Source organism: Arthrobacter sp. TJ-254 (assembly GCF_058269175.1).
Genome location: NZ_JBZCNF010000003.1, coordinates 283,963 through 341,633 on the forward strand (window position 1 = coordinate 283,963; position 57,671 = coordinate 341,633).

A 57,671-nucleotide genomic window follows, 5' to 3' on the forward strand; every position below is an offset into this window, starting at 1 on the left:
GGACCGCAACGACACCAAGAAGAACGCCGAGACGGACCGGTTCCTGGCGATCTTCGGCCGCGACTCCCTCAGGCCGTCACCGGACGGCTCCATCTGGTGGGACGGCGTCCTCGAGGCCTCCGTCAAACACACCGTGGGCGTCTCCCAGGACCTGCGAGAAGGCATCCGCCGCTCCATCGAAATCATCGCCAACGATGTCCTGGACCGCCGCCGTGCAGCAGGTTTGAGCGTCGAGGACATCGACGGGCAGATTCTGGCACGCCAGTCCCTGCGGTTCCTCTACCGGATCCTCTTCCTGCTTTACGCGGAGGCCTCTCCAGAGATGGGAGTCCTCCCGGTCGGAGCCGGTGAGTACAACGAGGGCTACGGCCTGGACCGGCTGCGGGAGCTGACACTGGTCAACATCCAGTCCCCGGAGTCCCGTCGCGGCACCCACATCTACGAATCACTCGCTCAGCTCTTCCACCTGGTCGATAATGGCCACGTTCCGGCAGGGGCAAACCCCTCCGACGATGCTTCCACCGAGAATGAAGGCCTGCTCTTTCAGCCGCTCAAGGCCGACCTCTTCCACGATGCCGCAACATCGCTCATCAACGACACCAAACTCAGCAACGCCGAACTGCAGCGCGTCCTGCAGCATCTGCTGCTGAGCAAGGAGGTTAGGGGCAAGGACCGGGGCTTCATCTCCTACGCCGAACTGGGTATCAATCAGCTAGGGGCCGTCTACGAGGGCCTCATGTCCTACACGGGCTTCATTGCCGGGGAGCCCCTGCACGAGGTGGCCAAGGACGGCAACTCGGAAAAGGGCTCCTGGGTGGTCCCGGTGGACCGGTCCGAGTCCATTGACACCAAGCATTTCGTGGTGGAGGAGGACAACCGGACGGGGGAGCGGCGGCCGGTACTTCACCCTGCAGGCTCATTCGTCTTCCGGCTCGCCGGCCGCGAGCGCCAGCAGTCAGCCTCCTATTACACGCCCGAGGTACTGACCAGGTTCGTGGTGTCCCAGGCGCTCGAAGAGCTGTTGGACCAAAACGGACGGAGGACCGCCGCCGATGACATCCTGACCCTGACGGTCTGCGAGCCTGCCCTGGGGTCAGGCGCGTTCGCCCTGGAAGCCGTCCGCCAGCTCGCCGATGAGTACCTGAAGCGGAAACAGGATGAGCGGGGGGTACGGATCCCGGCGGACGAATACCCGCAGGAACTCCAAAAGGTTAAGGCTCACATCGCCCTGCACCAGGTCCACGGCGTGGACCTGAACTCGACCGCGGTGGAACTCGCCGAAGTCTCCCTCTGGCTCGACACCATGGTGAAGGATCTACAGGCGCCGTGGTTCGGGTTGCGTCTGCGCCGAGGAAACTCTCTGGTCGGCGCCCGCCGGGCCACCTACTCCCGACAGTCAGTGAATGACAAGTCGTGGTTGACGAGCGCCCCGCAAGACGCACCCCTGACCGGACTCGTCGAGGCGATGGCTGGTGACACCGACGATCCCAACGCGATGGGCCGCATCCACCACTTCCTGCTCCCGGCGGAAGGTTGGGGCGCGGCTGCCGACGCGAAGGAAGTCAAGGACCTGGCAGGGGAGGCCCAGCAGCAGCTGAAGGCCTGGCGCACCAGGATCAGGTCCAAGCCCAGCAAGACTCAGATCGACCGCATGGTGAGCCTTGGTCGCCGCGTGGAAACTCTGTGGAAGCTCACACTGCGTCGGCTCCAGGTCGCCGAGTCAGAAGCCCGCCGGGACATCGACTACTTCGGGAAACAACCGTGGGTTGCCGGGACGGATACTGCAGATGCTCTCACCCAGGCCGTCACGCGTGAACAAATCGAGCGGATACTCAATGACGAGAACGGCGCTTATCGGCGTCTTCGCAGAGTCATGGATGCCTGGAATGCACTGTGGTTTTGGCCGTTGACCGAGCGGGCGGCCGGCGGGGCAACACCACCGTCTCTCGAGGAATGGCTTGCAGGGCTGGAAGCAGTTCTTGGCCTGCAGGGCAAAGAGTCGAAAATGGTAGGGCAGCACACTTTTGGTGCTGCATCGACTTGGGAAGAATTGAATGACGCCGAACACGCCGACCTTGAGTTTGCTCTGGTATCCGACATTGAGATCGCCAAAAAGCAACATTCATGGCTTCAGGTGTGCGAAAAAATCGCCGCAGATCAAGGGTTCTTCCACTGGGATCTCGACTTTGCTTCCGTTTTCGGACGCGGGGGATTTGATCTTCAGGTGGGTAACCCGCCGTGGGTTCGCCCGGACTGGGACGAGAAAGGCGTTTATGCGGAGTATGACCCGTGGTGGCAACTTAACGACAAGCAAACGCAGGCTCTAAAGATTGAAAAGCAACTTGAAGCGAAGTCAGATTCCACACAAATTCAGTTCATGTGTTCTCAAGCTGCCGGAATCGTGGCAGCGCGCGAGTTCTTGACCTCGTCCGCGTCTTATCCGATCGTGGCTGGTCTCCGTCCGGACCTTTACCGTTCCTTCATGGAGCGGACTTGGAGGTCCGTTTCCCGTACCGGGGTAGTTGCTCTGGTTCATCCGGAATCGCACTTCACTGAGAAAAAAGCCGCTCATCTCAGAGCCGAGACCTACCGCCGACTGCGCAGGCACTGGCAGTTCATCAATGAGCTGTCACTCTTCGAGATCGATCACCATGTCACTTACGGTGTTCACGTTTATGGTGCGCGTCGCGAATCACCACAATTCAAGATGGCGGCCTCGCTCTATCACCCGGACACAATTACGCGCTCCGAGCGTCACGATGGCTCCGGGGAAGTTCCGGGCCTCAAAGACGCCGAGGGAAAATGGGATACTCGGCCTCACCTGGAACGCATCATCCACGTTGACGCATCCGTGCTGCGTGTCTGGGCTGAAATTCTTGACGAGCGGGGAACGCCCGCCGTGCATGCTCGCATGGTATACCCCGTAAATAGGGCAAGCTCGCGCGTACTGGAAAAGCTCAGTACAGCCCCAAGAGTGCGGGAGCTGGGGCTGCAATATTCATCCGGTTGGAATGAGACGACCGACCGGAAAAATGGGTATTTCGAAGTCGGCTCAGCTGTCCCCGACTCATGGGACGACGTAATTCTCCAAGGCCCTCATTTCACCGTCGCCAACCCGTTCGCCAAGCAACCCAACCCAACGATGAGGAACAATCTGGACTGGACCGAGATCGACCTCGAGGCTCTACTTGCGGACTTCATCCCGCGGACTAGCTATCAGCCGGAAGACTCGGCCAGCACATATGACGCCGACTACGGGGTCTGGAAAGCAGTTGCCGGAAGTTCCGTGCGTGTGAGGTCCCAATATCGAGTGGCATGGCGACGCATGGCGGCAACGACAGGCATGCGAACACTGCATGCCGCGATGTTTCCGCCCGGGACGGCTCACATCCATGGGGTGTACTCGGTTGGCGGCCCCGAAGCGCCCTTGCGCGAACTTCTTCTGCTGGGAGGGGTCTTCAGTAGCATACCGGCTGATTTCTGGGTGAAGGTTTCAGGCTTTGGAGAGATCAACTTCGATTTCTTATCGCAACTTCCGGCAGTTCTTCCTGGCCACATCTTGTCCGAGGAGATCGTAGCGCGGTCTGCATCACTCAATTGCGTGGCTGGCCCGCTGCTCACTGCATGGCGAGCGCAGGCCGGTGATGATTTCGTACCGGTTCTGAAGTCACTTGAACGGCGCCAATCACTTGTTGAACTGGACGCCCTCGTCGCGTTGGCACTGGGAATGGGCATGGAGGAACTGTGCACCGTCTATCGCACCCAGTTCCCTGTGCTCAGAGGCTACGAGCGGAATGACCTCTACGACGACAACGGCCGCAAGGTGCCGGGCGAGATGAACCGGCTTTACCGCAAGGTCGGTGAGAACTTGGCTCTCGAAGACCGTACGTGGACGCACCCACAAAGCGGCGTCCAGTACGTCTTCGAGTTCCCATTCCAAAGCTTTGACCGTGAGGAAGACATGCGGAAGGCCTACGCGCACTTCTCGAACATGCTGGGGGGAGATTCCTGATGTCAGAGCTTCTGCCCACTATCCAGGCCGGGGATTTGCGCCGCGGATTGTCCGACTACCTCGCCACCACGTTCGCGCTCACCGACGGGTACGCGCAGTCCGCCATCAAGGGCTTCCTCGCGCATCCGGAGCGGGGACTCTTTAAGGGCGCCTATGTCCGGCTCCGGCTCCCCTTTGAGACAGCGGAAGGGGATTGGCGAGACTGCTTCGACTGGTACGAGGGCTTCGAGCCCTACGGCCACCAGGCCAAAGCCTTCCAACGTCTCAGCAGCAAGGGCGCCGGAGGGGCATCCCGGCGCCCTGAACCCACCCTGGTCACCACCGGCACCGGTTCCGGTAAGACCGAGGCATTTCTCTACCCGATCTTGGATCACGTGCTGCGCGCCAAACGGGACGGCATCACCGGGATCAAGGCACTCATCCTCTACCCGATGAACGCCCTCGCCAACGACCAGGCCAAACGCCTCGCCGAGCTTCTGACCACCTACCCAGAGCTGTCAGGCGTCACCGCCGGCATCTACACCGGGCAAACGGACACCAACCGCACCCGAGTCGCCCGGGACGGCCTGATCAACGACCGCGACGTTTTCCACCAGGATCCGCCGGACATCCTGCTGACAAACTACAAGATGCTGGACATGCTCCTGCTCCGCCACACGGACGCGCCCCTCTGGGAGAGATCAGCGACCAGTCTGCAGTACGTGGTCCTGGACGAATTCCACACCTATGACGGCGCACAGGGCACCGATGTCGCCATGTTGCTGCGCCGGCTCGGCCTGACGCTCAAGAGCTACTGGCCGGATGATCTCACCGACAGTCGCTACGGGTTGAGCGAGGAAGACCGGGGCCGGCCTCTCGGCCGGGCCACGCCCGTCGCCACATCTGCCACCCTGGGCAGCAAAGGCGATCCGGAGGCGATGCTCCACTTCGCCGAGACCGTCTTCGGCGAGACGTTCCCGCTTGACTCCGTTGTCACTGAGTCCAGGCTCACCCAGGAGGCCTGGACAGAGCTCGGCACTGGAACCGTGCAGGGCCGAGACCTGAACGCCATCGCCCTGGACATCACCGCGACGAATGATGCCGTCGCGGAACTGCGCGAGGCAGGGGGTGACCCCGAAGTAGTCCTCGGGCCCGTCGTGCAGACGCTCTTCGGCGAACGGCCCGCCGATCTTCTGGATGCGATGCGGACGCATCCACTGACCGCCGCCCTGCTGAAGCACGCGAGTGCCGCCGTCGGGCTTTCGGACCTCACGAATGTTGTTTTCCCGTCCTATTCACTGCCCACCGACGTCCGGCCGGACGCCGCGGAAGAATTCATCTCCCACGTCATTGCGGTGCTCAGCCACATCAGGGCACGCGAGGGGCGGGCCGCGTTGACCGTGGAGACACACCTGTGGATCCGAGAGATGTCCCGCGTGGACGCCGCCGTCGACACCTCACCGCGCTTCCGTTGGTCCGACGATGGAATCGACCAGTCTCAAGACCTGTTTCTTCCGGCGCTGTATTGCAGGCACTGCGGCCGTTCCGGTTGGGGCGCCGTCCTAGCCCCGACCGGCATGGACCTTGAGCTGGACGACTCCAAGATCCGTGAAGCACGCGTCACGAACAACCCGCGCTTCCGGACCCTCATCTCCGCAGCTGCAGAGGCGGACATCATCGAATTCCATCAGGACGGCTCGGAGCAGGTGCAAGGCCTGCACTGGCTCCACACCGTCAACCGGGGGCTCTCGGCTACACCGCCGAAGGCGGACAGCGCCGACCTCGCCGAAGGGCGGATCATCCCTGTCCTGATGCTTACCGGCAAGGACGCGGACGACGATTCGAAGAAGGACGCATGCCCGTCCTGCCTGGCTAAGGACGGCATCGCCTTCATGGGCAGCGCCATCGCCACCATGCTCTCCGTAAGCATCTCCAACCTGTTCGGCGCCGAAGGGCTGAACGACGACGAGAAGAAGGCCCTCGTCTTCACCGACAGCGTCCAGGACGCCGCGCACCGGGCTGGATACGTCCAGTCCCGCTCCCACACGATGACACTGCGTACGGCCCTGCGGCGCGCGCTCGGCGAGCAGCCAGCCACCCTTTCGGAACTCGTGGAAGCCGCGATCGCCCTTGCGGACACGCCAAGCGCGCGTTACCAACTGATCGCCCCCGAATTTGTGGACCGGCAGAGTTTCCGACCCTTCTGGGATCCGAAGGCCTCCCCAGGAGAACGCGTCCGCGCCAGACGTTTCGCGAAACGCAGGCTACAGTTCGATGCTCTCCTGGAGCTCGGTCTCCAGTCCCGCACCGGCCGCACCCTTGAACTCACCGGATCTCTGGCCGTCGAAACCGACGCCGGCAACCCCACCCGCATGCTCTCCGTGGCACGGAAGGCCTATGAAGCCGCCCTCCACCAGACGATGATCGGCGAGACCGCGCCGACGCAGCAGCAGTTGCTGTACTGGATCCGCGGCACGGTGGAAAGGGTCCGACTCCAGGGGGGCGTCTACCATGACTGGCTTAAGGGCTACATCGTGACAGACGGCAAACGCTGGCAGATTTGGGGCGGACGACCCAAGGGCGAAGGCATGCCCGCATTCCCTTCCGGCCGGTCCGCGCCGGCCTTCCCCCGGATCGGCAGCGCCGCCGCGGCTACCGACAACATGGACGGGGTCACGTCCTCGGCCTCCTGGTATGCGCGCTGGACAGCTCGCTGCCTCGGCGTCGCTCCCGCCGACAGCGGCTACCTGGCGAAGGCACTTATCACCGCACTCGCCGAGGACGGAACCCTCGGCAGCTCGAAGACCAACTCGGGCGCGGATGTGTACTGGCTCGACCCGGAGAAGATCGTGCTCTCAGTCCCGGACGCCGAGGACTTGGCCGCAGGACGGCACACCGTCCAGTGCAAGGTCTGCCAAGCCATCACCCCCGGTAGCCTCGCTGTTATCGACCAGCTGGTCGGTGGGCCCTGCACTCTGGTCCGCTGCAGCGGCACACTGCAGCGGCATGCCGCGGATGCACGTAACTTCTACCGGGACCTCTATTCGTCGCGTGAGAGCAAGCGTGTGGTAGCCCGGGAACATACCTCGCTGCTCGACGACGCCACCAGGATCCTTTACGAGACGCAGTTCAAGTCCGGCGTCGATAACCCCCAGGCCCCCAATGTGCTGGTGGCCACGCCCACGCTGGAGATGGGCATCGACATCGGGGACCTGTCCTGCGTCATGCTGGCTTCGCTGCCGACGTCCGTGGCCTCGTACCTGCAACGGGTGGGCCGGGCCGGCCGTCTGACTGGCAACTCGCTTGTCCTCGCCTTCGTGCGAGGCCGGGGCGAGCACCTGCCCAAGCTCCACGAACCGCTCTCCGTCATCAACGGCGAGGTCCGGCCACCTGCCACCTATTTGGACGCCGAAGAGATCCTGGGACGGCAGTACGTCGCCCACGTGGCGGATCGCTTCGCCCGGGCGTCGGATCGGGCACATCCCGTCGACGCCATCCAGGCCCTCGGGAGCGTGGCACCCGGATCGTTCATTGGGGACCTGATCGAGGACGCTACGGCGAACTCCCCCGCCTATCTCGTCGAGTTCTTGGACCAGTTCGGCGAAAGGATCTCCGCGGACAGCGTTGCCCGCCTGACGGCTTGGGCGTCGCAGCGCGCAGACGGCGAACCCAGTGACCTCGCCCGTCACCTGGTCCGTGCGGCAGGGGAGTGGAAGGCAGACGTCGACGAACTCGATACGCGCCGCAAGGAGATCGGCACCGCCCTTCCCGAGCTGGAGGAGGCCGTCGCCCTGGCTGAACGGCTGGACGACAAGGCCTCCGACGCGCACCAGGCTCTTCGCACCGCCAAGGCCACCCTTAGGATGATCCGCGACCAGCTCAAGCAGCTCCGCGGTCAGTACTGGATCTCGGTGCTGGAGGCCTATGGTGTGCTGCCCAACTACACGCTCCTGGACGACTCGGTGAGCCTGGACGTAGGACTGTCCTGGAAGGACGCGGATACGCAGGAGTTCGTTACCGACACGGTGTCCTACAACCGCGGTGCCTCGGTGGCCCTCAGCGAATTCGCGCCCGGCGCCACCTTCTATGCGCAGGGCATGGAAATCCTGATCGACGCCGTGGACCTCGGACCCCAGCAGAGCCATATCCAGAAATGGCAGGTCTGCCCGCACTGCGGCTGGATCAAGACCGACCTCGGTGCGGCTGCTGCCGTGCAGAACTGTGTTCGCTGCGGCACTTCGGCGATTGCGGACATGGGTCAGGTCCTCGACGTCGTGGTCATGAAGAAAGTCTCCGCCGAGGTCAGGCGGGACGAGGCCGCGATCAACGACCGCCGGGACAACCGTGTGCGGGAACGCTTCACGATCGTCCCCGCGGCGGACATCGACCCGCAGCACCTGCAGAAGCGCTGGTTCGTGGAGGGCTACGACTTCGGTGCCGAGTACTTCAACCGGGTGGACATCCGCTGGCTCAACACCGGAAGGGCCGCTTCCAACGGCGGCACGCGGGCCATCGCCGGCGATGACGTGCGGACACCGATGTTCAGGCTGTGCTCGTACTGCGGACAGCTGGACCAGTCCGCCAAGGAAAATCTGCCCACCGAACACCGATTCTGGTGCAAATACCGCAAGACAGCACAGGAGAGCGTCAAGGAAGTGGTGCTCGCCCGGGAACTGAACACCCAGGGCGTGGTACTGCACCTGCCCCTCGACGTGACCTACGGCGACGACTTCTCGGTGCCGAGCCTCCAGGCAGCCCTGTTGCTGGGTCTCCGAGAAGTCTTGGGTGGAGCCCCGGACCACCTCGGTGTGCTGCGGATCAATGATCCGGCGCACGGCGGGAACCGAATCGCCCTCATGCTGCACGACAAGGTCCCCGGCGGCACCGGTTATCTCGCCGAGTTCGCCGATGCCGAACGTGTGTGGGAGCTGCTGCACGCTGCGTGGCGGACCGTGCGTGACTGCAGCTGTCGCCTCGAGGAACGGTTGGCGTGTCACCACTGCCTGCTTCCCTTCGCCGAGCCGTGGACGGTGGACAAGGTGGCCAGGGCGAGTGCGGAACGCCTGCTCGGCCTGCTGCTGCGCTCTGGCCAAGCAGCCACGGACGGCTCCGTCCCGCCGTCGTTCTCCGACTGGACTGTCACCAAGGAGGCACCCAATGCCGAGACCTCTATCGAATCTCTCCTGGAGAAGCGGTTCCGTAAGGCCTGGATGGACCGGCTCAAGGCGGTGGGGGCACATACCAAGGTGACCCCCGGTGCGTTGGCCGACACCATCACCTTCCGGATCCCCGGGCAGCACTTCCAGTGGCAGCTCATCCCGCAGGTGGATGTCGCCGGGACCCGCCCCGACTTCCTGCTCAAGGGACCGCCTGACCCGAACTTCCCCGTGCTCGTGATCTACACGGACGGCTTCACCTTCCATGCGTCCACGGAGCACAACAGGATCGCGGACGACGCCACCAAGCGCGACAAGCTCCGACACACCGCTGAACTGTCCGGGGCGGCCGTGCCGTGGGCGGTGACCTGGGAGGACGTGAATGCGTTCGAAGCCGGCCGCGACGCTCCTGTTGGGCTGCCTCCTTGGGCCAATGCAAAGCTCAACGCACAACTCATGGCCAACTACCCCGTGAATGCCGCGATCATGGACCTGCTGGGCAGGGACGCGATGACCATGCTCTGGGAATGGGTCAACCGGCCGGATCCCGAGGCCTGGGCGGATTTCTCGGAGCTGGTGCCGCTCATGTTGATGGGCCAGCGGCCCGAGCCTGCCGACGCCGAAGCGATGTACGCACACGCGTCGGCCTTGGCTCAGGGAGCGAATCCAGCGCTGCCTGCCGGTACCGTTCCAGCATGGACGTACGCTTCAGGGAGCCTCGGGCTCGCCGCGGCCGGGTCGCCCAAGAACCTGTCCACGATAGCCGTCGGGCTGTGCCTGGACGACCGGGCGCAAGCGATCGGTTCTCCCTCGCACGAGGCATCCTGGCGCGAGTGGCTGAGGCTGTCCAACCTTCTGGCGTTCAAGCCGATTGGACTGACGATCGGGTCGGTGCTGTCCACGGTCAGTGCCGGCGGATCCGTCGAGGAAGAAGCCGCACGGCTCGAAGTGGCCGACGGGCTTAACCCTGCTTGGCGCGGTTTGCTGGAGCAGGCCACTGATCTCGAGAGAGCCCTTCTGCTGGCGATCGCCGGCGCTGGCATCAATGTTCTGCCCGAACTCGGCTTCGAGGTAGACGGTCTGCCGGTCTCGATCGCTTGGCCGGAGTACCAGATCGCCGTCATGCTCGACGGCGACGATGGGCACGTTGAACTTGAGGCCGCAGGCTGGGCCACCGTGGGAACAGACGTCGACGACATCCGCAAACTGCTCACAACGAGAGGAGCATGACATGGCATTGGTCACCTGGATCAAGCAGAAGGACAAGATCGACGGCACCATGAAGAACAAGGTGTACTCCTTCTTCGAGAAGCTCCAGAAGGACGACACCGCGCCCGGGCTGCACATCGAACCCATGCACGCACCGGCGGACTCCCGCGTGCGGACGGGCCGGATCGATCTCAACTACCGTGCCGTGCTGTTCAAAGTCGCCTTCGACACCATCCCGCACTACTTCTACTACGGCGCTTGGCCGCACGACGAGGCGATCGACATCGCTCGGTCCAGTGTGCTGCAGGTCAACTCGATCAACGGTGTCCTTGAAGTCATCCGGGCGTCCACGCCTGACGGCGACCTGCCACTTGTCACGCCCACTCCTCCTGTTGCACCAGCCGTTCCTGTTGCCCCGATTTCGGAGTCCGACGTCGAGCTGCACGGTCCGGAGGAGGGCGGGCCCGATGATGGAGCGCCGGCTGAACTCTGGACGAACCCGCTTCTCGGGTGCGGCATGGATCCAGCTGAACTGATTTCCGAACTCGGCCTGGCGGCGGATCTGGTGAGTCGAGCGTTCGCCGCGACGTCGGACGAAGCACTCTTGGACGTCCTGGACGGGGCGCCGGAGTGGCAGGCGACTGCTCTGCTCGAACTGGCCGCCGGCACCTCCGTCGAGGAAGTCCAGGACAAGCTGGCGCTGAGCCGCTACGTGGACGACCCGGAGGCGACCGACGAGGAGAAGATTCGGAAGTCGCTCGAGCATCCAGCCACGAGGATGCAGTTCACCTTCGTGGGCGACAACTCCGATGAGCTGAAGAAGGTGATCGAGGGCGGGGACTTCGACTCCTGGCGGACCTTCCTTCATCCGGAGCAGCGTGTCTATTCCGAACGCAACTACAACGGGTCCTTCCGTCTTTCCGGTGGTGCCGGAACGGGCAAGACGGTAGTCCTACTCCACCGCGCGCGGATGCTGGCGGTGGCCGACCCGACGTCGCGCATCGTCCTGACCACTTACACCACGACACTTGCCGACTCGCTGGAGAGCGGCTTGTCGAAGCTGGACGCCGAAGTTCCCCGGGCGGCCCGGCCGGGAGCACCGGGCGTTCACATCTCCGGGGTGGATTCACTCGTCAACAAGGTCTTCCGCGGTGCGCAGGAGACGGAGCAGCGCCGGGCCATGAAGGATCTCTTCGGGCTCGAGGTCTCTGCGCCCGGCAAGACTCTGGAGGCGGACACCGCCCGTCAGCAATGGGAGTCAGCTCTGGCCGACGTTGATCATCAGCTGGAACCCGAGCTCGCCAATGCGACCTTCCTCCAGCAGGAGTACGAAACTGTGATCCTGCCCAACTTCATCAGCGGCAAGGACAAGTATCTGAAAGTGCCGCGCGCCGGCCGCGGCACCGCCCTGAACAGGGCGAAACGGCTTGCAGTCTGGAAGGTCGTGGAAGGCTACCGCTACTACAACAGGATTGAGATGCACGCGTCCTTCGTGGAGCTGGCGCACCTCGCAGCCCTGGTGCTCCGCCGGCGAGCAGAGACCGGCGGACCACGTCTTGCCGATCATGTTCTGATCGATGAGGCGCAGGACCTGCACGCAGGTCACTGGCTGTTCCTCCGCGAGCTGGTCCAGCAGGGGCCCAACGACCTCTTCATCGCAGAGGACTCGCATCAGCGCATCTACGGCCAGAAGGTCCCTCTTTCGCGCTTTGGCATCGGCATCGTCGGCAGGGCACGCCGGTTGACGCTCAACTACCGCACCACTCAGCAGAACCTAGCGTACGCCGTCGGACTCCTCAGCGGTGCTGCAGTGACGGATATCGAGGGTGATGAGGAGTCGATCAACGGATATACCTCTTCGCGGGTGGGGCCGCGGCCGGAGGAAATAGCGTCGGCTTCTATTCCTGAGGAACTCGACAACCTTGCTGACTGTCTGCGGAGATGGAAAGACGAGGGTGTTCCACTGGAGACCGTCGGAATCCTGGTCCGCTCCAATTTCCAGATCGGTAAGGTCATCAACGGCTTGAATGAACGCGATTTTCAAGCCAGAACGGCGGGTGCGGCGACGGTACTTGATGTTCCGGCAGTGATGACAATGCACCGATCGAAGGGTATGGAGTTCACACGGGTGGTTCTCTTCGGGCTTTCGGACCAGTTCTTGCCGGCCTCCTATCAGGTGAGAGGCCTGGCGCCTGCGGAGCAGGCTGACGCGATTCTTCGCGAACGGTCGCTGCTTTACGTTGCGGCGACACGCGCCCGCGATGGGTTGGTCGTGTCCTGGAGCGGTAGACCGTCGGAACTGCTTGGTGCGAAATGACGAGAGGTACCAACGGTGTTCGATCGGTCGTCACGAGGAAGCTTGACGCAGTTGGAGCGATGGGGCGGGGCTAGATTTTTGTCGTGCCGTCGACGTCTGCGAGGCTGTAAGCCCACTCGGCGGCCTGGGTGACTCTGCGAAGGACCTGCTGGGGGCTTGTGGAGAGGTCGACGGGAAACTCGTGCGTCACCACATGGGTATTGCGAATCTGCCTTGACACTGCTTCACCCGCCCCGGCGTACAACAACCACGCATTCTTCTGACCAAGGGCCGTGGCGTAAGCCAGCATCTGGTAGTAATCCGCGTTCGGGTACTGGCCACTTCCCGATGCCGCCTTGTATTTCGCGTCGAAAATCAGGATGAGATCGGGGCGCACCTCATGGACGACGTCGGGCCTCATCGATACCCTACGGCGGTCCTGATCCGAACCGATCTCATCCAGATAGGTCTTGTATTGTTCCCTTGTTCTACCCGGATAGGCTCGCAGTTCTTCGGTAAGAGCGGCTGCCACGAAGTCCTCGAAGACCTTGGCCATGTTGACCACAAAGGACGCGACTTGCAGGTTCCCGGTACAGGCCTCCGCGGCAAGATTCTGCAGGACGATTTCAGCTATTCGCATTGCAGGGACGTATTCGGCGTTCCTGCGACTGGGCGACCATATGGGCGCCGGTTTCCCCCGCGCTATCAGGGAGACATCGGCCAGTTTTCTGTCGAGATGGAGGAGGCGGCGTCGGACGCCCGCGTCCAGCCTTCGTACAAGTAGCATGCGACGCACAGCCGTCCGGAGGATCTGGTTCTCAGCCACATCAGCTGTGAACTCGTCGTAGGTCACCTCGACCGGAAACAGCAGGCCAGGGCGCTGTGTCACCTGATCGGACATGCGTATTCGCCCGCGGACGGTCTTTAGGGATTCATCGATGCTTACATATCCCTGGAGGACACCGCGTTGAGTTGCTCGTTCTCCCAGCCGGGCGAGGGTTTCACCAAGTGCCGCCCAAAGGTCCGAAGTTGTCGCTGCTTGAACGTCGTCCGGTCTGAAGCCGGGTGCCTTTGCATAGCTCAGTAGGAACAGTATTTGAGTGATCCCGACCTTGTCCTTCGGCCTGACCTCAACCAGTAAGTGCCCAACCTGAACGGCGCCCACATAGCCGTTCGGGAGCAGCATCCACCGGCCCCGGCCTACGCCGCGCACAACGACCAACTTCGTGGCTTCCAGCGCTTCTCGGACGCCTTCGCCGAGCGGTACCGGGTCGGACTCCGAGTCAAGCTCATCGAGGATGACGTGCCGTATGCCAGGTGGGGTCGTCATCCCGCCACCTCATCTAGGAACTCGTCATCCCTGAGGTCCAACTCTCCGAGGGATCGTCCTAGTATGGAAAGCAGGGCGTCCAATCCGAAGCGCTCGTGCACCTGCTCCCGCCGGAGCTCCCCAAAGTGATACTCCTCGAGGAGCGGCAGCAGTTCGTACTTCCACACGCGACGGAGTCCGGCTGAATCGGCTGCATCCTCTTTCATCAAGTAAGACGGCCCCACCGCGAGGTCACGCTTGTCAGTGCCGAGCTCTTCGTTCAGTGCGGTGAGCAGATCCGATGCGAGCGTTGAACACCCTTTGGCGGCCAGAAAATTCTCGAGTACCTTCGCCACCATGCCGTCCTGCGGGTGCAGCTCCACGAACGCGAACCTTCGTCGTATTGCGGCATCCACCATTGCAATCGATCGGTCCGCAGTGTTCATGGTGCCGATGATGAACAGGTTGGGCGGAAGCGTGAAGTCCTCATCAGGGCTGTACTGGAGGCGGATGCTGTCCTTGCGGTACTCCAGAAGGAAGTACAGCTCTCCAAATACCTTGGCGAGGTTCCCACGGTTCATCTCATCAATGAGGAGGAAGAACGGCTTGTCCTCATTGCCTGGCTGACCAGCTAGGGCAGCGAGGCGCCGGAGCGGCCCGTGCTGGAGGTCGAAGCCGACCGGACCACCGTTGGGAGCGCTTGGGCGGAAGCCCTCAAAGAAGTCCTCATAGGCGTAGGACGGGTGGAACTGGACGATCTGTACGTGATCCGCGTTCTCTTTGCCTACCAGATACTGCGCCAACCTCTTCCCGATATAGGTCTTACCTGTGCCGGGCGGACCGTAAAGAACGATCTGCCGCCGGGTGCGCAGCAGATCAACCATCTCCTGAAGGTCGTGCCGCTCCAAGTAGAGTTCGGCGGCCAATTCCTCGCCCACATTCCCTAGGTGAACGACGACGTCGGTCTTGGGCAGCGCTTCAAAGATCGGCCCCTGGTCACCATCTCGAGGGGGCCGTTTTGACCATGCGCTGATGGCTACAATCGCGTCGGTAACGTCGATGATTGTCCCCGTCTCGGTGAGCAACCGGGGCAACGGATCAGGAAGATCGGCGTTGAACACCGCGTCGGGGTGCCAGTCAACAGTGCGAGAGAGCTTCGGCCCATCGATGTCAGCGACGTGCGCGTTCCCCTTCACCGTGCCCACCAGGATGACTTCTTCCCACGGTGAGATGATCAGATCACCTTCGCGCATCTGCGTAGCGAATCGATGAAGCTCGCGTGCTTTGTCCTTCTGGTCTGACAGATTGATCTGCTCATACTCGTGTTGGACGATCTCGAGTATCTCGTCGAACTCGCGCGCCACAGGGCCCGACCATGGGGGCGCCATGACGGTGACGCTTTTCTCCTTGATCCACATGTCTGCCATCGATTGGCCCGCCTGTGATTGCCGGATGAGCCATGCCTTGCGGCGGGTGCTTTCGAAATGGAGCCATTGGGATTTGTAGGGTTCGGCGTACCACTCGACGTATGCGCCTGCTTGCGCGTTGTGTATCTGTCGTATGTCGTGGAGGTCCTGTGCAATGCTGACCTCGCTGTTTCCGCGTGGACGACCCAGAAGGTGGGCAAAGGCGTCGCGGATCTTTCTCCGGTCCTCCTTTGTGACCACTGACTGGAGATAGTTTGGCCAAACAAAGTAGTCGATGGTGTATCGAATGGAAGGGACATCGTCTGGCACTTCAGCGGTGAGCTCCATCCATTTCCATGGATTCGTCAGCGCCGCGTCCAACTGCTCTTTCGGAATGCCCTCAATATGCTTCACGAACCGAAGGAGCCATCCGATGTGGGAGGGGATGTGCATGTTGAATCCCAGGCCGCCGTTGAACGCTCCGGGGCTATGCAAAGCTGTCTCTAGCTCCCTTGGAAGCCGTGAAGGGCCCAAAGGAGCCCATCCTAGGATGGAGTTGACGCGTTCAATCTTCTTGGCAGCCCCCGTGTCTGCTAATGCCACGCACTGCAGGAACGTCAGTTCGGCGGCCAGCACGTAGGTCTCGTTAGATGAGCCTTCGAGCTGCCTTTTCAGCCTGCCAAGGAACCCCCCGACGTCGGGATCCTGATTCTCACGCGCCAGAATTAAACCGCTGGCGGCGGTGTCCCGCCAGGTGAGGGATTCGCCGTCGATGGCTGAGGGATCGCCCAGCAGCGCTGGTTGGAGAATCTTCCACGCGGCATCTTCCGTCTCAGGGGATCCTCCTGCGCCGCGGACGTATGACGGCGCTGTAGGAGCCTCCTTATCCCCTCGCCAAACCCGGAAGGTGCGCGCCTCTTCCCGGGGCCAATGCGAGTTGGGGTCACTGTTCGTCAAGGTCCACATCAGCCCTTGGGCATCCAGCCTGTCCTGGACCGGAAGTCCGGCTGCTCGAGAGTTCTCAAGCAGTTCATCCAGAGTCTCGATCATCTGGCCGTACCGCGCACCAGCGGATGCACTTGCTTTGAGCGGTTCTTTCCCAATCAGCTTGATGAACTGCGAGACCCTCCTCGCCCTGAAGGGGGGAAACTGAGTTGGCGAGACGGCCATCAGGAGCAATGCTCCGAATCCAATCGCGCCTCCGGCGGACAACCGCTCGGGATTCAGACGGCGAAGATCCTTTTCCAAGTCATCGAGGTCGTCTGGCCCGACAGGGTCCGTCCAGAATTTAAGGACAGCGTCCCGAAGCTCTTCAGGCCTCTCTGTCGATGCCTTGATGAGCGCCATCATGAAGTACTGGTTCACAAGGTTCGTTCGGCTCACTTCACGGCGGAGCGTCTCAAACCACTGTTGCTGTCCCTCTATTAGCTGCTGGCGCGCGTCTCTTGCTCCCTTGGCGAAGTCGAGTTTGTAGTACCGCTCATCCTCGTTGAGATCGACTTGGTCGAGGAAATACTGGGAGTACTTCACGATCGGTTCCCAGACTGACATGGGGAAGCTCCTTCAAGAACGGGTGGTGGGACAAGGGAACGGATTCCCAAAGCTGGATAGAAATAGGACACTACCGGTGCGCAATGGATGCCTTTACACGATCGTGTACACCTTCCCCAGTGCTGGCAGATGAATCAGGGTCTCGATAACAGGCTTTCCGGTGGCCGCCAGAATCGCTTGGCGATACGTGTCCATTTGCCCGAGGTAGTGGTCCCTGATGTGACCAGCCGGATCCTGCCCGGGGTAGCTCTTGTGATCGATCAGCACGTAACCCGCGGGGGTCTCCAGCAGAAGGTCGATCCACCCCTCCATCACCTGGTTCTGCTCATTCCGCCACGCGATGGGTGCCTCCCGGTACTGGACCGCGTCAGGGTAGGAAGCCGAAAGGAACTTGGTCAACCGTTCGCCGGCTACCAGGAGAACATCGGCACTGACTAGGTCGCCCACCTGCCACCGGTCGATTATCTGCTTCGCGAGTCCCAGCTGGTCGCTCTGCGCCAATGCGCCATACTCGGTACCGAGGTACGCGTGGATCGCTGAGCCTACTGCGTCCCAGCCTTGATCACCATGGGGAATCAGCCGGTCACCAAGATCGGCATGCTCGCTCGCGGTTTCCGGCTGGGAACCTGCCTGCTGCTTGCTTGCCTGGATCCGGGCTGGCGGATACTCCTCCAAGGTCCGAGTGCCGACGACGTCAGTGTATTGAGCACCCGAGGCTCCCGGATTGAGGGCGGCCTCCTGATCAGCGGTATAGGTGTGCACGTCAGCGGGCATCGGTTCAGCAGTGCCCGCAATGGAGATCAATCCTTCACTTCCCTCACCGGACCACGACACCAGACTGTCGACCCCCAGATCATTCAGGCCCGCAGGTGCGGACCCTTTCGCAGTGAGCATAGTCGTCGAGACCGATCGGGTCATCCCGACGTACAGCAGCCGTGCCGCGTTGCGGCGCTCACGCGCTTCGTTCCGGGCCAGGACGTCCGAACTCTTCGCCGCAGTGTCCAAGGGGGAGCCCCCGTAGGGGAACGGTGACGGCCAGAACCGGATCCACCGGCCGGCAAGGGGATTGCTCAGGTCAAAGGAGCCGTCGCTCTCCACCGCTGTACCGAAGGCCCGGGCTCCGACCTCCCTGTCGAGGCTTTCCATCACCACGACCGGCCACTCCAGACCCTTCGCCTTGTGATAGGTCAGGACGTTGACGACGTCGTCCCCGGAGTTCTCCGCTCCCATGGCGTCTGCGTCAGCAAGGAAGCGAAGGCTGCCGCGCAGCGTCCCGGGCGTCCGCAACGCCTTGGACGCCTCGTAGTAGTTGTTGAGCTCCGCGCGCACGGCGTCGAGGTTGCGCAGGCGGGTCTCCGGCGCGGACCAGGCCTTGATCAGCTGCGGAAGGTTGAGCGAGCTCACCACTCCCTCGAAGACCTCGGTGGGTGTCGCGCGGCTGGCCCGGCTTCTCAGCGAGGTGAGTGCCGCGCAGACCGGGTCCGCGGCCCAGCCGGTCAGCGTCTCGGACGGTTCGGCCGACCCGAGCAATTCCTGCTGCCAGCTCTGGTGGCTTCCATGGTCGGGGTGCAGGGCGACGATCTCGGTCAACGCCAGGGTGTCCCATGCATCGGCGACGAAGGCCATCGCCGCACGGGCGAGCTGCACCTCCCGCGCACTCATCAGCGGTTGACTGTTGAGGCTCGCCCGGACGCCGAGTGCGGCGAGGGAGGTAGCGATCGTCTCAGCTTCCTTGTTCGTTCGGGTCAGCACGGCGACGTCGGACGGTTTCAGTTCCCGCCGCGACAACAAGTGCGCGACACCGGTGGCCGTCGCCGCGAGGCGGTCTCCGGCATTGCGTGCCGGCCGGTTCCAGGCTTCCAGAGAGCCGGCCGGCCAGCCGGCATGGGCAGGGGTGATCGTCAAGGCAACTGTCGCCGGATCCATCCCGGCCGACTCGAACACTGGAACGAAGACGGCGTTGGAGAGGTCGATGACGGCCTGCTGCGACCGCCACGAATATTTCAGCTGGCGCTTCTCCGTTACATGGGCAACGACGGCGTTCATCAGCTCGGGGTCGGTCCCCCGGAACGCGTAGATTGCCTGTTTCGGGTCCCCGACCCACACTGCCTGTTCAACGAGCCCGCTGAGCTGCAGGAACAGCTCGAGCTGCAGGGGGCTGGTGTCCTGAAATTCGTCGACGACGAGGAACCGCACCCGTTGGGCGAAGGAGCTGCGGAAGGCCTCGTTGTCGCGCACCAGTTTCAGGGCGAGCGTTTCCTGGTCAACGAAGTCGATCACTCCGTGCAGTCGCTTGAACTCGGCGAAGGCGTCCATGCATTCGGCCGCGCAGGCGTAGACGAGCCGGATGAACTGTTCGACGTCGTCTTGAAATGCCGGATTGGAGAGCAGCCCCTCCTTGAACGCCGTCACCGGGCCCTCAAAGATCCGCTTGATCGGTGTTGAGGCCCCGGATGGAACAACACCGCGCCACTGCTCCCACGAAATGTCCTCCACCGAGGTCAGGGCGGTGATGCGGTCGACAATAGTGGGGAAGTTGTTGGTGAAGCTCGCCGCCCCCGTATTGACCGCCTTCCCTTCGGAGTCAACGCCGGTGCGGGCCGCAGCTTGGAGGTCGGGAAGGCACTGGCGGAACTGGTTCAACCAGGTGGGCCGGTCGTCGCTGTCAGCCCGAGGCTTCAGCAGGGATTGATAGCCCAACCAGGACCGCTCGGCACATCCTGCAAGGTCCCGTGGCGCAAGGAGGTTGTTGCGGGCGGCGTCGCAGATGCTGCGCACCAGGGACGCCCATTCGTTGTCCTCTGCCATGCTCATCCGGCGCGCGATCGGAAGGATGCGGTCGGAGTATTCGGCCAGGACGCTGTCGGTGGCGAGGTGAAAAAGGCCGTCCTGCTCACCCTCGGCAATGGGTTCGAGGGCCGGGGAGAGCCCGGCGTCGATCGCGTATTCGGTCAGCAGGCGGCTGCAGACGCTGTTGACGGTTCCGATGAGGCCCACCGACAACTGCTGTGCGGCGTCTTTTAGTTGCTGCGGATTTTGGCCCGTCGGAGGTGCATCGAGCAACCTGGCAGCAATCCGCTCCCTCAGTTCACCGGCAGCCTTCTTGGTGAACGTCGTCGCCATGATGCCCGACGCCGGGACACCCTCGGCGATTTTGTCAGCGATTACGTTCGTCAAGTAGTGCGTTTTTCCGGTGCCGGCACTCGCCGAGACCATCCGGACATTTCCTAGCTCATTCATGAGAAGTCCCCCTTCAATCCACAGAGCCTGCTGAAGTTGCAGAAAGTACACGGCGGTTTGGCATAGAACCGGCCGGCCGCCGCTGCCAGCTCCTCACCGGACGGCCCACCTTCAGTCACCCGCCCCGCCTCGACCAGCGGATCGGCTGTAACACGCCCGTTGAGGACCTCCTCGATCGAAAACTCGGCTGCCTTCACGGCCTTGTTCCACAGCGCCTCCGGGTCCTGTTCACTGACGAGCTGATTGCCGAAGGTCGGATTGGTCGATGCGAACGTCCCCTGTTTGAGAAGGTAGTACGCCGCCGGGGCGGCCTGAGCGTCCTCTTCCTGGAGCGACCACTGATAGAGCGCGAGCTGGAGTGCCTTGCCCTCCCGGACTTCGGATACCCGATATTTGTCCTTGTTGCTCCACTTGAGGTCGATCACCACTGACCGCCCAGCGTCGTCAATTCCGACGACATCGACCGAGCCTTTCACCGGCACGGTGACAGGTTCCCCGCCCACCGTGAGGTCGAGCTCCTTCTCGAAGGGATGCTCCACCGACTCAATGGTGATTCCGGCGGCGCTAAGGGTCGAGAAGAACTTCATGACCGAGTCGAGCACAATCGTCCGGACGTTCTTGAGCCGTGCGCTGTTGCCCGGCAGCAGGAACTCCGAGGCGAGGTAAGGCAGCAGTGCCTCCAACTTGGCTTCAATCTCCTCGGGTGTCGGCACTGCCCGGTGCGCGGAGGAGAGATCACGCTGGAGTTCCTCAACTAGCTTGTGGACGAAAGTGCCGATCATCTTGTTGCCGCTGGAAGTGCTTTCTGCATCTGCCGGCCGAATTTTCGCCTTCTTGTCGAGCACCCATGCCAGGGAACAGCCCAAGAGGTTGCCCAGCTGGCTGAAGGACAGGGAAGTAGGCAGAAAGTCCAGGCGGGGGCCGACGTCGAATGCAACCGGTGGCGTGGTGATGGGCCACCGGGGAACGGGAACCAGGGCTGCTGAACGGCCCGCAAGGTGCCAGCGGCTGTCGTGGACCGTCACGTCAGGGGAGACGGTCACTGCGGCAACCCGTGCTCGCAACGATTCCGACGCACCCGACGGTGTGGCTTCGATCGGCTGCGCCGCAACGAGGGCTTCAAGCAGGGGGTTCCCCTCCGACCGTTCACCGTCGAGCTGTGCTGTTGTGACGATGAGCAGGTTCCTGCCGCGCTGACTCGCTGCAAGTGTCTGTGACACCTGCAGCGCGGCCATGCTTTCGGGGGTGGGCAGCTGTACGCCAACAGCAGCAAGGGCGGCCATGTCCTGAGCGTCCCAGCGGCGGAACCTCGGGCTCGATGCGGACTGAAATCCCCACCAGAGCACGTCGTCGACGTCGTCCATCAACTCGGACAGGTGATTGAGCCGAAGCCAGGGCGAGGCCTCGGCGGGGGCAAGCGGGCTCGAACTTTCGGCCACCACCGAGGAGATGATGCGGCGCAGGTCAGTGCGCGAGACGGCAGGGAGTCCCGAGATGAGGGAGAGGAGAGTCTGCAGCTGCGCCGCTGTCGACTTCAGTTCCTCGTCGTGTGCCGCGAGAGCGCCCAGGCGCTTGGCAAGCCATGCTGCCTTGGCCGCAAGCTGCGCACCGGTCACTCCGCTCCCCTCAAGGAGGAGCTCACTGGAGAAGAGACGGTCGAGCTCCGCGGCGATGGCGGGTCCCCGTTCCAGTTCGGCCGCAATATTCCCAAGGGCTTGCTGCCAGGCGGGCCCTCCGGTCCCAGGCTCCGCCTTGAGTGCGCCGAGGAGTTCCCGGGCGGCATGCCCGCGCACGGGACCGGCTGGCAGCGAGAGGAACTCACCCAGCAGCTGTACGTTGGCGGGACCCCAAATGACTTCCATGAAGAGCGGGATGATCTGGTCCTGCGCCCTCCACCGGGACTTGGCGCCGATGCCGAGCCGGGGGAGACCGTGGGTCCCGAGATAGTGGTCAAGAACGGACGTCGGGTGGGAGGTCACCACGGCAGTACTGGGCAGCAACCCGACGCTATTGGGAGACATGGAGGCGAGCCACCGAGCACTATGCTCTGCAGCCTCCCACTCCGTCTCTGCCTGCAGGACGGTGATCCGCGGCCATGCATCCGCGGGGACAGCAGGCTCCAGAACGGAGGTTCCACGGGCTTCCAACCTGTCCAGGATGCGCTGCCAGATCACGGGGAAGGACCCGCGCGTATGTTGCAGGGAGACCGTTGAAATACCAAGTGCCAAGGGAGAGTCGAGGGCGCCGAGGAGGTCAGCGATATCGTCGGCAAGTGCAGGGGAGAGAGGTAGCTCAACTTGCTCCAGCCCAGACAGGCTGCGGAGGAGGTCCGAGGCGGCTCCTGCGGGAAGCTGGCCGTCCCATCCGTTGGCGACGAGATCGTCGCGTGCTTCGAGGAGTTCGTGGGCGGTTGACCACGGGTCGACTGCAAAAGAATGGTGGAACCAAGCATCGGCCTGGTCAAGCTCCTGCAACCGGGCAGCGTACTGATTGACGCGGTCGATGTGCGAGACCTCCGGGCGGGTGATGCCTAGGCGGGTCTGGAGGAGTCCAGTGAATCCGAGGGGACCCACGCGGACGGCGTTCAGCCCTGGATTGTTGAAGGCCCACGGTGCGCGGTCCAGGAACCAGCCGAACTCTACTTGCATCATTTCCCCTTGTGATGATCCGGCGTTCCGCATCGTTGCGAAATCGAAGGTAGCGCTGGTGGAACACGCAGGGTGAGTCCCGTGCGTTGGCGACGTTATTCGGCGTTCAGGATGGCGGGAGTGTGCGCAAAGTTGGCGCAAGGCGAGCTTGGTGGGCTGGGCCCGCGTAAAGCAACAACTATCGCACGTGCATTGATTCCCCCTGCATGCCATTTGGTGAGAACCTATCTGCACCGCTATTCGCAGGTTAGCAAGGTGCACTGACAATTCATCCGCTCGGCCAAGTGGGTCTCCGCCGGAGTCATACGAAATGAATATCCGAGGTTCGAATTCCTCAGCGTGCTGACCGTATATCTGCCCCGACTTTCGCTCGCCTGCATACCCGTCAGCAACCACACCGCAAGGCTTTCGACGGTATGATCTATTTGATTTTGGTTATTTCTTTTGGGGAGACCACTGGCTTCGGATACTTCGAGTGCGAGCGACATGCCTAGCGACGATCACCAAATGTATGTCACCCGATGCTTTAGAAGGAGTTCCCATGCCCGAATCCCGTCCGATTGACACCGCCGCTGAACCGTTCACCGAAGGCGTCGGGCAAGTTGATGCCAAGCAACTGCCTCAGCCCGTTAAGGTTTGCCGGAAATGCAGTGTTCAAAGCGAAACCAGCGGGGACTTCTGCCCGAACTGCGGCACATCGTTTCTATTGCGGACACGGCGCCTCCGACTAAGCAAGCGCATGATGATCATCCTCGCCGCCATTCTTGTGGTTCTAGCCGCTGGTTCCGCGGTGGCTTTGAGCGTGCAGCATGCCAATCAAGTTGCCGCTGAGGAGGAAAGAGCAGCAGCGGTGGCGGCCGAGAAGAAGGAACGGGAGGATGCGGCCCAAGCTGAGGCGGACCGTGAGGAAGCGGAGAGGAAGGCGGCGGAAGAGGCAGATGAACTGGAGCGCAGCATCCGCCTTCTTACCGTGACCAGCCTTGAGGAATCGGTGTTGGAAGATGCCAAAAAGCGAGTCGCCGACGGCATTTTAACCGGTCCAATCATCCGTGCTTCGTGCACTCCGCTCGGCGGAGGCTCCACTGATGATCTCACCGCAATCACGGGCACTTTCAAGTGCATTGCCGTTAATGAGGAACATGACGACGGAACCGCGTCGGGCTACCGGTTCTCTGCGACCGTGAACTGGGACGAGGGAAGCTACTCCTGGAATCTGGGCGACTGAGTGCTTCTTAGTAGCACACCGCCACAGTAGGGCTGCGTTACGTTCAGCCACGGTTGCGCAGCACCTGCATGAAGGCCTCGTTTGGCCGGGCATTCGGCAGCACTTCCCGGACCTTCTCAAGCGACTGGAGTGGAGAAAGCTCGGAAACCAGTGAGCCATACAGGGCAGCAACGGCCGGAGTGCGGCTCTCCATGCGTACGCAGTGAAGCAGTACCCGCTTCCCTTCGGCGCGGAAGGTCCGGACGGCGTTGGCGGCGTCGTCGAGCACGAATTCAAGGTGGGCGTTCTTGCCGGGGGCAGCTTCGTCGAGCAGCCAGAAGCTCGCCCGATTTTCCTCGGGCACCTTCATCGCGTCTGCGGTCCCAATCCTGGATAGAGATACGACGGCGTCATAGTCATTGCGGTTCAGTGCCGGCGCACCGCCCAGCAGGACACCGTCATCCAACGGATGTGCAACGACGCCCGTCTGGTCGGCGGCGATGAACGCCGAGTTGTCGAAATGTTCTACGTTGGGCCAGGCTCCGGGGGTCCGGCCATTACCGTGGACGAGCTGAAGACCGAGCGTCATCAGATCAGAGGTCCTGTGGCCGGGCCAACCGTGAAGGCGGCGGCGCCATTCGAACGGGACAGCAGAAAACCCATAGGCCGCCCCCAGCAGTCCGCCGGCAATGGCGGCCACCGTGTCGGTGTCACGACCGCCGCGCACGCATGCTTCGAGTGCCGCTCGAAGATGGGCGGGACCGGCGCCAACGCCCTTCGTCGATAAGATAGCACTCCATGCACCCTGGAAGGCCTGCACGACCCAACCGTTCCGGTCGAAGTTGCGGGGGAGGGCAGATTCGGCTGCTTCGATACGGCGAAGCCAGAGCTCCGCCCGTTTCACATCCAAGGTGCGAAGTCCCACGCGGACATCGATGTCTCCAGTGAATACTGCGTGCCGGATAGCCAGACACCACAGGGCGCAGGCCTCTCCGGCATCAGGGTCAAAGTGCGTCAGTTCGCTGACCATGACTGCAGCATCCCGCAGAACTTCCGGTTCTGCCCCCAGATAGGCGAGAGCAATCGGAGCCGTGCGCATGAGGGAGCCGTTTCCTCCGGAGCGTCCGGTGCGGCGGTGCAGCTCCGCAGCGGCCGTGAATGCGGACTCAGCAAGGGATCGGTGTTCATCCTGCTCCCGCAGGCGCGTAACGGAGCCAAGGACAGTGCGGGTTTGTGCCCCCACGTCCTTGCTCGTGCGAGCCCAGGTTATCCACCGACCGACTATTGCAGACAGCGTTGCGGTATCCGTGGGAGTCCACAGGGCGTCGGCGCCATCGACGACCGAGTCCGCAATCGCGATTGCCATCGCGGTGTCATCCGTCCACTCCGCAGGGGCAAAGCCAAAGGGGCCGCCGCCTTTCATCGCAACCTCGGCCTCATCCGCCATAGGTTCGCCAAACTCGTAGCCCGCGCCAAGTGCATCTCCGGCCGCCAGTGCAACCAGGACGCCGGCGGCGCGGTCATTCTGTAGTGAGTTCAGGTGCATGTGGACCTCCAGGTAATTCGGATACGGAGTCGAGAGCGGAGTGACGTCAATCAGCCATCAGAGGGTGCCGAGTGTCCCATCCTGTGAGGTGCACCAGCGCTGGTCGTGAACCAGGCTGAGTATAGGTCACGCCGTTAGTGGTCACTGGACCCGGTTGGGCCGTAAGTCCCAGCTTCATCACATGCACTGCCAAGTCGCGTGCGGACTGGGCAGGAGTAGGCACAGTAGGTACGTCGCCCGCGAGCTGAATATCGAGCGTCGCCGCGTCAACGATCGCCGCATAACTCTGGACGAAGAGTCGATGGCTGCCAAAAAGCTCGAGCATCAACGCCTTGCCGGCGAGTCCGACAATCACGCCGCGCTGCCCGTCAATCGGATCGGGGACCGAGAGCTGAGCCGACCGCTGTCGGGCATTCATGTGATCGACCAGTGAGCGGGTTGCGGATACGGCGTTCATCCCTTGGAACCGATCCACCCTTCTCCAAATCCGATCCTGCTGCCGGCCGCCTGCAGCTCCGCGGTTGAGTTCAACGCGGACGTTGAGCGGGGCTCGCCGTCCGGAATGGGAGTGACTGGCCGAACCGCCCCAGCGGCCCTGTTCGACACATACGGTTTCCACCTCACACGACTCGCCAGGTGCAATGACGACGTCGCGGGCGCTGACCCTGTGCTGATGTCCGCCTTCGAGCAGTTCGCCCTCGAGAAGCAGTGCGGGCTTGGTGCCGTTATTAGTGACCGCAAGCCGATCGACCTGAGGGCCGGAAGGGAGCTCCGTGACGGCAAGATCTGCCGAGATCCCGGTGGCGAGACTTATCGAGGACGCACCCTCGGCCCAGACCGGAAAAAGGGTGAAGGTCCCTACTCGGTGGCCGCTTCCGATGTGCAACTGCTCGATTTTCATGTATGCCCCCGACTGAGCCCCAGTGCGACCCCCTAGAGATATTGAGCAAGTCTGCTCTAAATCAAGGCTAGGGCTATTTGTCTTTTTGTGCAAGAGTGCGCAAAATGAGTGCATGGTTCCCACCGACGAAGTCACTGCCCAACTGCAGCGGTACCCCCGCCCGTCGGTAGCCGTGGACACTGCGGTTCTCACCAGCTCCGCGGGGAGGTTGCAGGTTCTGCTTGTGAGGAGCCCGTTGTCGCCATCGGGGTGGGCGCTGCCCGGAACCTTCCTCCACCAAGGGGAGACCCTCGCGCAGGCGGTCCTACGATCGCTGCGAGATAAGGCCGGCGTTAGCGGCCGCACCCCGCGGCAGCTCCACGTCTTCGACGATCCGGGACGTGACCCGCGCGGCTGGGTCCTATCCGTTGCCCATGTCGACCTGGTGGCCGAATGGGACCTTCCAATTCCTGAGGATGACTCAACTTCCCGGCTCGTGGACGTAGAGGAAATCCTTGCCGGCGGGTTTGAGCTTCCGTTCGACCACCCGGTCATTCTGGCAAAGGCGCGGGAGTACGTACGCTCCGCCTACGGAGATCACCCCGACCCGTACAGCCTCCTGAAGGAACCTTTCACCCTGCGCGAACTGCGAACTCTTCACGAGGTGGTGGCGGGTGAAAGCCTCCAGCGCGACACTTTCCGTCGCAAGATGGAACCTCAGCTCAAGGAAACCGGACAGATGACAGATGGCGGAAGGGGCCGGCCCTCCCGGCTCTTTCGTAGGTAGCGGGCGCAGCTCGATTCACCCCGAGTTGCCCCAGCGTTCGCCGGCTCCCAGCGCTTCTAGCAACGCAACGACGCGCGCTCCCTCGCTGCTGGCGCGCTCTTCAGGAGTCAAATCGCTACTGAGCGCTAACAGCTTTCGACGAATCGACGCCTCCGTATCGGTGAGCGCCTCCCGGTAGTTGTCAGCTAGCAGGTAGGAGTGACTGTCCGTGGCATGTGCCAACACCATGTCCAAGAAGATCTCGAGCAGTCGGGCAGCCTCTGCAACATCGCCGCCGTCGCTCAGTGGCAGGAGCGCCAGTTTGTCCTTCCATGCATACTCGTCCAACGGATCCTCGAACAGTGTGATGGCAGTGGCTACCTCATGGCTGTTCGATGACAGCTTTGGAAGTGCGCGACGGACGTCGTGCACAATTTCGTGGAAGTGGTCGTCGGTCAGGCCGAAACCGACGAACAGCAGATGATGGGTGATGAGGTTCGCTTTTACGAGTGCGGAAAGTGCCGACCGGGTCGAGCTGTAGCCGAGGTAATCCTCTCGGGTCAAAACGATCGACTCCGGTTCAGACACGGTGCCGTGTAGCTTAAGGAGCCAACGGTCCGTCCCGCCGGAGAAATCACCTGGGATGACTGCAAGCGATATCCCTGCGTCTTTGGAGGCCTGTTCGAACAGTTCGTCGTAATTGAGGGTTATTGCTTGTTTGCTCGGCAGGCTCGCGAGTATGGCCGGAGCCAATCCGTACCGCTCGAGCCGTACCTCTTTTGCGATTGTCTCGTTGAGGCTCCGTTCGGACTGTGCGAAGACTGCGCGAAGGATGCTCGCCTGATCCAGCACGTGGCGCTTTGTCAGCTCGGACAGTTCATCCTGGTTCAAGCCCGCTGCTGACGCCAAGCGGTCGATAAGTCCCGCCCAGGTCGGGGCACCGGCACTGATACTCACACCCGCACCCATGAACGGGACGAGTCGGCCCTTTAGTGCGAGTCCTGCCAAGCGCTGAGCGTGTTCCTGCAAATTCGGGTTCAACTCGTTCCATAAAGAGCGTCCCGAGCGGATTCTGATCTGTTGGGCGAGTGCGAAATCCTTCTGGTCTTGGAGCACCAGGGCGATGTCGACTCCCTCGACGTCTGCCAGTCGCTCGCATTCATTGAGCACACATCGCATCACCTCACCCCTAATCTTCCCGGCACCGCCGCCCCCAGTCCCGAAGAGAGGAAGCGCGAGCAATGGAATCGGGCGCCGTGGGGCACCGGTTTCAGGATCCCTCTCAACCATGGTTTGCCGACGCACCCGAGCGGCCTCCGTGGCGGTTTGGGTGAAATGCTGCAGGGCCGGGAGTATGTCCTCTGCTTCGCTGATTCCATGCATGGGCACGGCCGTGAGGACTGGTAGAGGCAGATGAAGCGGCCAGTCCTCAACAGCGAAGGACAGCCTCTTCTCGACATGGAAGGGCTTAGTCCGAGCGGGAGCGACCGCATCGGCAAGTCCAGGCACCCCCTCGGTCCACGTTTCGTTCACGGACGGGGTGTGGTCGGTCGGCAGCAACCATGCATCGCAGGCAAGGTTCTTTAGATCGCCCATGGTTACGAACACATGCGAAGTTGCCATGCTTTTTCATATCACGGCCGCGGCTCGTCGTTCCCACATGAAATGCTGACACTGAACGTATCTGAGTCATACCGTGTTCTAATGACCGATCCGATGAGGCATGAGTCGCGGAACACCTTCAGGTACTTACCGCCGATCCTTTTCTAAAATGTCGTCCTACCCGCCTAAAGTCGGCATGGCAGTGAGGCGGTGATGTAGTACAGCGGTGCAGGAGTATTCGGTCTGTGACATTGAAAAGTCACCCTATCGGCTTCGTTTTCTCACATTCGCTGAAGTCGACGTTCGCTGCAGGTCCCAACTACGAAAAGAGTGCTCTGTGAGTTACCACGAAATCCTCGATGCCGACCATGTTGCCGAAGCAGCTGCCCTGGTGCGCCGTTACTACCTTCCACTGGAGGGAAACACCAATCCCCGCACCGGGACGCGCTTCGATGATTGGGCAGGAGGCGGGGACCATCCTGGCGTCGCCGATCGCATCACGGCTGACGACCTCGTGGCGGTGTCGTTTCTCTCGGTCGACATCAAGGGACGAGCGGCTATCGGCCTGCTCGAAAAACATGCAAAAGAGATCAACGAATTGCTGCATCAGATCCCCGTCGAAGTGGACTTGTGGAACGCAGACATCGATGCACTCAATTCACCGGATAGCCCGGCTTCCCAGTTGTGGCACCTACTTCGCGGCCGGAAGTACGGTAGATGGGGAATTGGCCCTACGAGGGCGAGCAAGATCATGGCGCGCAAGCGGCCTCGACTGATTCCCATCTATGACTCGGTGGTGCGGCCGCTAATGGGCCTGGACCATTCCGGCGGGCAATGGACGACCTGGCATGCCGCGCTCAATGATGGCACCGGTTTGCCTGCACGTCTTGACGCTATCCGGCGTGCAGCGGAGGCGCCGGCGAACATCTCGGCGTTGAGGGTCATGGATATTGTGCTGTGGATGCACGGGATCGAACTGGGACTGGAACCGGTCAACGATGAGGACGACCTCGTCGGATCCGAGAACTAACCGTGGGTGGAATTCTCACCCGGCCACACGGCGGCAGCTGGCGTGAGCCCAAGGAGTCCCGCTACGCGAGAGAGGCCGATCTTCAGCAGATCCTCGCCGACCACCCAAGTCTCATCCCTGGAGTCGGCGACGATGGGGTTGCATGCAAGGAGTTCCAGTCCGGAGTTGGCCCAGCGGACTTGATCGTTGTTGATTCGGCGGGCGGTCTCACTATTGTCGAATGCAAACTCGCGTCGAATCGGCAGGTGCGCCGGGAGATCATTGGGCAGATGTTCGACTACGCATCCGCCTTTTGGCGAATGTCAATGGACGAGTTCGAGGAACGTTGGTTCAAACGCACCGGTAAGAGCCTCACCGACAGCATGGTGTCTGTGGAACCTGGCTTCACCACCGCTGTCGCGGCGAACCTTGCAGAGGGGCGATTCAATATCGTCTTGGCGGTCGACGCTATCAATATGGATCTGAAGCGAATCGTCGAGTACCTCAATGCAACGTCTGGGCCGGCAACTTCTGTTATTGCCGTTGAGTACAAGCGGATGATTACGGAGCATACTGAAATCCTGTTGCCAATGACCTACGGCGAGGAGCTGGCCAGCGCGAAAGCAGCCGACTCTGCACGGGCGCAAGAGCGTTGGACGGAAGCCGAGTGCCGTTCGTGGATTGAGTCGGACGATCCGGTGAACTTGGTGAAGTTCGACATCCTGCTTGAGGAGGCTCGACACCGTGACATACCGTTTGTTGGCTCGGCGAAACGGGCGAAGAGTATCCCAACCGGGTCGCTCCAGATTGCATTGGACGACACCGGTAGGACCGGGTCCGTGTACCTCTACCACTACGCGACGGGATCGACCTCGCTCGAGCTGAGCTTCACACGTGTGCCGAAAGTGACAGCGTCAGAGCCCAACGGCAAACGGTTCGCTGACTTCCTGCAGCGCCTGTCTGGAATCGAGGAGTTTCGTGCCGCGGCCGCAATCCTGGGGGAGTCCCGGTGGAAGCGCCGACCGAATGTTTCGCTCACTGACATATCCGCCGATTCACTGCGGAGGTTCGTCGCTGCCTTGGCCGAGCTGAGGTCCGCCTAGACGGTCGTATATGCGCGGAGTTTTAGGACTCAGTCGCCGGATGACGAGGGCTGTGGCGAGCGCTCGCCAGTTCGGGCGATCGACTCGTCGTTCCTGGTTAACCCACCATCGGCTTCCACTGTTGTGCGCTCGACAACGCCCGCGCAAGTTCTGGACCGCCGGCTTTCCACAACAATGCTGAGTCTCCAACGACGACGAGCAAGCTCCGTGCGCGTGAAAGCCCGACGTACAACTGCTCTGGAGCTCGGTCCATTTCTTTGAACCCATCGACGCACAAGATGATGACCGACCGCTCAAGGCCCTTAAAACCGAGTACATGTCCGTAGAACTCGGATTCAGCGGCATGAAAATCGCTCCAGTACTCCTGTGTGGCCTTCCGCTCAAAGTAATCCAAGTGGATCGGATGACGGTGATGCGTGGTGAGGAGAGCGATCTGGTTGTTGACCCATCCTTCGTCGAGCAGCGCTTCTATACAGTCCCCAGCAACTTCTAGGGCATCCTCCGTCGAGCATTCAACACGGCGCACAGGCAAGCCGGGTTCGCCACGGGGGGTGAAGTGCTCACCGGCGAACGACTTGAAAGTTTCCGCGATACGGCGGGTATTGCGGAGATTCTCATCGATATGAATAGGGACCAGGTCCGCAGCGGGGCCATGTATGAAGTCGTTGGTAGCGCCGCCCCAGCGGCGGTAGACATCTTGGCGGTCGTCCATAAAGGCGTAAATCTGCCCTTCGGACTGGTCCTTCAGACAAGCGGTCAAAGCCTCCCACCAGAGCGGCGCGAAATCTTGTGCCTCGTCGATGATGATCGCGTCGAACTTTTGCTCGAATGGCAGTTCCGCTGCCTTGTCCCTGAGATGTTGTGGCACTTCCTCATCAAAGTAGGCCTGCCCGTCGCCGTCCGGTACGCCCAGGGAACGGACATAATCGTGAAATTCACCGGTGAAGGCAGGCTTGGCGTGGCGCCAGGAAGAAACGCGGTTCTGTAGGTGTTGCGCCAGGCCCTTGTTGTAGCAGAACAACCCCACCCGCTGACCCTCTCGGCACAACGAGCGTGCTTTTGCCAGGGCAAGCCAAGTTTTGCCGCTGCCGGCACCCCCGGTGAAACGAATGCGGGGAATGTCGCGGGTGGCAGACAACAGGACGGCCTGACGTACCGTCAGCTGGTCCTGCCGGTCTTCAAGCTCCTGCGGATTCGTTTCGGGGTTCGGAGGTGCTTCAAGCGTTCCTTCGAGCCGCCGGGCGATTCTCTCTAAGTAGGCGGGTGCCAACGGCGTCGCTCCACTACCCTGAGTTTCGATCGCCCGGCGGATCTTATCGGCCGGTGACTTAAGGTCGCCTTGATCAAGAAAAAGGGAGCGCGGGCATCCGCTCATCACCCAACCCTGTGGGAGGGAGGTGTAGGGCAGGCAGGCCATGTAGGCGAACCGGCTCCTCAATGGTGTGCCTAACTCATCACTGATCCAGTTTCGGAAGGCGTGCATGGCCCCCTGCGACTGGGCGAGTGGGCCTTCTTTGAGCTTGTGGCGGCCGCTTGTGCCCCCGGACTGATACCACTGCCCGTTCTCTACGGTGACAAGTCCACCCTTGACTTCAATGGCAGCAAGTCCAACTCCGGGCCACAGGACGAGAATATCGATTTCGTGTTCGGTGTTTCCATCACGGACGTGAACCGAGTGGGCCAGGACGACGTCGTCGGGAAGGCTTGCGCGCAACACTTCCCACACCGCGCGCTCGGCCGACTGACCCTCACTGAACTCCGGTTCTTGCGGTATGCAGTACACGAGCTTCCTCTCGTTCACGCTACGACCTAGGGACTAGAGAGCCACCGTTGACGGCAATTCTCCTGTGGCTCCCGAAATGCCGTGCTGCTTGATCCGGTTGTCCCAACCTCGAAGATTGGCGAAGGGCATGATGGACTCCCGGTCCGGCAGCTCGGGTGACCCTGCAAGGTCCACCCGCTTCGAAAACGCTCTGAGCATCAGAGTTTCGGCACGTGCGGGTTCTGTGGTTGGGGAGAAATGCACAAAAGCCTTATCGAGATTGGCGAGGACCTTGAGCCACCATCCGCCCGCGTGAGGTTTCCGCGCCCCGATAGGTGTTCGGTAGTACTGACTCACTCTGTTCCGAAGGGATGTGCCGGCGAGGCCGACATACACAATGTGCTCCTCTGGGAGCCAGAATTTCGCCACTCTCTGGCCTAGCTCCGGACCGGTCACAGGCCGATGGTGCAAACCGATCTCCGGACGGACCGCTGTCAACCGCGCTAGTGCCCCGGCAGACAGAGAAGGCTCTGGCTTAGACGAGGTTGAGGTGTCCGGGTCGGCAGCAAAGGAGACGACGTAGACGCCGGGGCCTTGCTCCGGGATGCGTTGTCCCCACGGCACACAGCCTGCAGGTTCTAGCTCGGCGGCCGCCAGGAGCGCCCGGATCGTTTGAGTCACGATTTGTTCCTTCCGTGAGATGTGATTGATGGTTTTCTCAAAGTGTTCTCCATGTGCGTTCTTTAGAGATCGCGCAATTCCGTTCACGGCATCGGTTCATTGACTTCACCGTCCGTGCCAGATCCGCCTCGCAAGCACCCCGAGCAGTCAGCGCCGGCTTGCGTGAGATTCAAAGAGGTCACTTCTCCCGCATGATCGTCACAGTCGGCATGTTGCCAATATCGCCGACTTCATACCCTCCCCGCGTATGCGCGCTCACCAGGACGGTCTTTGGGTCATTCCATGAACTGCCAGGGGCACGACGGTAGAATTCTCGGACCTCGTGAGCGCTTCTCCCGCCGTAATTCGAAAAGAATCCCTCTCGGAGGCCCGCGGTCGCGAAGCCGTTGCTGATGACGACGGGAATGAGCCATTCACTGTGTGGTTTGTAGACCATGGTGCGGTCTGCGCGGGACAAGGATCGGTCGGCGGACCCGCGGCCTCGCGGTTCCGATGGTCCTGACAACGTCCGGCGAATATGGATGCCCTTGCGCAGCTTCAACGCCGCTTCAGCCATGAACTGGGCGGTCTCGATGTCCAGTTCACTCAGGTCCACCCGCCGCTCCACCGTGATTACACGGCCACGGAGGGGCACGTATTTACCCTGGCTCATGCCTGAGATCCAGTCGGACATGCCCGCGAAACTCACCACCGCCAAATGTGTACCGTAGTCCTCCACCTGCCAGAAGATGAAGCGGCCCTTACCCATGTCCGTAAGCATTCCGGTGTGCATCGGACGCAGATTCTGCAAGGCACCCGTCAGGCCGGCCGGCGTGGCACGTTTGCAATTCCTGCGCGTTGCGGCGCGCAAGGTGTTGCTCACGTCGTGGTACGCGAACAATCCGAACTTTCCGCGGCAGACAAGGCTCAGCAGATTCCGGAGGGCGGCATCGGTCAGTTTCGTGAGGTCGGTGCCGCTTGGCATAGATCGAACGATTCGCTCGTCCAGTTCCAGTGCGGTGTCCAAGGCTTTAAAAAGGGCAGGGTGGTCCTTAGGAGCGAAGCTTTCGAGTGTTAGTCGCAAGTCCTCCAGCACAGGTTGCCCGATACTCAGGGTTGTGGACACTGGGTCTATCGGCACAGCTATCTTGATGCCGCCCGGCCCCGGCTTCGCCTCAGGATCAATTTCTCTCTGATGCCGACGAGCGTCCAGCTCTCGTCTTATCTGAACTGCCACCGGGTTCAAAACGGTTCGGGCGGGAGCTTTTGGTGTCGGTGGCCGAACTGTTGCACTTGGGGTTGGCAAGGCCTCGGGACGTAGCGGAGGAGCAGCCCGCAATCCAGCACGCTTCTGTGCCGCCGCTGCGGTGCGATCTCCTTCGGCTTGAAGCGCCTCCAAGCGCCGGTGATGACGCACAATTTCGGCCCATGAACGATTTGGGAGTCGCTTCAGCTGATGGCGTGCGGGTAGGAAACCGAGGGCTACGAGGTGGGACCTGAACTCCCGCTCGATCCGGTCATAATCCTCCAGCGTGATGTGGCCCTCAGGGTCCGGCCTGTAGGTGATGCGGGTCAGGGGTTGAAGTTTCGGGGGACGATCTACCAGGCGCCGTAGGCGGTCAACCTCCTCCGGAAACAGGCGTGTTTGACTGGGCTTGGACTTCAAGCGGATCCCCGATCGACGCGCTGCTCGGATCAAGTCCTCAATCTTCAGCCCTGTCTCGTGGGCGAAAGTGCCCAGCGTAACCGCTCGGATCGGGGCCCTGCGCCGGCTCTGATCCGGAGTGCCTCGGAAATGAGTAGCAGTTCGTTGAGGTTCAGGCTGTCTCGGGAGAGATACTCGCTTACTTTCAACCAACGGGACGTTCAACACGTTGTACTTGAATTCTCTAAGTGCCGCTTGTTGCTCTTCGGTGAGCGCGCTCATTCGTCCCCGTTCATACAAATCTACGTATGGGGAAAGATTACCTAGCATCACCGACATTTGTGGCTCGGGCGCGTCCTATCCGAGACAGGGCCAGAGGCTGATTGCAATTACCCTTACCCAAAGCGCCGCTTCTAAAGGCCTTGCCGACGAATGGAAAAATTAAGGGAGCACCGTCAGGTACCAAGAGCAATCTTTACGAATCACGAGTCGCTAAGATGCTCATCACCTGTCGGGGCGCTACGGAGAGCCTTGCCCCCGCCATAAAGGGAGACAAGTGCGCCGGCAACGTAGGACGACTTGTCTCAACCGCCACACAGGAACGAATCATGTGTCACACTCGGCCTGCGCTGGTGGGTGGGGGGGGAATCATTCGTGTCGACTCGCTTCGTGCCCGTAGCGCCTATCTAATGCATGTATGTTGTCTCTGTGGGGGAACTCAAAGGTTGGAACAAGGCTGAGACAGACGTGCTCGTTTCGGCTTATTTCGGGATGCTCGAACAGGAAACGCAGGCCGAAGCCTATTCGAAGACCGCATACAATCGGTACGTACAATCTCTCACCGGACGCAGTAAAGGGTCTATCGAGTTCAAGTTCTGCAATATCAGTCATGTTCTCTGGGAAGCGGGATTGCAGTACGTCAAGGGCTATAAGCCCCGAAGCCACGTGCAATCATCCCTTCGAACTGCCGTGCTCGAACTCGCTAGGCACAATGCGCGGGACATGGTGCGGCTCGACAGCGAGACGGACGATAACCGCGCGGTTCTCGAGCAAACCGAGACAGTGCCGGCGTCGAAGAGAAGCGACGCCGTTGACAAAGGAGGCCTCATGCCGAACCTCAATGATTCCTCCACCGGAACGGAAGGCTTGTGGGAGGGGTTGGCGAATCTGTGGGATCGAGCGACAGGCGGGACAGATGTCGCCGCGCGTCCCGACCATCCAGTCGATTCTGTCTGGCCGTCCACCCTTCGCCCGGCGGGCGTAGCAGAGGCTTGCAACTGGCTGCGGGACGGCATCTCAACTGGCGCTCCACCGCGATTCCTGTTTTTGGTTGGTGGGCCTGGAGCAGGGAAGTCCCACGCCACCGCACAAGTAGTGCAGGGATTGCGGTCCGTGAATGCTCCGGAACCGGGTTTGGCCCATCGAGTCTATGAATACACTGGCGTGAACGCGGACGTCGTCGTCGTGAATGACGCCACTATCAATTTGGAGCCTTCGGAGAAGGCGCCCCTTGTATCTGATATCAACGCCATCGCAATAAGTCCGAAAGCCCAGATCGGGGAACACCCACGACACCTCATGGCATGTGTGAACCGCGGCATCCTGGTGGAAGAAATGAGCGAATCCCGCCGACGGAGTTTCTCCGATGTGGGGGCCGGTGATGTCATCGTCAGATGGTTGTTTGACCCCTCGTCGGTGGACGAACTTGAAGTGGCGTGGCGCCTAGCCGATATGTCGGGGCATGACTTCATTCGATCTGCACAGCTCACCCACTCCGGCCGCCACGTAGCCGACGTCGTTGCCGTTTTTGTCGACGAAAGCTCACTTTTTGAAGAGCAGCCTGCCGTTAGGATTGGTGCTGATTCGCGGGCTACGGCCGACTCATACAGGATTACCCCGTTGTTGGAACGCATCGGTTTAGATGAGAACCGTGCACCAGCTGCGGATCTACTGGTCAAGATCCTTGAAGTGGTCGAGAGGAGGGCGAACGCGCCAAAGGAACTTGATACGGATGGTATGGCCGATCCTCTCGCAGCCAACATTGAATCGTTGCGTTCACAGGCGGTGCGGTCGGGCTTGCTGACTGTAGCTCGCAGCGCCGAGTTAGCGTCAGCGACTCGCATGACTTATAGGGAGCTTTGGGGATTCCTAACGCGCGCATTGGTAGGCGATGCACCGTCCCATATGCCCCGTGAGAAACTCGGTCGCTACATCCTGTCGAATCAACCAACAGGGTGGGGAACGACAGAAGACTTCGAAGCGATGAAGAAACTTGCGGCCCTGAGGTTCAGCCAGGGGATTTTCGGAGTTTCTGTACGGTCGACTGCGTCCGTAGGCGCTCTACGAGATCCGGTCCTCAAGCTCCTCGTTCCGATCGACCCAGTACGAGATGCAGTGCCCGGGTCCGAACCGAGTGCGGTCGACAGAGGCTGGGCGACCCGAATCTCGGACGCGTTTGGCGTTCATTCCTCCGAGGGGACTCCCCTCGGGAGCCTGCTGGAATTGGAGCCGGAGGGAAGCCCCTTTGTCGACGCAACCACGGATTTTGATCGACGGGTAGATAAGGCATTCATCGATCTAATCCAATCATCCGCCCTGAAGGACTCCGATAGGTTGGACGCAACCGTCTGGTACGGGTCATACCTCACGCGCCTGTATGCCGTCTCATATGGAATTTGTGCCTTCCGGCGGGAGATCGGCGTGCTGGTTCAGACCTGGACCCAAGCCCCCCATCTCCCAGATTCCCTGAAGTCTCGGCTTCGGACTCTTATTCAGCCGAAGCGGGATCCATTGGAACCGAATTCTTCGTCCCTACTCCCACTGTTCGACAGCCGGACGGAGCCGATCACTGGCCGGGCGAGCGCGCCAAAACTAGCGCTTCGGGTGAAGGATTTGGAGCTGTCGACCGACAGAGAAGGCCAAGGCGAGCAGGTGCTTCTCGTGGTTGGTAAGGACGGGACCACCTTGAGCAAAGTGTCTCTGGACTTTCCATTGATCCGCGAGGCGCTCGCTTGCGTCGATGACCACATAGGAGTAACGGACTTGATCGATGTCACGGCCCCTCGCTTAGAAAGAATCCGAGCTTTAAGGCTGTCATCCCGTCTTCTGGATGGCGCAGAATTTTGCCTCGCTGACGGTGACCGGGAAATGCAGATCACCCAGCAGAACACCAAAAAGCCATGACCAACACCGGGCCCAAAGCCAAACACCTACTCCTCCCGTTCAACCGGCCCGAGTACTTTTCAGTTCCCGAGGCACTACTTTCAGCATTGGCATGGCGCGCCTATGAGTATGCGGCCGATGCTGATGCGACGAAGCCCACAGGTTTGATGTATAAGGCGGAACCGAAGGAAACTCCTTACCTATCCCTTCGGCGGACGATGCCAGAAGGGGACTCCGCTGCTGCACTAGGACGCGGACTCAAAAATAGGGGCTTGAGTACCGAGGCCTCGGACCTGCTCCTAGGTGAAGCTGCAGCGTCAAGTGTCATGGGTATCCGTATCGAGAAGACTGGCAACCAACCGGCTAGTCCCATGACGCCGGCCTTGGCGCTTATGCAGAACCCCCGAGGTGTCCTGGTGAAAAAGGGACCACCGGACTTTGGCTCGATCATTGAAAGCCTATTCGCTGTAGGGCACGGCGTCGGAGGGCCTCAGGCCTCCGCAACCGAACTTTGGCTGCGTGCTGCAGATCAGAGACTCAGATTGGACCCATTCCTCGCGGCCGTCGATGCGTCCATGATGGAGGCCGTCTTTGAAGGACGGAGCACCCGGCGCTCGTCGATCCCGGTCGCTGAGGAAAGCCTCGAATGGTGCGGATATTACCCCGATACACCCTTCGAATGGTTCGCCGAATCGTGGACTGCGTTGACATCAGAAGCATGGGTTGAGGCACTGCCGGCGCGAGTATGGGTTGATTGGGCCACTACGGTGCTTCGCCTCGCAACTGGAATGGGGTTCCTCTGGGAGTACGCCTGGTATGAAGCTCTTGGGCAAGCGATTGTGCAAGATTCCGTGCCCGATACTTTTGAGGAGTTGAGGGCGACGGTCAGAGCCCCCCTGCCCTGGCAGTCTAGTAGGTCCTCCATCTCCGTTCGGGATGTAGGTTCGACCATCAAGTGGCGTATCGCTCGAGGCGAGCGGATTCGCAAGGTCCTGAAGGAACGACTGAACGAAGTTGACGCCGATCAGGACGCCATGGACTTCTTGAGAACTGCCGCGTCAAGCGACTTCCGTTCATCATTGGCAGCTGAGATGGCCGACAAGAAGGAAGCAGGCAAACTCGTCTGGGAAACCGTCAAATATGGGCTGCAAGTGAGGGAATCCAGCGGTCCCTTCACTGATTACTACGGCATCCTCAAGACCAGAGGCAGAAGGTATGTCGTCATAGATCCTGGCACGGAGTGGATTGCGGTCGTTGCTAGCCTCACCTGCGGTGAACCCAAGACCCAGTGCAATGTGGGGGCGGTTCTGCGCGACCTCACGAAACTGGGAATGCGCCCGGAGTTAGGCGATCTTGTCTCGCTGCTCGAGCGTGCAGGAATGGCGAGAGGCAGCGCAGATGCTGACCACGCCGTCATCGTTGAAAGTGCTTTCTAGGAGAAGAATGACGAACATCTCGTTGGGTAAAGTCCTAGGACAGGCCCTCGCCTCGACCAATGGCCTGATCCACATCCATCTACCGGAAGGGGTGGGGCTAGAGACTGCGGAGAGCATCGTTCGTTCAGCTAACACTGTCCGCACTCAAACTCCACCGTTCGCCCTTCTGGTAGCTGCCGGTCCCGAATCGCTTGGGGATCCGTCTTGTCCTCGAGTCAGCCCACAACGGACTATTCAATATCGACAGGGTGACCATCTCGCGGTCGTTTATGGGCGTCAGCCTGACTTGTCATCGTTTGTTCAGGTATTCCGGGAGGCATTCGGCCAAAGCTTCCCGGAACAGGCAGAGGGGCCTGTGGCTCTTTCACGGCTCGCGGATCGAATAGTTGGGGCCTTCATCGATGAATTTGGAATTCAGGCTCTGGCCGAAGTCCAGAGAAACCAATGCTCGGCTATCATCTTCTCCTGCCTGCAGGCCCTATCGACGATTCATTCTCGGTCAGCGGATACGGGGCGCGGTTGGAACGCGGTGTGGTTCGCCCATGTTGATTCAGCGCTCGACAATATTGAACGGATGCTCACGCACCTCCAATCGGCTGGATCCAGCCTAGATTTCTTCGAGGCCTTGGAGAGATACGCATACGCCTGCTTCGCACTTCCTGTACCCGCGCGCGGTGACAAGAGATCCTTCGCTGCACTTGAATCGGCTGCAGGCTCGTTGACGGGTGCACTCCTGGAGTCGTGGGCTGACGAGGATACATTCAGGATGAGTGCCCGCCAACTCGCTTCCCGACCGGAGGTTGAGTCTCATGGCGACCACCCCGTCCAATCATTCGCCGTGGAGGGGCTTGATGAAGCCGTCGCTCGCGAAGGTGACCCTTGGCTAGGCCTGGCTGGGGTTGTTGGGGCGACCCCGCAGAATATCGAGCGTTACGCCCAGCTCACTGAAGCACAATTTCGGAGTCCGGCCCGGGATGACGGAAGTCGTTCGACCCTCGATGTACGTCTTCGGAATGGAGGTTCGCTCGCCCTTGATCCGTCCCTTCCTGAGAGTCCATTCCTGATCCCGATGTCCTCCGACGGCACCGCTGGGGGTCGCCAACTTCAGTCCGAGCTACTCGAGATTAGAATTCCGACCCTACGGCCCATCGAGCCGCAAGACGCAGGGGCTTCCCACTTGTCTGTCCGGGTTATGCCCGCGACCGCTGGCAGTTGGTCCGGTCACATTGAAATCGCGGACGACGGGGGCCTAGTTGCGGTTGGACGGTTTACGAAGCCACGGGGAACGGGCCGTAGTTCCGCTCCTTTCCGGCTAGTTTCGTTGACTGTCTCCTTCGCAGCTGGAGACGTACTCGCACCGTCAATTCGTCCAAATATAACGACGCGCGCGCACTTGTTTCCATCCATGCATACCTTTTTGGCGGCGGCTCCCTTCAGGAAGTCGGGGGCCCTTGGAAAGGTCAAGTACTTGGGGGCCGAGGACTGGGCTGCGGCCCTTACCGACTCCGACCGCGAACATGATTTCGCAGAAGAATTGGCGCATGTTCCCAGTGGTTACCAGATAATGCTCTGGCACCCAGACGGAGAGGGTGAACCCCTTCTGGACGGTGTCGTGATGAAGTCCCATCCGGTCCTTACGGAACTTTTCCCTCTGCGATTCGCCCCAAGCGGGAACAACGAGTTCGTGGCCGACCATTACACCTTTCGGTTGCGACCGACTGCGGCAGGCGGGGGCTATCACTCTGCCCTCCTTGCCGCCGCAGTGAAGCAACAGGTGACGCCGGACAGGCCTAAGCCTCACACGGAATCTTCAATAAGGGGTCAGGCAGAAGCGTTCTACAGCAATTGGCTGGTTGCAGACAGCGAATCCATCTTTGATGCCCTCGGCCACGTCATGATGCCGAGCAATCAATCCGTGCGGATTGCGGAGTCCGTTCCCCAAGACGGAGGCGCCGTCTTGATGCCTGCCAGATCACGAAGTGCCCTGCGCTCGGTCAGCTACTTCGATGCCGACACAGGCTTCATCTGGGGTCCTGAAGCGGAACGGTTCAGGACCGCTCTTCGGGGGCTGAACCTGGGTACGCTCCTTGCCCGGCAGGACCCGAATGCTGAAGAGGCGAGTTTTGAATGGCCGTCCCGGACGTCCTGGCGTTCACTCTGGGACGCCTCATCTCTAACGGAATACTTGGAGGCGTACGAAGCCCTCGTGGTTGCGGCCCGCGCAACCGGACGCGATGAGAACATTTTCTGGGCGGCCTACCCTATGTCGGTCAGTGTCTGGGACGTTGAAGGAGATGATGGATGCCAGGCCGTGCTACTGAGCCCGCTCCATCCATTGCGGCTCGCATGGCTCGCTGGTGCCGAGCATGTCCTGTACTCGGCCGAAGATTCGGTCCAGCTGGCGGGTTCGATCGAAGGCTGGAACCTCCCGCTTGTTGGGCCGGGAGAGTCAAACTCCGGTGGAATGCTCGCCGTGCCGGCAGACTCCGGCGAGGGGCAAATTTTCTTGGGATGGTCGATGTTGCTTCGGCCTGGAACTGATAGGCCAAAACGTCTCGCCCCGCCTGACAGCATTGGAAACGCACTGGCTCCGGGCGCCGCTGTAAGTGGGCTCAACGCAACAGCCGTGGACGCGGCGCTCCGTTCGTTCCGGAAGATGCATCCGCACATTACAACCCTCACTGTTGATCTGCACGCTCAGGACCGTCAGATCCGGCTTAGTGAGATCGATGATTCCGTCCTTGCCGTTGCAGAGGAATGGGGAGAGTCCAAGACTGGTCGGCTAATGGGTGGCGTGAGGGTCCTCGACTCAGTCAAGCGGGATGGTCCTGCTCCACGCGACGCTGTCACGCGCCTCGTTCGCGACAATCACGACATGCTCCTGACGTGGTCGCGCTACTCTCCGGCCGACAACGCCAGGATCGGGTGCAATATCCGTTTCCTTCAGGACTCGGGTTCGACGATCCGCGTTGGCCGCGGAGGCCAATCGAATGGCGTGCTGGGTTACGTGCCCCTTCGACGTTTTGAGAGTGGCGCGAACAAGCTGAATGCCAGACGCCTCAGCATGAGCCAACCTGCCGTTCCCAGGGACATGGGCTGGGCCCCCTTCACCGGCGCCCTCGAAGCTCTCGAATCGGACGGATCGGCCCCCACGGTGGAAGCTGGCATGATGCGTCGAGACCTCGCCGACGTGACGGCCGATTGGACTGTGCTCGGAGAATCGTTCCTCAGCCCGGCGATCATGTCGGAACTGATGGACGAGCATGGGGACGGGGGTCGCATGTTGTGGGAGTGGCGCCCACCGGTATTCGAACGATCCCTTGATGTTCCCTTCATGGAGCGGCGTCCCTTCGTCGCAATCGCCAAGGTTCCCGATAGTTTCGGTCACCAGCTGGAGGCACTCCTGACCAAGGCTCGAAGGGGCGAACAAGCGCCGGCCACACTCAAGAGGTCGGTAATGTCGAGCCTCGGAAGCCGTGGGGTGGGACTGTCATCTCTGCTGTCTATGGGCGGCACACACGTTGCCGGTGCCCTCGGGTTCTTCCTAACCTTCGCCCTGTTCGATAAGGCGGTCTCGGGGACGACGAACCGGTTCGTCGTCCCGATAGACGCCGCAGATTACTTCCTTCGCACGTTATCGAAGCAGGCAGACCACGGCCAGCACCAGCGACGCGCGGACCTCCTGTTCATCGAGCTGGACGATGAGCAGGTGCTTCTGTCACCTGTGGAGATCAAGTGCTATGGGCTTCAGGGTGATACAAACGGGTCGAACCTACCCGCTCCCGGCTCCTCTGCGCTGAGGGAACCCCTTGAGCAGCTCGGAGCAAGTTACGAGTTGCTGAAGCGGATTGAGGCGCGGGCGGGCAATATCCAGGATGCTGACCGTGTGCTCTGGATGAACAGCCTAGCCACCCTGGTCGAGACTGCCGCACGCTTGAGCCCGCGCTCGGGACCAGACGGCCCGGATGTGGTTGCTGGACGCCTGTCGGCTCTGGCGGAGGGGCGCATGAAGGTTCGCGTAGGGAAGCCACTTCTCACATACCTGCAACACGGTGCGCGCACTAACGATGGTGAAGGCTTCTACTCCGGGGAGGTTGAGGCTGACGGATTCACAGCCAAAGCCCTCATCTCCGATACCGCGCTCGTGTTCGACGCTATCGAAAGTGACGAAAACACTGATCTCGTGGCGGGCTGGTGCGCGTTGGTCGATGCAGTTGGCAAGGAAATGAATGAACCATTTTCCCCCGAGCCCGAGCCTGCCCCTGTGCCCGAGCCTGCCCCTGTGCCCGAGCCTGACCCTGCACCCACGCCTGACCCTGCACCCGAGCCTGACCCTGCACCCGAGCCCGAGCCGGCACCCGAGCCCGGTATTGCAGGGGAAGGTGTCCGCCTAAGGGTAGGCAGCTTGCTCGGTAGCATCGGACGCTCGACCGTAGACTTCTGGCCGAGCAACACGAAACTCAACCAAATGAACGTCGGCATCGTCGGTGATCTAGGCACGGGCAAGACCGAGCTCGTCAAGGCCCTCATCGCGCAGATACGGAGCCAGGCTGTGGAAAAGCAGCCGAGCGAATCGACTTCGATGCTGATCTTTGATTACAAGGGTGACTTCCAGAGGGACGAATTCTTGCAGCGTGCGGGAGGGGTCGTGCTCCGCCCCCACGAGATTCCTGTCAACGTCTTCATGCCGGTCACCTCAGACCACTCAAGGCTTCCCTACCAACAAGCGGCAGCATTCGTCGACGTCCTCAAAAAGATCTACAGGGGCGTCGGCCCAGTGCAGGCAAGCCTCCTGAACGAGTCGATCCGAGAACTCTACGAGCAAAACGACAACCGTCCGCCCACTTTGGCGGAGGTGCGCATCAAATACATGGAAAAGTCGGCAAACCCTGACTCTGTTTCTTCCATCTTGGATAGCTTCGTGCTGAGCCACATCTTCAGTGATGACCGGACTGTCTTGAAACCCTTCGGTGAGTTGCTTGACGGCAACGTGCTCGTTGTCGCGCTTGATCACCTCGGTCAGGACCAAAGCGCCAAGAATGCCCTCGTCGCTTTGTTCCTGAACCTTTACTACGACAACATGCTTCGTTCGGGCAAGCCTCCCTTCCAAGGGACGGATCCGCAACTGCGCTATCTGAAATCGTTCCTCTTGGTGGATGAGGCCGTCAACATCATGCGGTATGACTTCCCAGTCCTTATGGACCTGATGCTCCAGGGGCGACAGTTTGGATATGGAGTAATGCTGGCGTCCCAGTACCTCTCGCACTTCAGGGAAGGAAGGGAGAACTACGGGCAGCCGCTACGCACATGGTTCATCCATAAGGTGCCTTCGGTGACGGGTAGGGAGCTGGCGAACCTCGGGCTGCCGGACCTTTCCCACGATGTGCCGCGGCGTATCACCGAACTACGCCAGCATGAAGTTTTCTTCAAGTCCCTTGGATTCGATGAAGGCCGGTTTGTTCGGGTCGTGCCGTACTACGAACTCTATGGGAACTAGGTCTGAGGGGACGACGGAGTGCGTCGCCTGGAAATGGTCGGCTGCCCCTGGCAGAATGTGTTGGTGATGAAGTTCGTTGACCTGTTTGCAGGTTGTGGTGGCCTATCGCTGGGCATGGAGCGAGCCGGCGGAACCCTAGTGGCAGCGGTGGAGAAGTCCGACATGGCTGCCCGCACTTTCTACCACAACTACGTGGGCGAGGCTGCAGATTCGCGGGTGTGGCACGAGTACCTCCAGCAAAGCCGCCGTCGCCAGTACGAGGGGAAGGTCCTAGTCAGCGAGCTCGCGGATGTGCTTTCTGATCAGAGTCTCATGGCGAAGATCAGGCAGGAAGAAATTGACGCAGTAGTCGGCGGTCCGCCATGTCAGGGCTTCTCCCTTGCAGGGCGACGCAGGAAGGACGACCTGCGCAACCGACTAGCCTGGGAATACCTCTCATTCGTGGAGGAGACCAGTCCCAAGGCCGTAGTAATCGAAAACGTCGTCGGGATGAGCCAGAGTTTCGTGAAGGGCGAGGAATCCTCGTTCGCTCAATTGCGGACTGCTCTTTCCACGATCGGCTCTGGCTACGTTGTACAGGCCGTCCAAGTAAACGCCGTACACTACGGCGCGCCGCAATTTCGCCCTCGACTGATGTTAATCGCGTTGAGGCAGGAGATAGCCGCAAAGCTGGGTGTCGAAGCAACCCCTGGAATCTGGAAATCGAACTTCGAGGATTTGGTGGGTGATGTGCCACCGCTGGCTCCCGTCCCAACGACACGCTCGACCGAATTCTTCAGCATTAGGGACGCGATATCGGATCTGGCGGGTTGGGACGGACTGCACCGGGGAAGAAACCGAGACTATCTCGCGCGGCTGACAGAAGCGGAAGAGGCCGTACGGCCGAAACCGGGTCGTTCCGGTCGCGAACTGCCGAATCAGACACCACGGGTTCACAGTGACGCCGTCGTCACTCGATTCTCGTTGTACACCTTGATGTCCCGCAACGGGGTGGATCAACGGCTTCTCAGCCGAATGAGCGCTTTGGACCTCGAGGGCCAAAAAGCCCTGGCGAAGCGCAGCCTCGCAGGTATCGACCTTCCGGTAGACCTTGTCTCTTCTGCCCGCCCCCCGGCCACGAGGACCATTCGGTCCCTTGACGAACTGGTCGAGCTCGCAGTCGAGCTGGTTACCAAGAAACATAGCCAGAAGGTTCTAGACGCGGACCAACCCACTCGAACGGTGGTCACTCTGCCGGATGACTACGTCCACCCAACCGAGCCGCGCATCTTCACAGTAAGGGAGCTTGCACGCTTTCAGGGATTCCCTGACTCCTTCGAGTTTCTTGGTAAGGAAACCACCGGGTCGCACCGCCGCCGGGTTGAGGTGCCACAATATACGCAAGTCGGAAACGCGGTTTCGCCGTGGCAGTCGTATGCTGTGGGCAAGCTTTTGGTGCAACTAATTGACACTCACCGGTCCTCGGCCTGATTTTCCTCGGCGCTTGCAGCCGTGGAGTGAACCGCTCCTCCGTGTGCGAGACGCGCGTCGATCTGGAATCGGCCCGGAGATCGCCAGGAGGCAATGGTTGCCCCGCACTCCTTCAAAGGGGTTCCTGTGTTTGACGGACGTACGATGGGGCAATGGCGGACTTCATGACACCTGAGCAGCGCAGCGCTCACATGTCAAAGATTCGTTCGAAGGACACGAAGCCAGAGATTTGGCTTCGCCGCAAGCTCCACGGCGCCGGATATAGATACCGGCTTCATGACCGGAGACTTCCTGGGCGTCCGGATCTCGTATTTCCCGGGAGGCGAAAGGTCATTTTCGTTAACGGGTGTTTTTGGCATGGCCACAGCTGTCCGGTAGGAGCGCGGCTGCCCAAGTCGAACCGTGATTTTTGGTTGAGTAAGCGGGAGCGGAATCAGGAGAGAGATGCGTCCCAGAGGGCAGCGCTCTCCTCTCTAGGTTGGAGCTACTTGGATGTGTGGGAGTGCGAAATAACCGCCGATGAAAACTTAGTTGGTCGAGTGGAGCGCTACCTACAGGACACGGATTAGTGGGATGCGCGCCCTCTTCTCTCCCAAGGCTCTCCTGACTGGATAGGGAAGCGGCGCTGCTGATCGGGCGCTTGTGCTGAAGCGCTGCCAACGAGACCCATGCAATATCTAGGAGTCGAGAGGACAGAGGCGCGCATGGCCGGAGTAGCTGTCGTCATCCGCCTCGTTGGGAGCAGGTATCGCACGAGCGGCAGAACCCGATGGCACACCTGCATTCGAGACCATACCGCCCCCCGTCAGTGCGAACACGGAACTACCGACCGGCGGTGCCTTGGACCGCCGCGTCGTCTTCATCTGGAACGTTATTGAGGCAGGATCAGGACATGGATTCTGATGCTCTGCCGTCCTCAATGATTGCGCGGCTCCTCGAGGAGATCTCGTGGGAAAAGGCGGTGAAGTACCGCATGGGCGGACGCGGGATGGAGAACGTCCTCACCGCGGAAGTACTCGGCGGTCTTGACCTTCTGCCTCGGGATCACTTCTTCGGTGAGGTGATTCGGGCGAGCAGTGGCGCTGCAGGCGCACGCTCCCGTCTCGCCCTGCAGGCAGAGTCAGCTGAGATGTCCCTGCTATCCGGCGATCTGCAGATAAACCCCGGACAAGCAGTCCCAACGCGCTTCGTGGTGCAACCCGATGCGCTCATCACCACGCCGGATGTTTTCGCGCTCGTTGAAGCAAAGAGAATCCGATCCAGCGCCTTCCAGCAGGAGCAATTGGCCCGCGAATTTCTTGCGGTAGTCACGAACTCTAAGGGGCGCACACCGTTGCTGTTCCTCTTCGGGGTCGAGCCCCCGGTGAGGGTGAAGGGTCTGGGGCGTCTCACCGTAACTGACGCTATAGAGCGTCACTTGCCGGCGGTGCTCGAGCGTGCGGGTGATGTTGGACTCACGGTCGCCGACCTCCTGTCCCGCGTCGACGACGTCGTCTGCTGGATCTCCTGGGAGTGCATCGAGTCCACCGTCCGATCACAGCTCGAACAATTCACGGCAGCTGATTCCAGCGTCGACGCAAGCATCCGGCGTACGGGTACTCAGGTCCTGACTGCGATCGATTGGCACTCATAGCCATACGGCGTTCAAAAAGAAGGCGCGGCTTCGTCATTGCACCAACCTCAGCGGCCGTACACCAACCCGTACCTCACCAGCATGCCGTTCGGCGGTGCATCCGGCGTCGGCAGCACGTTCGTCGTCGCCAGGAGGCCGTTACCGTCGACCTCGATGTCGGCCGGCAGCACGGCCTGGGTGAACAGTACCGCCTCGGTCGTTCCGGCCGGTACCACCGAGATGCGGTTGGCCATCAGCTCGGCGATGAAGAGGTTGTCCTTGTCATCGAACGCCAGGCCGGTCGGCGTGTGGAGGCCAACGATCACGGACGCCCCGGTACCGGTCATCGGGTCGATCTTGAGGACCGACCCTGCCATCTCGCCCTCGGGTACGCCCGGAAGCGGCGAGACGTACAGGTAGCCGTCCTTCCCGATCTCGATGTCCGTCGGCACCGTCTCGGAGTGGTAGGTCTTTCCGATGGTGCAGGCCGGCAACCCGAACTTGGCGGCATCCGCTGCCGAGAGAACCGTCGGAACGGGCCCGATGAGCGACACGAACCGAACCGCCCCCGTCGCCATGTCGACGATGAAGATCGCGTTGGCACCGGCGTCCGCCACGTACAGTGGGTGGCCGGTGGGATCCAGTGCCGTCGCGTACGGATGCGGACACACCTCACCGCCGTGTGGTCCCGCACAAGGGGCGATCGGCGTCGTTAGCGGAGAGGATGGCCGGCGCAATGGTGGAGCTATCCGGACGTTGTAGTTAGATTCCCGCGCAGCAGACTCACGCCCGAGTGGGTGGGGTCGCCGTCGAGTGGCTCGTCCGAGATATCGACGATTGGAAACCCCGACAGATCCACACTGTCCGGGATGGTTAGGGATCCTTCTCCCTCGCGAAGGACTCCAAGGCTGTACATCTGGCTGAGGTCGGGAGCGATCAGCCATACCTCCTGATAGCCGTTTGCCCCTTCCGCGGTCAGGGTCACCTGCAGGGTACGGGCACCGTCGGCTGCTGAGACGACGGTGGCACTTCCCTCGCCCGAATAGTTCTCGAGGGGCTCCAGCTCGGCCCGCGCAATAGTCTCCTGCGACGTCGGCGGCAGAATGGATTGAACCGCCCACACGACTCCTCCACCTACCAAAACGCCGGCGACGGCAGCTGCCACCAGATATCTGGTGGGGAATGTCTTCGGTTTCGCGCGGTGGGTATCGATAGCTGTAACAGTGGCCGGTAATTCTGCCGATGCGCGGGGCCGTTCGATAGTTGCGTGCGTTCCGGCAGTCAGGGGATCTGCGCGCAAGGACGGTTTCAGGTCAAGTTCGCTGTGAATTGCTGCCCATACCTCTGGGCCTGGAGATTCGAGCACGTCGTTCGTGGTTCCTCCCCGTGCCGCGTCGACAACGCTCCTGAGGTCGCGAAGCTCCGCGGCGCACACCTCGCACCCGACGAGGTGCTCCGTCGACGCGGCGTCGAGCGGCTCGTTGAGGGCAGCCAAGCTGATGGATTCTGGATCAAGGTGCTGCATCCGAGGCCTCCAATCGGCTGCGTAGATGGGTGAGGCTCCGGCGGATGTGGCTCTTGACGGTCCCCAGGGGTAGCTCCAGTTTCGAGGAAATCTGTTGGTGGGTGAGGTCCTCGTAGAACGCCAGTTTCAGGATTGAGCGTTGCGGTTCGCCCAACAGGTCCAGCTCCGAGTCGAGGACGATCCGATTCGCCATACTATCGACATAATCCCCGCCATGCTCAGACGGATCACGGGCCTCAACAGCGTGAGCCATCTCGTCAATCCGGTGCAGTCGGTGCCGTGCCGCCTGCGCGTCGGAGATCACGTTCCGGCAGATCCCGAGCAACCAAGCTGGCAGGCTACCGGCGTCGGGATCGTAGCTCACCCGAAAGCGCCAGGCCCGAATGAAGACCTCTTGGGTGGCGTCGGAAGCAGCATGTCGGTCACCAAGCGAGCGAAGCGACACACTGAAGATAAGCGGCGCAAACTGCTTGTACGCCTGGGCTAGTGCCTCTTCGCCACCGGCCGAGAACTCGGCCCACAAGGACCTGGCTTCGTCGGGGTCTCGAGAGGACACATTGCGCTCCTTTGGGAAAGGGCGCTGAACCACTGCCCCCGGAATGACCCTTGGTCCGCCGTCCACGCGATAGCTCCGCAGATAGTTCAGAGCAGGGACGCCGTCAGCACAACATTATCCTCATAATCCGCCTCTTCTGCGAGCCATTCGCCGCCACATGTGACGACGACCAATTGATGTGCGCCGTCACGGCGGAAGATCTCGTCGGTGTTGAGCGACGCCTTTGGCTCATTGTCGACGTTAGTGACCCGGTACCGGACGGGCTCGGCATTTTCACGCCCGACGGTGATAAGTGTTCCGAGCGGTACGTCTTTCAGTTGGGCGAACGGCATCTGCTCGGTGCCGATATCGATGTGCGCCGCCAGGACGGCGTTGCCCTCCGCAGCTCCGGGGGCGGGACCGAATCGATACCATCCGGCCTCATAGAAGCTCTCCGGGATCTCCATTTCATCGTCGTCGGCGATTCCCACCTCGATGACGGCGACATTGATATAAGTGCCCTCGATGTCCAGGGAAACCGGTCGCGGTGCTGTCTGTTCCTGGGCAGCGGTGGCTGGCCGAATAGGCACCGCGGCCGCGGCTCCGGCCACAGCGGCGTCCTTGGCTCCGGCCTGGGCCTTGACTTTAGCGTCGGGCGGGTCGGCGGTCGCCGTGCTTGGGCCCGCATCAGAGGTCCGGTCGGGCTGCGGGTCGGCATACTTCTCCACAGTCGCGGGAGTGGTTGCCGGCACCGGGGTTGCTGTCTGCTCCGCGCATCCTGTGCTGAGCAGGCCAAATGACGTAGCTAGAAGCAGGGCGGTGAAGCGTGGCGGGATGCGGTTCAAGGTCTTTCGCCTTCGTTGGAGGGTGAACAGCAAGGCGGGGCGGGAAGATGGAGGGGCTTCCCGCCCCGCCCGCTGCGGTCAGTTGCCGGTGCGGGTGCGCATCCGTGCAGCCACGGCGGCACCTGAAAGGAGAACCAGTCCGGCTGCTCCGGCACCGAGGAGCATGCCGTTGTTTCCCTGTGAAGCGGGGCCGGCCTGCGCGCCCGGGACGGCAGCAGGATCGGAGTGATGTCCTTCGATCACCTGGGTGGCGAGGGCGAGGTTGCCGTCCTCGAGGCTGCCCCAGGCGTAGACGATCGTCGTCGCGCCTTCGCCAAGGGTCAGGTCAGCCGGGCCGATGACGGGATCGGTGGTACCTGTGGCGGCAACCACTGCCGAAATGGTCCCGGCGTCAGTGGTGAGTGTCGCCTCGGCAGGGTTGCTCAGGTTTTCGACAACGGGAGTGCCACCAGCCAGCACGTCGACCGCGGGTGCGGCCGCCGTGTGTCGGACGGTGAGCCGCGACTTGCCTGCCTCGACCGCCGAAACATCATTGGTGTAGAAGTTGGCGGTTGGAGCGCCCTCGGCGTCGAGGTTCGCGGTGGCCGTGTAGTTACCGCCGGCCCCCAGAGTGACAGGAACGGGTCCGATCACCGGCTCGCTCGCGTCGGCCGCATCGGCTGCGGTCACTGCCAGCTCATAATCACCGGCGGGAAGTTGGAGGGGACCTGCAAGCGTCCCGGGAGTGAAATCGTCGAGTGTCAGTTCGCCGTTGACGTACACGTCGACCGTGAGGTCGGGAACAGCGTGCAGCACGGACAACTGCGCGGTGTCCGCCGTTTCGGTCGCGGCTGCCGGTCCGGCTACAGTGCCGGCGCCCAGTGCCGCAAGCGCACCTACTGCGTAAAAGCTCTTTCGCATGGTCTCTCCTTATTCGAGCTCCCGAAGGAGCTTCACTAATCCTTACAACCGGTACTACCGACCCAGGTGCCCGCTTGGATGCACATTGCAGGAAAAGATTTGAAAATGAAGGCCCGACGGCGTCGGAGTCCTGCTTGATCGTGCCGGTGGAAACCCCGCTTCGCGCTCGTAACCAAAACCACATGAAAGAAGCCACACCTCCGCTGTTGGGCGGAAGGTGCGGCTTCTTTCCTTCAATCAGTGATTGTGTTCGTACTCGAGTTCGATCTCCACGAGCAGGCCGTTCGGGGGAGCGTCGGGTGCGGGAAGGGCGTTCGTCGTCGCGTACAGGGTCTTCCTATCCACCTCAACATCGGCCGGCAGCGCCGTCTCCAAGAACAGCACGGCTTCGTCTGAGCCAGCGGCGGCCACGGAGATCCGGTTGGCGAAAAGTTCGGCGATGAAGATGTTTCCGCGCCGGTCGAGTGCCAGGCCGGTCGGGGTCTGCAGCCCACTGACCACAACCTCGGTGTCGCCCGACCACGGGTCAACCCGCTGGACCGATCCCGCCGTCACGCCTTCGGGGACGCCCGGCAGCGAGGTCACGTACAGATACCCGTCGTGGCCGAGTTCGATGTCCGTGGGTACGGGCTCGGAGTAGAAAGTTTCCCCGACCGTGCAGTCCGGCAGGCCGTACTCCTTTGCCTTCTCGGCGGTGACCTCCGTCGGGACCGGTGCGAGGACAGCGACGGTGCTGACCTCCCCGTTCCAGGTGTTCACGGCGAGGATCGCGTTGGCGCCGGCGTCGGCGACGTAAATCGTGTGGCCGGACCAGTCCGGTGCCGTCGCGAACGGATGTGAATACACTTCGCCGCCATGCGGGCCCGCCAACGGCGCGAGATCCTCGGGAAGCTGGTCCAAGCACTCCTGCGGGGTGTCGCGGAGCCCGTATTCGGCGTCGGCGTCGGGGTTGTTCTCCGTCTCGTAAGCGGCCAGATCGGCAAGGACCTCCGTCTCGCCGTCCCGCAGAACGCTGACGTTGGCAACCAGCGGCCGGGTCTCGCCCGGGCCGCCAACACTCTCCGTGAAGTAGATGGTCCGGCCCCGCGTTGAGACACCGCCTATTTCGATGCCGGGGCGGTCGACAAGCGTGGTGGTGGTTCCGTCCTCGTCCACCTGTGTGAGCTGCCCGGCGAAGTTCTGTGTGACATAGGTGGTGTCGCCCCGCCCTGCGGCGACGCGCAGCGGGCTCACCAGGCCGTTCGCGAGCTCGGTCTGCTCTCCCGGTGTAACTGTCCACCCGTCATGGTGGTGGTGCGGCCCTGCGTTTCCGGCAACGGCGCCGGTTCCGGTGAGGGCCGCGGTTAGAAGTGTCGTTGTGAAAAGTCGCGCGGTGTTAGCCTTCATGTGCTTTTCCTCAGCTGCGTATGACGGCGAGACACGGTGAAGCGGTCCCAGCAACCGAACAGTGGTACCCACTGGCGCACGGCGGCCCGTCGAGCATCCGGAAGGGCGGCACCGGTTCATGCTACGACCGGGCCGATGCAGTGTCCACGATGTGACTACCCGAATTTCGGTTCGTGAGCGGCCGAATCTGGGGGCCCATTGCCAGTTACAAAAAGTTTCAGCAGAAAGAACGCGCTCAGGAGTGTGTGGGCGGCGCTACGGTGTGGGGATGAATGATGAAACCGGCACTGTGAGTGCACCGGTTCCAAAGCGGACGAGGCGGCTTTGCCCGATCTGTCGGGCAGAAGGCTGGCCGATCGCCTACGGAATGATCCTGCCCGATGCACAAGCAGCAATGCCCAACACGGTGTTCGCGGGCTGCTGCCTCGAGATGCGTGAGCAGATCAACCCGAAAACCGGCGAGCGTGAATTCGGCACGCCCGCATGGGAGTGCCAGAACGAGGACTGCCGGCACCGGTGGTGGTGACACCCGCCGGCACCATCGAGGCGTCTGGAAGACCGGGACCGGACGCGTTGGGCGTGCGCAGAGTCAGCTTTCGCAGCCCCAGCCGTCGCCGTCGCGGTCAAGATGGGTTCCGTAACCGGGCTGGCTGATGTGGATGGGCGCCATCCCCGCAGCACGGACCGCGGCGCAATTTGCGTAGGACGCAGGTGCCGGCGCGGGAGCGGGTGCGACCGGCGCCGGGACAACGGGTGCGGGCTCAGGAGCGGGTGCGACGGGGGCGGGATCCGGCTGTTCGACGACAGGCCGTTGATTGGTTGGAGCGTCGATGTCGCCGCAGGAACCAAGGACGGACGCCATGGCGTCGTGTTCGGCCTGGGTGACCCACAAGCCGTAGGTCGCTTTCACTGAGATTTGCGTGGCGACGTAGGTGCACCGGAATGCCTTGTTTGGCGGCAGCCAGGTGGCGGCGTCGCCGTCGCCCTTCTGCTGGTTGGTGGGTCCGTCCGTCGCCTGGAGGTTCAAGGGGTCATTGGCAAACGCAATGCGCTGTTCGGCTGTGAGCTGCTGGGCGCCCTTCTGCCACGCGTCTGAAAGCGCGACGACGTGATCGATCTGCACCTGCGAGCTTGTGGCCTGGCCCCGGATGAACTGGATTGTGGTGCCCGTGTACGGGTCGTCGAGTACGCCCGACGCGACCTTGCAGGGGACACTGTTGGCGAAAACGATGTCGTGGAGCTGAAGCTGGAGCATGTCGTTCCGGGTATCACAGCCGTTACGGTCGACATCCGCCCACGCGGTCCCAAATAGCTCCCGGTCGTAGCCGGTCTTCGGCGCACGGCCCTTGATGGGCAGGGTTTCCAAGAGCACCAGCGCCTTGGTTCCCGCGGCGGGCTGGCGCTGCGGTGCGTCGGTGTCCTGCACAGCGACGGCGGGGACTTCCTCAGTGTCGAGAGGGGCGACGTCGGGGGTTGGGCTTGGTTTGGGCGTCGATGCCTTGGCGGTGCTCGGGCGCGGAGTGGGTGTGGGCGACGGTGATGGCGTTTCCGTCGGTGCGCTGATGGCGGTCTTCTCGGCCGCTGCAGTTTTGTCCGACGCGTCGGCCGGAGGATTGAGGAGCAGACCAGCGGCGAAGGCCAGCACACTGACCGCAATGGTTATGCCGGCGGCCTTCCGGTTTGGCAGGCGCAGCCAGGACGGTCTCCCGGAGGTCAGCGTGTAAATACCTGTCGCTAGGAAGACCAGCGCGGTGCAGCCGAGGGCGCCGCCACCGAAGTTGCCCATTTCAGAGACGATGATTGAGAGGAGCACAATCGCCACGACGATCGCGGTGGACCGATTGATCTTGCGCCGTTTTGGTCCCTCCGGCGACTGACGCAAGGCAGAGTTATGCCCGGACGGTGTGCTCATGAAATTGTCCCCCAGCTGAAAAGCGAATGATCTGCGTCGTCATCCTACAACCGCAGGTGGCGGTCAGCGACCTGCCGACGGCGTGCTCAAAATCAACGACAAGATGACGTCGTGAGTGTGTTTCGCCTTACCGTCTCCACGGAATTCCGCTTCGATAACCCTAGAACCCGCAGTAATCGCGATTGCAGAGCTAGAGTAAAACTTTCCGAGCATGGACTTGTTGGAAAGCATGGCCACAGACTGAATCGATCGATACGGCACTGAGGTCACTGCAACGCGGTTCCCGACAAAACTCTTGTCCTGCAGGATCACCCGGAGGTTCGTAATTCCGATGAAGCCGGTGCCCACGCCAATGCAGTCGTATACCGCGATGATCTGCTCGCCTGGCAACAAGCCTTCATGGATCATCTGAAGCTGTTCCGGCCGGTCGTGAATAATCTGACTCATTGTTTCCCCCAACGTGATAGACAGTTTGAGTCAGCATATGCGGTCGTTCCGACATAAGCGAAAACTCCGACTTGCTCGATCTCCGCCCGAATTCTTCCCCTAATGTCGGTAATCCGTGGTTGATTGGCTATTGCAACAGTCCGGGCTGTCTCTTCATGTGCTCAACCGGAGCACCTGGTTATATTTCACCGCGCGAGCGGGACATGGGGGAATGATGATTCGAAACGATGTGGCGTCACTATTGAAGCTAATTGACGAGGAACTGCCGCGCCAGAAATGGAAGCCATGGCCCGGTGGGTGGCCCGATCAGATCGAATCGGCCCTGATCGACGCCGTGTTGAGCATCCGTGCGAGCTATGGTTCTGAAGAGGCAGGCATTCCCGCTGCGGTGAAGCGTTACAAGGAGTTTGTCGATGAACATTCTCCCAACAGCCTTGCGAGGCTCGGCGACCACGCGCCGCGGGATCTTCAAGCTGTCCTTAATGGCCAGTTGACGAGCGGACGGACAAAGGCCTCGGCCATCGTGGAGGCGGCGAACAAGTTGGTGCAGGCAGGCGTGAGAACTGCGGCGGAGTTGGACCCACTAAACCACGACCAGAAGGCAGCGTACACCTCGGTCCATGGTCTTGGATCGGTTACATGGGACTACTTGGGCATGCTTCTTGGGAAGCCTGGGGTGAAGGCGGATACGTGGATCGTGCGGCTGGTGTCGCGAGCGACTGGACGGAACGTTGGTTCCCCAGAAGCTCGAAATGTGGTCAAGGCCGCTGCGCGAGAACTGAAGGTCGGAGTCACTGAACTGGATCACGCACTGTGGTATCACGAGCGGACTCGCGAGGCTGCTTTGGACCACGAGGAGCCCTAAACCCGAAGCTGGCCCAAAGGCGCTTCAGCTCAAGATGTCCTTGGTGCTGAAGCGCCCATAGGCCAGTGCGCCAAACACGGCTATGTAGCCGCCTTGTAGCAGCGCATTGTCACCAAACGAGTTCCACACGATTGGCTCTCGCAGCAGGTCGGCAAATCCCAACCAGTAATGGGTGAACAGCCATGGGTGCAGCCACTCAAGCTGCGGCAACGCGCCGAGGATCTGCGAGACGGCAGCCAGCGCCGCCGTAGCTGCCATGGCGCCAACCGGAACCGTGGTGAGCGTTGAGATAAAGAGCCCAATTGCGCTCAGCCCGAGCAGCGAAAGCGTTACATACAGCGCGAGCAGCAGCAGGCGGACTGCATACCCGCCGAAGCCGATCGTGGCCCCGGAGAGCAGCGTCACCGGCCCGATCGGGAACAGCAGGGCGCCGATCAGCGCACCGACCCCGACGACGACGAGCGTCGCCACCAGGCAGAACAGTGCAGCCCCCGCGTACTTCACGAGCAGCAGCCGGACCCTCCCGGCCGGGGCTACAAGCAGGTAGCGCAACGTACCGAGGTTCGCTTCACCGGCGATCGTGTCACCCGCGACGACGCCGACGGTCAGGGGCAGGAACAGCGGGATCGAGACGGTCAGCGCGGTGAGGGAGACGAACAGCCCGTTCTGGGTGATGCTGGCGAGGAAGGCCGGCCCGCGCCCGGGGCTCGGCCCGTCCGAGAGGCGCACGACCACCGCAATGAGGATCGGAATCGCGGCCAGCGCGGCGAGCATCGCCCACGTCCGGCGGCGGCGGAACAGGACCGTGATCTCCGAGCGGAGCAGCGCCCGCCCGGCGAAGGGACGGACCCGGTCGGCCCCGGCGGGCGGCAGGGGGTGCGGTGAGGGTGCTGATTCAGCCGGCAACGTCAAACCCCTCTCCGGTCAGCGCCACGAAGCGTTCCTCGAGCGAGGCGCCGCTGACAGTGAAGCCGCGCACGCGGACGTCGGCGAGCACCAGGGCGGCATTGACGGCTTCGGGCTTGAGGCCGTCGGCGGTGAGCTCGGCCGTCACGACGTCGTCGCGCCCGTCGAGTTCCGGGGTGAGCCCCAGCCC

The 57,671-nt window shown here is 61.5% G+C and carries 35 protein-coding genes (2 of these 35 only partly in view); 15 read left to right on the forward strand and 20 right to left on the reverse strand.

Going from position 1 to position 57,671, the window contains the following annotated elements; translation table 11 throughout:
* The 3 genes in view from AC4D14_RS10035 to AC4D14_RS10045 are tightly spaced (at most 1 nt apart) and all read left to right on the forward strand, a layout consistent with a single transcriptional unit that may run on beyond the window.
* Positions 1-4,012, forward strand: the 3' portion of a protein-coding gene (locus tag AC4D14_RS10035; protein ID WP_490901916.1) for an Eco57I restriction-modification methylase domain-containing protein. The gene continues 602 nt to the left of window position 1, outside the view; the window shows 4,012 of its 4,614 coding nt (coding positions 603-4,614); the start codon falls outside the window, past its left edge; its stop codon occupies positions 4,010-4,012.
* Positions 4,012-10,377, forward strand: a complete 6,366-nt coding sequence (locus AC4D14_RS10040; protein ID WP_490901918.1) for a DEAD/DEAH box helicase — start codon at positions 4,012-4,014, stop codon at positions 10,375-10,377. Before AC4D14_RS10035 ends, AC4D14_RS10040 begins: the two co-directional genes overlap by 1 nt.
* Before the next feature lies 1 nt (position 10,378).
* Positions 10,379-12,673: a 3'-5' exonuclease gene (locus tag AC4D14_RS10045; protein ID WP_490901920.1), complete on the forward strand. Its 2,295-nt coding sequence runs from the start codon at positions 10,379-10,381 to the stop codon at positions 12,671-12,673.
* 70 nt (positions 12,674-12,743) lie between these two features.
* On the opposite strand, the gene AC4D14_RS10050 is transcribed toward AC4D14_RS10045, so the two are convergent.
* The 4 genes from AC4D14_RS10050 to AC4D14_RS10065 form a co-directional block, all read right to left on the reverse strand.
* Entirely contained in the window at positions 12,744-13,982 is a 1,239-nt protein-coding gene (locus AC4D14_RS10050) for an McrC family protein (RefSeq protein ID WP_490901922.1), read from the reverse strand.
* The gene (locus AC4D14_RS10055) at positions 13,979-16,918 is read right to left on the reverse strand and encodes an McrB family protein (RefSeq protein WP_490901923.1); all 2,940 of its coding nucleotides are present in this window, start codon (positions 16,916-16,918) and stop codon (positions 13,979-13,981) included. Before AC4D14_RS10055 ends, AC4D14_RS10050 begins: the two co-directional genes overlap by 4 nt.
* 93 nt (positions 16,919-17,011) lie before the next feature.
* Positions 17,012-20,158 carry a UvrD-helicase domain-containing protein gene (locus AC4D14_RS10060; RefSeq protein ID WP_490901925.1) on the reverse strand — a complete coding sequence of 1,049 codons (3,147 nt, stop codon included), beginning with the start codon at positions 20,156-20,158 and terminating at the stop codon, positions 17,012-17,014.
* Positions 20,155-22,809, reverse strand: a complete 2,655-nt coding sequence (locus AC4D14_RS10065; protein WP_490901926.1) for a RecB family exonuclease — start codon at positions 22,807-22,809, stop codon at positions 20,155-20,157. Before AC4D14_RS10065 ends, AC4D14_RS10060 begins: the two co-directional genes overlap by 4 nt.
* Positions 22,810-23,347: 538 nt before the next feature.
* On the opposite strand from AC4D14_RS10065, the gene AC4D14_RS10070 reads away from it, so the two are divergent.
* Positions 23,348-24,031 (forward strand): DUF2510 domain-containing protein, encoded by a 684-nt coding sequence (locus AC4D14_RS10070; protein ID WP_490901928.1) that lies wholly within the window; start codon positions 23,348-23,350, stop codon positions 24,029-24,031.
* Between the two features lie 43 nt (positions 24,032-24,074).
* Here AC4D14_RS10070 and AC4D14_RS10075 read toward each other — a convergent pair whose 3' ends face one another.
* Positions 24,075-25,556, reverse strand: a complete 1,482-nt coding sequence (locus AC4D14_RS10075) for an ADP-ribosylglycohydrolase family protein (RefSeq protein ID WP_490901930.1) — start codon at positions 25,554-25,556, stop codon at positions 24,075-24,077.
* A gap of 46 nt (positions 25,557-25,602) precedes the next feature.
* Complete coding sequence (locus tag AC4D14_RS10080; protein WP_490901931.1) at positions 25,603-26,457, reverse strand: ARPP-1 family domain-containing protein; 855 nt, start codon at positions 26,455-26,457, stop codon at positions 25,603-25,605.
* A gap of 112 nt (positions 26,458-26,569) precedes the next feature.
* On the opposite strand from AC4D14_RS10080, the gene AC4D14_RS10085 reads away from it, so the two are divergent.
* Complete coding sequence (locus AC4D14_RS10085) at positions 26,570-27,223, forward strand: NUDIX hydrolase (protein ID WP_490901932.1); 654 nt, start codon at positions 26,570-26,572, stop codon at positions 27,221-27,223.
* A 15-nt stretch (positions 27,224-27,238) separates the two neighbouring features.
* Here the strand turns inward: AC4D14_RS10085 and AC4D14_RS10090 are convergent, their stop codons facing one another.
* Positions 27,239-28,825, reverse strand: coding sequence for an SIR2 family protein (locus tag AC4D14_RS10090; protein ID WP_490901934.1), 1,587 nt, complete (start codon positions 28,823-28,825; stop codon positions 27,239-27,241).
* A 316-nt stretch (positions 28,826-29,141) separates the two neighbouring features.
* On the opposite strand from AC4D14_RS10090, the gene AC4D14_RS10095 reads away from it, so the two are divergent.
* Positions 29,142-29,834: a DUF6308 family protein gene (locus AC4D14_RS10095; protein ID WP_490901936.1), complete on the forward strand. Its 693-nt coding sequence runs from the start codon at positions 29,142-29,144 to the stop codon at positions 29,832-29,834.
* A gap of 2 nt (positions 29,835-29,836) precedes the next feature.
* Positions 29,837-30,916 (forward strand): hypothetical protein, encoded by a 1,080-nt coding sequence (locus tag AC4D14_RS10100; RefSeq protein WP_490901938.1) that lies wholly within the window; start codon positions 29,837-29,839, stop codon positions 30,914-30,916.
* Between the two features lie 97 nt (positions 30,917-31,013).
* On the opposite strand, the gene AC4D14_RS10105 is transcribed toward AC4D14_RS10100, so the two are convergent.
* The 3 genes from AC4D14_RS10105 to AC4D14_RS10115 form a co-directional block, all read right to left on the reverse strand.
* Entirely contained in the window at positions 31,014-32,717 is a 1,704-nt protein-coding gene (locus tag AC4D14_RS10105; protein WP_490901940.1) for an NERD domain-containing protein, read from the reverse strand.
* 15 nt (positions 32,718-32,732) lie between these two features.
* A complete protein-coding gene (locus tag AC4D14_RS10110) occupies positions 32,733-33,446 on the reverse strand; it encodes a hypothetical protein (RefSeq protein ID WP_490901942.1) in 714 nt (237 codons plus the stop codon).
* 91 nt (positions 33,447-33,537) lie between these two features.
* Positions 33,538-34,464: a hypothetical protein gene (locus AC4D14_RS10115; protein WP_490901944.1), complete on the reverse strand. Its 927-nt coding sequence runs from the start codon at positions 34,462-34,464 to the stop codon at positions 33,538-33,540.
* A 1,227-nt stretch (positions 34,465-35,691) separates the two neighbouring features.
* Here AC4D14_RS10115 and AC4D14_RS10120 point away from each other — a divergent pair.
* From AC4D14_RS10120 to AC4D14_RS10145, 6 genes are all read left to right on the forward strand, one after another.
* Positions 35,692-38,166, forward strand: coding sequence for a hypothetical protein (locus AC4D14_RS10120; RefSeq protein WP_490901945.1), 2,475 nt, complete (start codon positions 35,692-35,694; stop codon positions 38,164-38,166).
* Complete coding sequence (locus AC4D14_RS10125; protein WP_490901947.1) at positions 38,163-39,581, forward strand: hypothetical protein; 1,419 nt, start codon at positions 38,163-38,165, stop codon at positions 39,579-39,581. Before AC4D14_RS10120 ends, AC4D14_RS10125 begins: the two co-directional genes overlap by 4 nt.
* 1,405 nt (positions 39,582-40,986) lie before the next feature.
* On the forward strand, positions 40,987-45,078 hold the full coding sequence (locus tag AC4D14_RS10130; RefSeq protein ID WP_490901949.1) for an ATP-binding protein: 4,092 nt from the start codon (positions 40,987-40,989) through the stop codon (positions 45,076-45,078).
* 66 nt (positions 45,079-45,144) lie between these two features.
* Positions 45,145-46,548, forward strand: coding sequence for a DNA cytosine methyltransferase (locus AC4D14_RS10135; protein WP_490902385.1), 1,404 nt, complete (start codon positions 45,145-45,147; stop codon positions 46,546-46,548).
* Between the two features lie 164 nt (positions 46,549-46,712).
* A complete protein-coding gene (locus AC4D14_RS10140) occupies positions 46,713-47,117 on the forward strand; it encodes a very short patch repair endonuclease (protein ID WP_490902387.1) in 405 nt (134 codons plus the stop codon).
* 323 nt (positions 47,118-47,440) lie between these two features.
* On the forward strand, positions 47,441-48,181 hold the full coding sequence (locus tag AC4D14_RS10145; RefSeq protein WP_490901951.1) for a hypothetical protein: 741 nt from the start codon (positions 47,441-47,443) through the stop codon (positions 48,179-48,181).
* A 47-nt stretch (positions 48,182-48,228) separates the two neighbouring features.
* Here AC4D14_RS10145 and AC4D14_RS10150 read toward each other — a convergent pair whose 3' ends face one another.
* The 6 genes from AC4D14_RS10150 to AC4D14_RS10175 all read right to left on the reverse strand — a co-directional run bounded on the left by AC4D14_RS10150 (position 48,229) and on the right by AC4D14_RS10175 (position 53,351).
* The gene (locus AC4D14_RS10150; RefSeq protein WP_490901953.1) at positions 48,229-48,897 is read right to left on the reverse strand and encodes a ScyD/ScyE family protein; all 669 of its coding nucleotides are present in this window, start codon (positions 48,895-48,897) and stop codon (positions 48,229-48,231) included.
* A gap of 8 nt (positions 48,898-48,905) precedes the next feature.
* Complete coding sequence (locus tag AC4D14_RS10155) at positions 48,906-49,655, reverse strand: anti-sigma factor domain-containing protein (RefSeq protein WP_490901954.1); 750 nt, start codon at positions 49,653-49,655, stop codon at positions 48,906-48,908.
* Between the two features lie 16 nt (positions 49,656-49,671).
* Positions 49,672-50,241 (reverse strand): RNA polymerase sigma factor, encoded by a 570-nt coding sequence (locus AC4D14_RS10160; protein ID WP_490901955.1) that lies wholly within the window; start codon positions 50,239-50,241, stop codon positions 49,672-49,674.
* 86 nt (positions 50,242-50,327) lie between these two features.
* On the reverse strand, positions 50,328-51,065 hold the full coding sequence (locus tag AC4D14_RS10165) for a class F sortase (protein ID WP_490901956.1): 738 nt from the start codon (positions 51,063-51,065) through the stop codon (positions 50,328-50,330).
* A 78-nt stretch (positions 51,066-51,143) separates the two neighbouring features.
* The gene (locus AC4D14_RS10170) at positions 51,144-51,965 is read right to left on the reverse strand and encodes a DUF4397 domain-containing protein (protein WP_490901958.1); all 822 of its coding nucleotides are present in this window, start codon (positions 51,963-51,965) and stop codon (positions 51,144-51,146) included.
* Positions 51,966-52,202: 237 nt separating this feature from the next.
* Positions 52,203-53,351 (reverse strand): ScyD/ScyE family protein, encoded by a 1,149-nt coding sequence (locus AC4D14_RS10175; RefSeq protein ID WP_490901959.1) that lies wholly within the window; start codon positions 53,349-53,351, stop codon positions 52,203-52,205.
* Positions 53,352-53,619: 268 nt separating this feature from the next.
* Here AC4D14_RS10175 and AC4D14_RS10180 point away from each other — a divergent pair, with 268 nt between their 5' ends.
* Positions 53,620-53,877, forward strand: a complete 258-nt coding sequence (locus AC4D14_RS10180; RefSeq protein ID WP_490901961.1) for a hypothetical protein — start codon at positions 53,620-53,622, stop codon at positions 53,875-53,877.
* 63 nt (positions 53,878-53,940) lie between these two features.
* On the opposite strand, the gene AC4D14_RS10185 is transcribed toward AC4D14_RS10180, so the two are convergent.
* Positions 53,941-55,263, reverse strand: a complete 1,323-nt coding sequence (locus tag AC4D14_RS10185) for a GmrSD restriction endonuclease domain-containing protein (protein ID WP_490901962.1) — start codon at positions 55,261-55,263, stop codon at positions 53,941-53,943.
* A gap of 63 nt (positions 55,264-55,326) precedes the next feature.
* Positions 55,327-55,710: a PH domain-containing protein gene (locus AC4D14_RS10190; protein WP_490901964.1), complete on the reverse strand. Its 384-nt coding sequence runs from the start codon at positions 55,708-55,710 to the stop codon at positions 55,327-55,329.
* Positions 55,711-55,921: 211 nt separating this feature from the next.
* Between AC4D14_RS10190 and AC4D14_RS10195 the strand changes: the two genes are divergently transcribed.
* Positions 55,922-56,575 (forward strand): DUF8548 family protein, encoded by a 654-nt coding sequence (locus AC4D14_RS10195; protein WP_490901965.1) that lies wholly within the window; start codon positions 55,922-55,924, stop codon positions 56,573-56,575.
* A gap of 24 nt (positions 56,576-56,599) precedes the next feature.
* Here AC4D14_RS10195 and AC4D14_RS10200 read toward each other — a convergent pair whose 3' ends face one another.
* Together AC4D14_RS10200 and AC4D14_RS10205 are read right to left on the reverse strand one after the other, a co-directional pair.
* Positions 56,600-57,487 (reverse strand): ABC transporter permease, encoded by an 888-nt coding sequence (locus tag AC4D14_RS10200; protein WP_490901968.1) that lies wholly within the window; start codon positions 57,485-57,487, stop codon positions 56,600-56,602.
* A protein-coding gene (locus tag AC4D14_RS10205; protein WP_490901969.1) for an ABC transporter ATP-binding protein crosses the window boundary here: on the reverse strand, positions 57,471-57,671 show its final stretch. The gene runs 753 nt beyond the window's last position; only the last 201 of its 954 coding nucleotides appear in the window; its start codon lies beyond the right edge, outside the window; the stop codon is at positions 57,471-57,473. Before AC4D14_RS10205 ends, AC4D14_RS10200 begins: the two co-directional genes overlap by 17 nt.

Bases quoted from the DNA above. Each gene is read 5' to 3' on its own strand.
- AC4D14_RS10140 (WP_490902387.1), top strand. From the start codon at position 46,713: ATGACACCTGAGCAGCGCAGCGCTCACATGTCAAAGATTCGTTCGAAG.
- AC4D14_RS10055 (WP_490901923.1), bottom strand. From the start codon at position 16,918: ATGTCAGTCTGGGAACCGATCGTGAAGTACTCCCAGTATTTCCTCGAC.
- AC4D14_RS10130 (WP_490901949.1), top strand. From the start codon at position 40,987: ATGCATACCTTTTTGGCGGCGGCTCCCTTCAGGAAGTCGGGGGCCCTT.
- AC4D14_RS10145 (WP_490901951.1), top strand. From the start codon at position 47,441: ATGGATTCTGATGCTCTGCCGTCCTCAATGATTGCGCGGCTCCTCGAG.
- AC4D14_RS10135 (WP_490902385.1), top strand. From the start codon at position 45,145: ATGAAGTTCGTTGACCTGTTTGCAGGTTGTGGTGGCCTATCGCTGGGC.
- AC4D14_RS10085 (WP_490901932.1), top strand. From the start codon at position 26,570: ATGGTTCCCACCGACGAAGTCACTGCCCAACTGCAGCGGTACCCCCGC.
- AC4D14_RS10190 (WP_490901964.1), bottom strand. From the start codon at position 55,710: ATGAGTCAGATTATTCACGACCGGCCGGAACAGCTTCAGATGATCCAT.
- AC4D14_RS10060 (WP_490901925.1), bottom strand. From the start codon at position 20,158: ATGAATGAGCTAGGAAATGTCCGGATGGTCTCGGCGAGTGCCGGCACC.
- AC4D14_RS10125 (WP_490901947.1), top strand. From the start codon at position 38,163: ATGACCAACACCGGGCCCAAAGCCAAACACCTACTCCTCCCGTTCAAC.
- AC4D14_RS10040 (WP_490901918.1), top strand. From the start codon at position 4,012: ATGTCAGAGCTTCTGCCCACTATCCAGGCCGGGGATTTGCGCCGCGGA.
- AC4D14_RS10080 (WP_490901931.1), bottom strand. From the start codon at position 26,457: ATGAAAATCGAGCAGTTGCACATCGGAAGCGGCCACCGAGTAGGGACC.
- AC4D14_RS10045 (WP_490901920.1), top strand. From the start codon at position 10,379: ATGGCATTGGTCACCTGGATCAAGCAGAAGGACAAGATCGACGGCACC.
- AC4D14_RS10195 (WP_490901965.1), top strand. From the start codon at position 55,922: ATGATGATTCGAAACGATGTGGCGTCACTATTGAAGCTAATTGACGAG.
- AC4D14_RS10170 (WP_490901958.1), bottom strand. From the start codon at position 51,965: ATGCGAAAGAGCTTTTACGCAGTAGGTGCGCTTGCGGCACTGGGCGCC.
- AC4D14_RS10180 (WP_490901961.1), top strand. From the start codon at position 53,620: ATGAATGATGAAACCGGCACTGTGAGTGCACCGGTTCCAAAGCGGACG.
- AC4D14_RS10050 (WP_490901922.1), bottom strand. From the start codon at position 13,982: ATGACGACCCCACCTGGCATACGGCACGTCATCCTCGATGAGCTTGAC.
- AC4D14_RS10075 (WP_490901930.1), bottom strand. From the start codon at position 25,556: ATGCACCTGAACTCACTACAGAATGACCGCGCCGCCGGCGTCCTGGTT.
- AC4D14_RS10070 (WP_490901928.1), top strand. From the start codon at position 23,348: ATGCCCGAATCCCGTCCGATTGACACCGCCGCTGAACCGTTCACCGAA.
- AC4D14_RS10090 (WP_490901934.1), bottom strand. From the start codon at position 28,825: ATGGCAACTTCGCATGTGTTCGTAACCATGGGCGATCTAAAGAACCTT.
- AC4D14_RS10065 (WP_490901926.1), bottom strand. From the start codon at position 22,809: ATGATGCAAGTAGAGTTCGGCTGGTTCCTGGACCGCGCACCGTGGGCC.
- AC4D14_RS10175 (WP_490901959.1), bottom strand. From the start codon at position 53,351: ATGAAGGCTAACACCGCGCGACTTTTCACAACGACACTTCTAACCGCG.
- AC4D14_RS10185 (WP_490901962.1), bottom strand. From the start codon at position 55,263: ATGAGCACACCGTCCGGGCATAACTCTGCCTTGCGTCAGTCGCCGGAG.